52 protein-coding genes, 1 pseudogene and 1 riboswitch are annotated in these 53,485 nt (G+C 69.4%); of the genes and pseudogenes, 20 read left to right on the plus strand and 33 right to left on the minus strand.

Annotated elements, in window-relative coordinates; translation table 11 throughout:
- Positions 1-203: 203 nt before the first annotated feature.
- The 6 genes from ACFWIW_RS16460 to ACFWIW_RS16485 form a co-directional block, all read right to left on the minus strand.
- Complete coding sequence (locus ACFWIW_RS16460; protein WP_378369220.1) at positions 204-1,184, minus strand: VWA domain-containing protein; 981 nt, start codon at positions 1,182-1,184, stop codon at positions 204-206.
- Positions 1,181-2,065, minus strand: coding sequence for a DUF58 domain-containing protein (locus ACFWIW_RS16465; RefSeq protein WP_378369363.1), 885 nt, complete (start codon positions 2,063-2,065; stop codon positions 1,181-1,183). The genes ACFWIW_RS16460 and ACFWIW_RS16465 overlap by 4 nt, the downstream gene beginning before the upstream one ends.
- A 70-nt stretch (positions 2,066-2,135) precedes the next feature.
- Positions 2,136-3,203 carry an AAA family ATPase gene (locus ACFWIW_RS16470; protein WP_378369221.1) on the minus strand — a complete coding sequence of 356 codons (1,068 nt, stop codon included), beginning with the start codon at positions 3,201-3,203 and terminating at the stop codon, positions 2,136-2,138.
- A 92-nt stretch (positions 3,204-3,295) separates the two neighbouring features.
- A complete protein-coding gene (locus tag ACFWIW_RS16475) occupies positions 3,296-5,572 on the minus strand; it encodes a hypothetical protein (RefSeq protein WP_378369222.1) in 2,277 nt (758 codons plus the stop codon).
- Positions 5,573-5,616: 44 nt separating this feature from the next.
- Positions 5,617-6,159 (minus strand): molybdenum cofactor guanylyltransferase, encoded by a 543-nt coding sequence (locus ACFWIW_RS16480; RefSeq protein WP_378369223.1) that lies wholly within the window; start codon positions 6,157-6,159, stop codon positions 5,617-5,619.
- A 2-nt stretch (positions 6,160-6,161) separates the two neighbouring features.
- The gene (locus tag ACFWIW_RS16485; RefSeq protein WP_378369224.1) at positions 6,162-7,511 is read right to left on the minus strand and encodes an NlpC/P60 family protein; all 1,350 of its coding nucleotides are present in this window, start codon (positions 7,509-7,511) and stop codon (positions 6,162-6,164) included.
- 341 nt (positions 7,512-7,852) lie between these two features.
- Here ACFWIW_RS16485 and acnA point away from each other — a divergent pair, with 341 nt between their 5' ends.
- Both acnA and ACFWIW_RS16495 read left to right on the plus strand, forming a co-directional pair.
- Positions 7,853-10,660, plus strand: a complete 2,808-nt coding sequence (gene acnA / locus ACFWIW_RS16490) for an aconitate hydratase AcnA (protein WP_378369225.1) — start codon at positions 7,853-7,855, stop codon at positions 10,658-10,660.
- A 73-nt stretch (positions 10,661-10,733) separates the two neighbouring features.
- Positions 10,734-11,537, plus strand: coding sequence for an alpha/beta fold hydrolase (locus ACFWIW_RS16495; protein WP_378369226.1), 804 nt, complete (start codon positions 10,734-10,736; stop codon positions 11,535-11,537).
- Positions 11,538-11,591: 54 nt separating this feature from the next.
- Here ACFWIW_RS16495 and ACFWIW_RS16500 read toward each other — a convergent pair.
- A pseudogene (locus ACFWIW_RS16500) lies at positions 11,592-12,023 on the minus strand (MgtC/SapB family protein); the annotation flags it as partial.
- A 135-nt stretch (positions 12,024-12,158) separates the two neighbouring features.
- Complete coding sequence (locus ACFWIW_RS16505; RefSeq protein ID WP_378369227.1) at positions 12,159-13,112, minus strand: LysR family transcriptional regulator; 954 nt, start codon at positions 13,110-13,112, stop codon at positions 12,159-12,161.
- Between the two features lie 138 nt (positions 13,113-13,250).
- On the opposite strand from ACFWIW_RS16505, the gene ACFWIW_RS16510 reads away from it, so the two are divergent.
- From ACFWIW_RS16510 to ACFWIW_RS16520, 3 genes are read left to right on the plus strand one after another with little or no spacing between them, the layout of a single operon-like run.
- Positions 13,251-14,669, plus strand: a complete 1,419-nt coding sequence (locus tag ACFWIW_RS16510; protein WP_378369364.1) for an MFS transporter — start codon at positions 13,251-13,253, stop codon at positions 14,667-14,669.
- Between the two features lie 13 nt (positions 14,670-14,682).
- On the plus strand, positions 14,683-15,573 hold the full coding sequence (locus ACFWIW_RS16515; RefSeq protein WP_378369228.1) for an SDR family oxidoreductase: 891 nt from the start codon (positions 14,683-14,685) through the stop codon (positions 15,571-15,573).
- Positions 15,574-15,588: 15 nt separating this feature from the next.
- Entirely contained in the window at positions 15,589-15,936 is a 348-nt protein-coding gene (locus tag ACFWIW_RS16520) for a darcynin family protein (RefSeq protein ID WP_378369229.1), read from the plus strand.
- Here the strand turns inward: ACFWIW_RS16520 and ACFWIW_RS16525 are convergent.
- The 8 genes from ACFWIW_RS16525 to ACFWIW_RS16560 form a co-directional block, all read right to left on the minus strand.
- Positions 15,926-16,645, minus strand: coding sequence for a nucleotidyltransferase domain-containing protein (locus ACFWIW_RS16525; RefSeq protein WP_378369230.1), 720 nt, complete (start codon positions 16,643-16,645; stop codon positions 15,926-15,928). The two genes, ACFWIW_RS16520 and ACFWIW_RS16525, sit on opposite strands and share 11 nt — an antisense overlap.
- A 219-nt stretch (positions 16,646-16,864) precedes the next feature.
- A complete protein-coding gene (locus tag ACFWIW_RS16530) occupies positions 16,865-18,469 on the minus strand; it encodes an alpha/beta hydrolase (RefSeq protein WP_378369231.1) in 1,605 nt (534 codons plus the stop codon).
- Between the two features lie 156 nt (positions 18,470-18,625).
- Positions 18,626-19,048: a nitroreductase family deazaflavin-dependent oxidoreductase gene (locus ACFWIW_RS16535; RefSeq protein ID WP_378369365.1), complete on the minus strand. Its 423-nt coding sequence runs from the start codon at positions 19,046-19,048 to the stop codon at positions 18,626-18,628.
- A gap of 46 nt (positions 19,049-19,094) precedes the next feature.
- Positions 19,095-20,072, minus strand: a complete 978-nt coding sequence (gene egtD, locus ACFWIW_RS16540) for an L-histidine N(alpha)-methyltransferase (protein ID WP_378369232.1) — start codon at positions 20,070-20,072, stop codon at positions 19,095-19,097.
- Positions 20,069-20,833 (minus strand): ergothioneine biosynthesis protein EgtC, encoded by a 765-nt coding sequence (gene egtC / locus ACFWIW_RS16545; protein ID WP_378369233.1) that lies wholly within the window; start codon positions 20,831-20,833, stop codon positions 20,069-20,071. The genes egtD and egtC overlap by 4 nt, the downstream gene beginning before the upstream one ends.
- A 5-nt stretch (positions 20,834-20,838) precedes the next feature.
- Complete coding sequence (gene egtB / locus ACFWIW_RS16550) at positions 20,839-22,188, minus strand: ergothioneine biosynthesis protein EgtB (protein ID WP_378369234.1); 1,350 nt, start codon at positions 22,186-22,188, stop codon at positions 20,839-20,841.
- The gene (locus tag ACFWIW_RS16555; protein WP_378369235.1) at positions 22,185-23,447 is read right to left on the minus strand and encodes a glutamate-cysteine ligase family protein; all 1,263 of its coding nucleotides are present in this window, start codon (positions 23,445-23,447) and stop codon (positions 22,185-22,187) included. Before ACFWIW_RS16555 ends, egtB begins: the two co-directional genes overlap by 4 nt.
- A gap of 129 nt (positions 23,448-23,576) precedes the next feature.
- Entirely contained in the window at positions 23,577-24,500 is a 924-nt protein-coding gene (locus ACFWIW_RS16560; RefSeq protein ID WP_063275987.1) for a LysR family transcriptional regulator, read from the minus strand.
- 163 nt (positions 24,501-24,663) lie between these two features.
- Between ACFWIW_RS16560 and ACFWIW_RS16565 the strand changes: the two genes are divergently transcribed.
- Positions 24,664-25,851 (plus strand): Glu/Leu/Phe/Val dehydrogenase dimerization domain-containing protein, encoded by a 1,188-nt coding sequence (locus ACFWIW_RS16565; RefSeq protein ID WP_378369236.1) that lies wholly within the window; start codon positions 24,664-24,666, stop codon positions 25,849-25,851.
- A gap of 61 nt (positions 25,852-25,912) precedes the next feature.
- Here the strand turns inward: ACFWIW_RS16565 and pip are convergent, their stop codons facing one another.
- Positions 25,913-26,818 (minus strand): prolyl aminopeptidase, encoded by a 906-nt coding sequence (pip, locus tag ACFWIW_RS16570; RefSeq protein ID WP_378369366.1) that lies wholly within the window; start codon positions 26,816-26,818, stop codon positions 25,913-25,915.
- 346 nt (positions 26,819-27,164) lie between these two features.
- Here pip and ACFWIW_RS16575 point away from each other — a divergent pair, with 346 nt between their 5' ends.
- Positions 27,165-27,968: a MarR family transcriptional regulator gene (locus ACFWIW_RS16575; RefSeq protein ID WP_378369367.1), complete on the plus strand. Its 804-nt coding sequence runs from the start codon at positions 27,165-27,167 to the stop codon at positions 27,966-27,968.
- Positions 27,969-27,972: 4 nt separating this feature from the next.
- On the opposite strand, the gene ACFWIW_RS16580 is transcribed toward ACFWIW_RS16575, so the two are convergent.
- Genes ACFWIW_RS16580 through ACFWIW_RS16595 form a run of 4 tightly spaced genes read right to left on the minus strand, consistent with a single transcriptional unit; the run spans position 27,973 to position 31,093 of the window.
- Positions 27,973-28,704 carry an ESX secretion-associated protein EspG gene (locus tag ACFWIW_RS16580; protein WP_378369368.1) on the minus strand — a complete coding sequence of 244 codons (732 nt, stop codon included), beginning with the start codon at positions 28,702-28,704 and terminating at the stop codon, positions 27,973-27,975.
- A 24-nt stretch (positions 28,705-28,728) separates the two neighbouring features.
- Positions 28,729-30,069: a hypothetical protein gene (locus ACFWIW_RS16585; RefSeq protein WP_378369237.1), complete on the minus strand. Its 1,341-nt coding sequence runs from the start codon at positions 30,067-30,069 to the stop codon at positions 28,729-28,731.
- Complete coding sequence (locus ACFWIW_RS16590; RefSeq protein ID WP_378369238.1) at positions 30,066-30,692, minus strand: DUF3558 domain-containing protein; 627 nt, start codon at positions 30,690-30,692, stop codon at positions 30,066-30,068. The genes ACFWIW_RS16585 and ACFWIW_RS16590 overlap by 4 nt, the downstream gene beginning before the upstream one ends.
- 2 nt (positions 30,693-30,694) lie before the next feature.
- A complete protein-coding gene (locus ACFWIW_RS16595) occupies positions 30,695-31,093 on the minus strand; it encodes a hypothetical protein (RefSeq protein ID WP_240598759.1) in 399 nt (132 codons plus the stop codon).
- A gap of 202 nt (positions 31,094-31,295) precedes the next feature.
- On the opposite strand from ACFWIW_RS16595, the gene ACFWIW_RS16600 reads away from it, so the two are divergent.
- The 5 genes from ACFWIW_RS16600 to ACFWIW_RS16620 all read left to right on the plus strand — a co-directional run bounded on the left by ACFWIW_RS16600 (position 31,296) and on the right by ACFWIW_RS16620 (position 36,125).
- Positions 31,296-31,892, plus strand: a complete 597-nt coding sequence (locus tag ACFWIW_RS16600; protein WP_378369239.1) for a TetR/AcrR family transcriptional regulator — start codon at positions 31,296-31,298, stop codon at positions 31,890-31,892.
- 158 nt (positions 31,893-32,050) lie between these two features.
- Entirely contained in the window at positions 32,051-33,397 is a 1,347-nt protein-coding gene (locus ACFWIW_RS16605) for a hemolysin family protein (RefSeq protein ID WP_378369240.1), read from the plus strand.
- A complete protein-coding gene (locus tag ACFWIW_RS16610) occupies positions 33,394-34,437 on the plus strand; it encodes a hemolysin family protein (RefSeq protein ID WP_378369241.1) in 1,044 nt (347 codons plus the stop codon). Before ACFWIW_RS16605 ends, ACFWIW_RS16610 begins: the two co-directional genes overlap by 4 nt.
- Entirely contained in the window at positions 34,434-35,345 is a 912-nt protein-coding gene (locus tag ACFWIW_RS16615) for a 3-methyladenine DNA glycosylase (RefSeq protein ID WP_378369242.1), read from the plus strand. The genes ACFWIW_RS16610 and ACFWIW_RS16615 overlap by 4 nt, the downstream gene beginning before the upstream one ends.
- Before the next feature lie 93 nt (positions 35,346-35,438).
- Entirely contained in the window at positions 35,439-36,125 is a 687-nt protein-coding gene (locus ACFWIW_RS16620) for a hypothetical protein (protein ID WP_378369243.1), read from the plus strand.
- A 273-nt stretch (positions 36,126-36,398) separates the two neighbouring features.
- Here the strand turns inward: ACFWIW_RS16620 and ACFWIW_RS16625 are convergent, their stop codons facing one another.
- Positions 36,399-37,223: an aldo/keto reductase gene (locus ACFWIW_RS16625; RefSeq protein ID WP_378369244.1), complete on the minus strand. Its 825-nt coding sequence runs from the start codon at positions 37,221-37,223 to the stop codon at positions 36,399-36,401.
- A 48-nt stretch (positions 37,224-37,271) separates the two neighbouring features.
- Complete coding sequence (locus ACFWIW_RS16630) at positions 37,272-38,090, minus strand: helix-turn-helix domain-containing protein (protein WP_378369245.1); 819 nt, start codon at positions 38,088-38,090, stop codon at positions 37,272-37,274.
- 114 nt (positions 38,091-38,204) lie between these two features.
- Here ACFWIW_RS16630 and ACFWIW_RS16635 point away from each other — a divergent pair, with 114 nt between their 5' ends.
- A complete protein-coding gene (locus ACFWIW_RS16635) occupies positions 38,205-38,567 on the plus strand; it encodes a nuclear transport factor 2 family protein (RefSeq protein WP_378369246.1) in 363 nt (120 codons plus the stop codon).
- Between the two features lie 3 nt (positions 38,568-38,570).
- Here ACFWIW_RS16635 and gcvP read toward each other — a convergent pair whose 3' ends face one another.
- Together gcvP and ACFWIW_RS16645 are read right to left on the minus strand one after the other, a co-directional pair.
- On the minus strand, positions 38,571-41,450 hold the full coding sequence (gcvP, locus tag ACFWIW_RS16640) for an aminomethyl-transferring glycine dehydrogenase (RefSeq protein ID WP_378369247.1): 2,880 nt from the start codon (positions 41,448-41,450) through the stop codon (positions 38,571-38,573).
- Between the two features lie 170 nt (positions 41,451-41,620).
- A riboswitch (glycine riboswitch) is annotated at positions 41,621-41,722 on the minus strand.
- 45 nt (positions 41,723-41,767) lie between these two features.
- Positions 41,768-42,349, minus strand: a complete 582-nt coding sequence (locus ACFWIW_RS16645; protein ID WP_005150040.1) for a MerR family transcriptional regulator — start codon at positions 42,347-42,349, stop codon at positions 41,768-41,770.
- 297 nt (positions 42,350-42,646) lie between these two features.
- Between ACFWIW_RS16645 and ACFWIW_RS16650 the strand changes: the two genes are divergently transcribed.
- The gene (locus ACFWIW_RS16650; protein ID WP_378369369.1) at positions 42,647-43,261 is read left to right on the plus strand and encodes a TetR/AcrR family transcriptional regulator; all 615 of its coding nucleotides are present in this window, start codon (positions 42,647-42,649) and stop codon (positions 43,259-43,261) included.
- Positions 43,262-43,589: 328 nt separating this feature from the next.
- Here ACFWIW_RS16650 and ACFWIW_RS16655 read toward each other — a convergent pair whose 3' ends face one another.
- The 6 genes from ACFWIW_RS16655 to ACFWIW_RS16680 all read right to left on the minus strand — a co-directional run bounded on the left by ACFWIW_RS16655 (position 43,590) and on the right by ACFWIW_RS16680 (position 46,979).
- Positions 43,590-44,063, minus strand: coding sequence for a bifunctional nuclease family protein (locus tag ACFWIW_RS16655; protein ID WP_005150031.1), 474 nt, complete (start codon positions 44,061-44,063; stop codon positions 43,590-43,592).
- Between the two features lie 220 nt (positions 44,064-44,283).
- Positions 44,284-45,045 (minus strand): MerR family transcriptional regulator, encoded by a 762-nt coding sequence (locus ACFWIW_RS16660; RefSeq protein WP_378369248.1) that lies wholly within the window; start codon positions 45,043-45,045, stop codon positions 44,284-44,286.
- Positions 45,042-45,509 (minus strand): glycogen accumulation regulator GarA, encoded by a 468-nt coding sequence (garA, locus tag ACFWIW_RS16665; protein ID WP_016334077.1) that lies wholly within the window; start codon positions 45,507-45,509, stop codon positions 45,042-45,044. The genes ACFWIW_RS16660 and garA overlap by 4 nt, the downstream gene beginning before the upstream one ends.
- Before the next feature lie 125 nt (positions 45,510-45,634).
- The gene (gene gcvH, locus ACFWIW_RS16670) at positions 45,635-46,018 is read right to left on the minus strand and encodes a glycine cleavage system protein GcvH (RefSeq protein WP_192744476.1); all 384 of its coding nucleotides are present in this window, start codon (positions 46,016-46,018) and stop codon (positions 45,635-45,637) included.
- 63 nt (positions 46,019-46,081) lie between these two features.
- Positions 46,082-46,708: a CDP-alcohol phosphatidyltransferase family protein gene (locus tag ACFWIW_RS16675; protein ID WP_378369249.1), complete on the minus strand. Its 627-nt coding sequence runs from the start codon at positions 46,706-46,708 to the stop codon at positions 46,082-46,084.
- Between the two features lie 37 nt (positions 46,709-46,745).
- Entirely contained in the window at positions 46,746-46,979 is a 234-nt protein-coding gene (locus tag ACFWIW_RS16680; protein WP_007032622.1) for a hypothetical protein, read from the minus strand.
- A gap of 308 nt (positions 46,980-47,287) precedes the next feature.
- Between ACFWIW_RS16680 and ACFWIW_RS16685 the strand changes: the two genes are divergently transcribed.
- Together ACFWIW_RS16685 and ACFWIW_RS16690 are read left to right on the plus strand one after the other, a co-directional pair.
- Positions 47,288-47,797 (plus strand): hypothetical protein, encoded by a 510-nt coding sequence (locus ACFWIW_RS16685; RefSeq protein ID WP_378369250.1) that lies wholly within the window; start codon positions 47,288-47,290, stop codon positions 47,795-47,797.
- Positions 47,798-47,820: 23 nt separating this feature from the next.
- The gene (locus tag ACFWIW_RS16690; RefSeq protein WP_378369251.1) at positions 47,821-48,195 is read left to right on the plus strand and encodes a hypothetical protein; all 375 of its coding nucleotides are present in this window, start codon (positions 47,821-47,823) and stop codon (positions 48,193-48,195) included.
- 15 nt (positions 48,196-48,210) lie between these two features.
- Here ACFWIW_RS16690 and ACFWIW_RS16695 read toward each other — a convergent pair whose 3' ends face one another.
- Positions 48,211-48,645, minus strand: coding sequence for a hypothetical protein (locus tag ACFWIW_RS16695; RefSeq protein ID WP_378369252.1), 435 nt, complete (start codon positions 48,643-48,645; stop codon positions 48,211-48,213).
- Positions 48,646-48,756: 111 nt separating this feature from the next.
- Here ACFWIW_RS16695 and ACFWIW_RS16700 point away from each other — a divergent pair, with 111 nt between their 5' ends.
- From ACFWIW_RS16700 to ACFWIW_RS16715, 4 genes are read left to right on the plus strand one after another with little or no spacing between them, the layout of a single operon-like run.
- The gene (locus tag ACFWIW_RS16700) at positions 48,757-49,725 is read left to right on the plus strand and encodes an adenylate cyclase (protein WP_378369253.1); all 969 of its coding nucleotides are present in this window, start codon (positions 48,757-48,759) and stop codon (positions 49,723-49,725) included.
- Between the two features lie 2 nt (positions 49,726-49,727).
- A complete protein-coding gene (locus ACFWIW_RS16705) occupies positions 49,728-50,702 on the plus strand; it encodes a hypothetical protein (RefSeq protein WP_378369254.1) in 975 nt (324 codons plus the stop codon).
- Positions 50,699-51,892, plus strand: coding sequence for an adenylosuccinate synthetase (locus ACFWIW_RS16710; RefSeq protein ID WP_378369255.1), 1,194 nt, complete (start codon positions 50,699-50,701; stop codon positions 51,890-51,892). Before ACFWIW_RS16705 ends, ACFWIW_RS16710 begins: the two co-directional genes overlap by 4 nt.
- The gene (locus tag ACFWIW_RS16715; protein WP_378369256.1) at positions 51,889-52,521 is read left to right on the plus strand and encodes an NUDIX domain-containing protein; all 633 of its coding nucleotides are present in this window, start codon (positions 51,889-51,891) and stop codon (positions 52,519-52,521) included. Before ACFWIW_RS16710 ends, ACFWIW_RS16715 begins: the two co-directional genes overlap by 4 nt.
- Before the next feature lies 1 nt (position 52,522).
- Here ACFWIW_RS16715 and ACFWIW_RS16720 read toward each other — a convergent pair whose 3' ends face one another.
- Entirely contained in the window at positions 52,523-53,281 is a 759-nt protein-coding gene (locus ACFWIW_RS16720) for a D-Ala-D-Ala carboxypeptidase family metallohydrolase (RefSeq protein ID WP_378369257.1), read from the minus strand.
- Positions 53,282-53,485 lie beyond the last annotated feature (204 nt).

The raw sequence follows: 53,485 nt of genomic DNA on the forward strand, positions 1-53,485 counted from the left end.
GTCTCCCCACCCAACTTTGATTTTGTTTTTCCCGCCTCTCGGGACGCTCCCCCCCCACGGCCGCCGGACGACCACGAGCGGACCGCCCCCGCGACCCGGCACGCAGCCGACCGACCGACCGGAGCCCGTTGCGAAAGCCACTTTCGCAACCTTCAACGTTGCGAAAGTGGCTTTCGCGACACAGCCTGCCGCCCAGAAAGCCGCTAAGGCAGGCGTTGCCCCAGGAAGAGCGAAGCCGCCGCCCCGATCATCAGCACCAGAGTCCCGATGACGACCCAGGGCCGGCTCGCGTCGGCATCCTTCAGCTCGTACCCGATCTGCTCGCCGAGGTCGTCGTACACGCGTTTCAGCTCGTCCGCGCTCGCCGCCTTGTAGAAGTCGCCGCCCGAGAGCCGCGCGATCTCCTCCAGTGATTCGTCGTCGACCTTCACGTCCTGCGGTTTGCCGTCGATGTCGACCGAACCGTGCGTGGTGCCGAACGAGATCGACGAGATCGGCACCTGAGCCTGCTTCGCGGCCTGAGCGGCCGTGTAGCCGCCTCGCGGCGCGTACAGGTCGTCCGGGACGGTCTGCTTGCCGTCACTCATCAACACGATCCGGGCGGGCGGCGGCCCTTCCGCGCCACCGACGATCGCCGAGAAGCTCTCGATCGACTGCAGCGCGGCGAAGATCCCTTCACCGGTCGCCGTCGACTGCGCCAGCTTGAGATTGTCGATCGCCTTCACCACACCGCCGCGATCGGTGGTCGGCGCGACCAGCACGGTCGCCGTACCCGCGAACGAGATCAACCCGAGGTTCACGCCCGGCGTCATGTTCTGCGCGAACGACCGTGCCGACTCCTGCGCCGCCTTCAACCGGGTCGGGGCGACGTCGGTCGCTTCCATCGACAGCGAGGTGTCGATCACCAGCATCACGGTGGCCCGGTTGCGGGGCACCTTCTGCTCGGCCGTCGGCCCGGCGAGCGCGACGGTGAGCACCAGCAGCGAGAGCACGATGAGGATGGCGGGCACGTGCCGCACCCAGCCCTGGCTCTTCGGCGCGACCTTCTCCAGCAGTTCCAGGTTGGCGAACCGCATGGTGCGCTTGCGCCGCGCGCGCTGGGAGAGCACGTAGCCCACGGCCACCGCGGCGACCGCCAGCAGCAGCAGGAACCACCACGGCGAGGCGAATCCGGTGAGGCTCACGCGACACCACCGGACCAGCGGCGTTTGCGGGCCACCACGAACCGGACCATGTCCGCGATCCAGTCCGAATCGGTGCGCAGCACCAGATGCGCGGCACCGGCCCGGCGCAGCGCGGCCGCGACCTCCTGCCGGTGTGCGTGCGCCGCGGCGCCGAATTCCTTGCGCAGCAAGGCCGAAGCGTGCACTTCGCGCTGTTTCCCTGTCTCCGGGTCGGCCAGCACGACGGTGCCCACGTCGGGCAGGTCGATGTCGCGCGGGTCGAGGACTTCGATGGCGATGAGGTCGTGGTGCCCGCCGAGCGCGCGCAACGGACGCTGCCATTCGGTGTCGCCGAGGAAATCGGAGATCACGACGGCGAGCCCGCGACGCCGCGGCGGACGGCGCAGTTTCTCCAGTGCCGCGGCGAGATCCCCGCGGACGCCTTCCTCGGCACGCGGTGTCTCGGCGATCTTGCGGACCAGCCCCCGCGCGTGCGGGAGCCCGCCGCGCGCCGGGATCCGCGTGATGTTGCCCGCCCCGTTGGAGACGAGCGCGCCGATCCGGTTGCCGCCACCGCCGGTCAGATGGGCGACCGCGGCCGTCGCGCAGACGACCAGGTCGCGCTTCTCGCACAGCGCGGTGCCGAAGTCGAGGCTCGCGGACACGTCCGCCACCAGCCATGTCTCCAGTTCGCGGTCGGCGACGGTCTCCCGGATATGCGGGCTCGTCGTCCGCGCGGTGACCGCCCAGTCCATCCGGCGGACGTCGTCACCGGGCTGGTACGGCCGGGCCTCCCCCGGTTCCGAACCGGGCCCCGGCACCAGGCCGAGATGGTTGCCCTGCAACAGTCCGTTGAGACGGCGGCGCACGTCGAGTTCGAGCGTGCGCAGGCCCGCCTCCATCCGCTCCCCGCGGAGTACCGGCGGAGCCCAGGAAGGACGTTCGCCCTTCTCGTTCTTCACGCTCGTTTCCCTACCTGACCGGTGCGCCGGCCGGGACCGGGCCGCCCTGTCCGGCGCCGCCCTGCGGACGGGCCGAGACCTGCGGCAGCGGCACGGTCTGCAGCACCCGCGTGATGATGTGGTCGATGGGGACGCCGTCGGCCAGGGCGTCGTAGGACAGCACGAGCCGGTGCCTCAGCACGTCGGGGACGACGTCGACGACGTCCTGCGGCAGCACGTAGTCCCGCCCGCGGACCAGTGCCAGCGCGCGGGCCGCGGCGATGATGCCGAGGCTGGCGCGCGGCGAGGCGCCGTAGGACACCCAGCCCGCGACGTCGGCGAGGCCGTGGTCGTTCGGCGTACGGGTGGTGAGCACGAGGCGCACGACGTAGTCGACGAGCGCATGGTGCACGAAGACCTGCGAAGCGACGTTCTGCAGCCGCACCAGCTCCGCCGGGCTGAGCACCTCTTGCGGGGTGGGCGGCGTGACACCCATCCGGTAGATGATCTCGCGCTCTTCCTCGGCCGTCGGGTACTCGACGACGATCTTGAACAGGAAGCGGTCCCGCTGCGCCTCGGGCAGCGGGTACACCCCCTCGTTCTCGATCGGGTTCTGCGTGGCGAGCACGAGGAACGGGTCGGGCATCGGGAAGGTCTGGCCGCCGATCGACACGTGCCGCTCGGCCATCACCTCGAGCATCGCCGACTGCACCTTCGCGGGCGCGCGGTTGATCTCGTCGGCGAGGACGAAGTTCGCCACCACCGGGCCGAGTTCGACGTCGAACCGTTCGGCGCCCTGACGGTAGATCCGGGTGCCGAGGATGTCGGCGGGGACCAGGTCCGGGGTGAACTGCACGCGCGAGAACGAGCCGCCGACCACTCGCGCGAAGGTTTCGACGGCGAGGGTCTTCGCGACACCGGGAACACCTTCGAGCAGGAGGTGCCCCCTGGCCAGCAGGCCGACCAGCATCCGCTCGACCAGCCTGTCCTGGCCGACGATGATCCGCTTGACCTCGAACACGGTCCGCTCCAGCAACTGGGCGTCCCGCGCCGGCGTTCCGGGCTGCTGCGCGCCGTCGGCGTAGCCGGGCTCGGTCACTCGTGCCTCCTGTGTTCCCCGCTTGCGTTCTTGCGTCCGGATGTGACCGTAGTGGTCGGTGACACAGCCGTTCGTGACGGTAGCCAACCCGATCAGCGGTATGACGGCTGTGAAGGGGCCTCGCCGCGGAACTTCACCAGGTCGTCCCACGCCTGCTTCGGGTGCATCGCCATCCTCTGCCGGACGACGGCGAGCCGGTGCAGGCGGGGCGTCAGCCGGTCGACGGTCAGCGTGTCGTCGAAGACCTCCAGCACGGTCGCGCAGAACAGCACGAAACAGCCGCCGTGCCAGCGCAGATCGCTGATCGCGGCGGCATCGCCGTCATCGTCGGCCACCAGCCGTTCGGCGATCGCGGCCAGTGCCTCCGGCGCCTCCGTCCCCGGGATGCCGAGCAGCTCCGTGGTCAGCGCGACCAGTTCCGGCGAGCGGTCCAAGGTGGCCGCGGTGGCGAGGAAGGCGCGGGCCTTCCCCGCCAGCTCCCCGGTGACGAGGCTTCGCGCGACGATCGCCAGTGACGGCTGGTAGACCTCGTTCGCGAGATCGACCATCTCGGTGGCGCAGCGTTTGAGGTCCCGTGGCAGACCACCCGACAGACAATGCGCCAGGTAGCAGAACTGTTCGGAGATCCCCCGCAACCGCAGGGCGATCCAGAGCCTGCTTTCGTCCAAAGTGAACGGTTCGAGCCGCACCATCTCCGAAAACGCGCTGTCGAAGGCGTCCCGGACGCCGAGCCCCCGCTGTTCGAAGCCGAGGACGGCGTCGTCCGAGACGGACACGAAGAACAGGCACCCCGGAACGTCGAAGACACCCTTCACGTCGTTGATGAACTGGTGCGCCTTGTCGGGCTCGCCGATCTTGTCCAGTTCGTCGATCGCGATCACGACCCGGCCGGCGACCCGCTCCGCCTCCAGCCGCCGAGCCGCCTCTTCGGCGAACTCGCGGAACTTGTCGACGACCTCCGGATGGGTGAGCTGCTGTTCGGCGCGCTGGGTCGACCAGGTCCGGCCGGCTTCCCCCTTCAGCGGCATGCTGAGCTTCCCGGACCAGCCGGTCGTGTAGGTCTGCAGGAACCGGATCCGGTCGAGTTGCTGTTCGGTCAGGCGACGGAAACCCGCCAGCCGGATGTCCCGGCGGCGCGCGATCAGCAACCGGACGACCGCGGCTCCGGCCGCCACCACGCCGAGCACCACCCGCAGCAGGAACAGCGACACCACCCCGAGGGCCAAGAGCTTCGCCCTCGGCTGTCCCGTCCACACCTGCCCAGCCGTCACCCGCCCGTTCACGACGTCGAGCGCGAGCGTCCAGAGGTCGTGCCACGGCGCCCCGCCCCACAGTAGCCAGACGGCCGACGCCGCCACTCCCCAGAACACCAGGAACGCCAACGTCCTCCGGAGTGAACGCCCGAGCATCCGCCGCCGCCGGAGACGGCCGGACACCGTTCGCGAACCCGTCGAGATCTTCGCCAGCACCGCCTTGCAGAGCAACGCGTGCAGGTGCAGCACGAAGTCGCGGGCCTCATACGCGGCGGGAGCGGAGGCGACCACGACCAGTGGCGCCGCCCGGTCCGATCGGCTCAGCAGCCCCTGTTCCAGCGAGCGGATCGACGTGGTCTTGCCGGTCCCCCGGTGCCCGGCCAGCGCAACGGCCACCGAATCCGCCCGATCGACGATCCGCCGGAGCCGCTTCACCGCGGCCGTCCGCACGAGCCCCGCTTCCAGCTCCGCCGACGCGTCCGGCTCTTCGAAGACGAGATTCACGCCCGAGCGGATCCGCCGGTGATCCCGGATATGGTCACGGAGGGCGGGCAGAACGATCTCCCGCAACGCGAACTCCCACCGGTCGCCCAGACCGATCATCTCCGGATGTGCCCACTCCTCGGCGCGTTGCCAGCCTTCGGTGACGAAGAGCCCGGGGATCCGGCGGCCGATCACCAGGACCGCCATCCCGATCACCGCGCCGAGCCCCAGCACGCCGACCAGCTGGAACGGCGATGGCATCGACGACCAGGCCAGCTGCAGGATCCGGAGATACCCCACGAGGAGCGCGCAGGTCACGAGCAACCAGCCCGCCTCCCGGACGGTCACCCGCCGGAACGGGAGGCGCCGGGGCCGTTCGAAGACCACGCCCGCCCGTTCCCGCTCCATGCGGATCCGCGCGAGCGCGGTGACATCGCCGAGAACGGCCTTGCGCGCGTCTTCGGCGCGGAGTCCTTCCCTGCGGAGTCCCGAGGCGATCTCCGGTTCGGTGAGCGCTTCGTCGAGCACGGCCTCCAGTGCGAGCAGCGCGGACCAGGTGTCGAAATCCTCGATGAATCCCTCGCCGTCGCGCAGGAGGTCCGACTCGTACTCGTCCGGATGGAGGTCGCTCACCGGCTTATGATGCCGAACCTCCCGCCCGCGTTCCCCTGCTCGGGTCAGGAAAACCGGTCCAGATCCGCCGGTGTGTCGATGTCGTCGCTCTCTCCCGGCTCTTCGGGCACGTCGACGATCTCCAGCCCGCCCAACGTCCGCCGCAACGACGCGTTCTCCACCGTCTCCGGCAGGGCACCGCGCAAGGCATCCGCACGCCAGGCGCCGAGCAGCCACTGCCGCTCCCCCGAGGCGTCGACCAGCACCGCCCCCGAAGCACCGCCGAGCGCGGCCAGCAGCCGGTCCACAGTGGACTTCCGGACGCCGGCGAGGTCACCGGCCAGCACCACGACGAGCTCTGTGCGCACCAACGCGAGTCCGGCCGCCAGCGCGGCCACCGGACCCGTTCCCGGTGACGACTCCCTGGTCCAGACGACGTCGCCGAAGCCTGGCCGTTCCGGGCCGACGACGATCACCGGATCCGCGTCCGCGAGCGCCGCCAATGCCCTGGCCAGCAACGGTTTCCCACCGACGGGGAGCGCGGGTTTGTCCACACCGGACAGGCGACGCGCGGCGCCACCCGCCAGCACGATCCCCGCGTAAGGCACGCTTAGCCGATCAAGCGGGTCGCGTACGGCATGATGCCGCCGTACCGCACCGGCGCGATCCGGACCCGCAGGCCCGACTGCGGCGCTTCGACCATCTGGCCGTTCCCGAGGTACATCGCGACGTGGTGGATACCGCGCGCGCTGCCGCCCCAGAAGAGCATGTCGCCGCGGCGCATCTGGGAGAGCGGCACCTTCCGCCCGGCGTTGTACTGGTAGCCGCTGTAGTGCGGAAGCGACTTCACCCCGGCGAACGCGTAGATCATCAAGCCCGAGCAGTCGAACCCGATCTTGTTGTAGTCGCCGTAGCGGTCCGCCGTACCGCCGTCGCGGATACCGCGGGTCGGGCCGGAGGTGTTGCCGCCACCCCAGGCGTAGACCACGCCGAGCTGCGAGAGCGCCCGCCGCACGACGGCCTCGACGCTCGCCCCGGCGGGAGCCGACTGGACGGGCCTGCCGGACGGACGGCCACCGCCGCCCTGGCTGGGCCTTTCCGCGGCGAGAGCGGCCTGACGAGCGCGTTCCTCGTCCTCGCGGGCCTTCTGCGCCTTCCAGTCCTCGTAGCGCTGCCGCTGGCCCTGCAGGCCGTTGACCTTCTGCTGCGCTTCGAAGAGCTGCTTCTCGACACTGGCCTTGTCGGCTTCCAGTTTCTGGTTCTGCGCGGCCTGGGTGTCCTGGGCGTGCTGCGCGGCGCTCTGCGCGTTGTCGGCTTCGTGCTTGGCCGCCTCGGCCGCCCGCTTGCGCTCCTGCGCGATCTCCAGCTTCTTGCGCGCGGTCGCGTCCTTGTTGGACTTGTCCGTCTGCGCCCGCTTCATCGCGTCGAGGGCGTTGAGCCTGCTGCCGCCGACCGCGTCGAGCATCTGGGCGCGGCCGAGGAGTTCCTTCGGGCTGTTGGCGGTCAGGTACGCCGACACCGAGCCGATCGTGCTGCCCTGCTGGAAACTCGCGGCGGCGAACTTGTCGAGATCGGCGCGGGCCTTGTCGATGGTCGCCTGCGCGGCGTCGGATTCGGTACGCGCGGACCGCGCCTCGCGATCGGCCTGCGCGGCTTCGTCCTGCGCGGTCTCCGCGTCGACCCTGGCCTTGTTGGCCTCTTCCATCTTCAGCTCGACGTCGTCGTTGAGCTGGGCGAGCTTCGACTCGGCCTGGGCCAGCTGGTTCGTGAGCCTGCCGACGTCGCCCGCCTTGGCGTTGGCGTCGGCCTTGCTGGAGTTGATCTCGGAGTCGCTGGGGTTCGGCGGAGGCGGCGGCACCGCGACGGCCGTACCCGTCACCCCGAGCAACAGGGCGATGCCGAGCGCGCCGATGGTCATGCCACGGCGGGCACCGGTCCCCGACCCGGCTTCACCACGCACGATCCGCCCACCTCCTGATCTTGAACAATGAGCTCACTGTGCCACTGCCGTCACAGCATTACCAGAAGCACCACCAGGAACTTACACACCGTAGGCACCATTTCCCCTCAACGGGGGACGAACAGACGAACGTTTCGTCACTCGAACGGCCGCAGGCGCTGAGACCTTCATGACCCGCGTGTCGGCTTGCCAAGCCAAACAGGACGGGCGTACTGTTTGAAGGGACGAACGAGGTGTGCCATCCCGGGTCCGGACCTACGGTGGGGGTGCGCAACACTCGCTCCGGGTCGGCCCGAACGACCTGGAGAACACACCGAACTGACCCGCCACTGGAGTTAGAAGTGACCGCACCCGCCAGCAAGGACAGCTTCGGCGCCAAAGACACGCTGAAGGTGGGCGACGCCTCCTACGAGGTGTTCCGCCTCAACAAGGTCGAGGGCTCCCAGCGCCTTCCCTACAGCCTGAAGATCCTGCTCGAGAACCTGCTGCGGACCGAGGACGGCGCGAACATCACCGCCGACCACATCCGCGCGCTCGGCAACTGGGACGCCAAGGCCGACCCGTCGATCGAGATCCAGTTCACGCCGGCCCGCGTGATCATGCAGGACTTCACCGGTGTCCCCTGCGTCGTCGACCTCGCCACCATGCGCGAGGCCGTCACCGACCTCGGCGGCGACCCGGACAAGGTGAACCCGCTCGCCCCCGCCGAACTGGTCATCGACCACTCCGTCATCATCGACGTCTTCGGCCGCGCCGACGCCTTCGAGCGCAACGTCGAGATCGAGTACGAGCGCAACCGCGAGCGCTACCAGTTCCTGCGCTGGGGCCAGGGCGCCTTCGACGAGTTCAAGGTCGTCCCGCCGGGCACCGGCATCGTGCACCAGGTCAACATCGAGCACCTCGCGCGCACGGTGATGGCCCGCAACGGCCAGGCGTACCCCGACTCCTGCGTCGGCACCGACTCGCACACCACCATGGTCAACGGCCTCGGCGTGCTGGGCTGGGGCGTCGGCGGCATCGAGGCCGAGGCCGCCATGCTCGGCCAGCCGGTCTCCATGCTCATCCCGCGCGTCGTGGGCTTCAAGCTCACCGGCGAGATCCCCACCGGCGTGACCGCCACCGACGTCGTGCTCACCATCACCGAGATGCTGCGCAAGCACGGTGTGGTCAGCAAGTTCGTCGAGTTCTACGGCGAGAGCGTCGGCGCGGTGCCGCTGGCGAACCGCGCCACCATCGGCAACATGAGCCCCGAGTTCGGCTCCACCGCGGCGATCTTCCCGATCGACGAGGAGACCGTCCGCTACCTCAAGCTCACCGGCCGCTCCGAGGAGCAGGTCGCGCTCGTCGAGGCCTACGCCAAGGAGCAGGGCCTCTGGCACGACCCGTCGCACGAGCCGGAGTACTCCGAGTACATCGAGCTGGACCTGTCGACGGTCGTCCCGTCGATCGCCGGCCCGAAGCGCCCGCAGGACCGCATCGAGCTCACCGACGCGAAGAACTCCTTCCGCAAGTCGATCCACGACTACGTCGGCGGCGAAGAGGTCCCGCACACCAACGTGGACGAAGCCGTCGAAGAGTCCTTCCCGGCCAGCGACCCGGCGGCCCTCTCGTTCAAGGACGAGGGCGCGGTCGACATCCAGTCGGCGGCGAACGGCCACACCGGCCGCCCGACCAACCCGATCAAGGTCAGCAGCGCCGACCGCGGCGAGTTCATCCTCGACCACGGCGCCGTGGTGATCGCCTCGATCACCTCGTGCACCAACACCTCCAACCCGTCGGTCATGCTCGGCGCGGCGCTGCTCGCGCGGAACGCGGTCGACAAGGGCCTCTCGGTCAAGCCGTGGGTCAAGACCTCGATGGCGCCGGGTTCGCAGGTCGTCACCGACTACTACGACAAGGCCGGCCTCTGGCCGTACCTGGAGAAGCTCGGCTACCACCTGGTCGGCTACGGCTGCACCACCTGCATCGGCAACTCCGGCCCGCTCTCGGACGAGATCTCCGCCGCGATCCAGGAGAACGACCTCACCGCGGTTTCGGTGCTCTCGGGCAACCGGAACTTCGAAGGCCGCATCAACCCCGACGTGAAGATGAACTACCTCGCGTCGCCGCCGCTGGTCATCGCGTACGCGCTCGCCGGCACGATGGACTTCGACTTCGAGGCCCAGCCGCTCGGCCAGGACTCCGACGGCAACGACGTCTTCCTGAAGGACATCTGGCCGTCGGCCAAGGAGATCCAGGAGACCATCGACTACGCGATCACGCAGGAGATGTTCACCAAGGACTACGCCGACGTCTTCGACGGTGGCGAGCGGTGGAAGTCGCTGCCGACCCCCGAGGGCAAAACCTTCGACTGGGACGCGGAGTCCACCTACGTCCGGAAGCCCCCGTACTTCGAGGGCATGCAGGCGGAGCCCGCCCCGGTCACCGACATCTCCGGCGCGCGCGTGCTGGCGAAGCTGGGCGACTCGGTCACCACCGACCACATCTCCCCGGCCGGCGCGATCAAGCCGGGCACCCCGGCCGCGCAGTACCTGACCGAGCACGGCGTGGAGAAGAAGGACTTCAACTCCTACGGCTCGCGTCGCGGTAACCACGAGGTCATGATCCGCGGCACCTTCGCGAACATCCGGCTGCGCAACCAGCTGCTGGACGACGTGCAGGGCGGCTACACCCGCGACTTCACCCAGGCCGACGCCCCGCAGGCGTTCATCTACGACGCGGCGCAGAACTACGCGGCGCAGGACATCCCGCTGGTCGTCCTGGGCGGCAAGGAGTACGGCTCCGGATCGTCGCGTGACTGGGCGGCCAAGGGCACGCGCCTGCTGGGCGTGCGCGCGGTGATCACCGAGTCGTTCGAGCGCATCCACCGGTCGAACCTGATCGGCATGGGCGTCATCCCGCTGCAGTTCCCGGCGGGCGAGTCGGCCTCCTCGCTCGGCCTCGACGGCACCGAGACGTTCGACATCTCGGGCATCACGAAGCTGAACGACGGCGAGACCCCGCGCACGGTCCACGTCACCGCGACGAAGACCGACGGCACCAAGGTGGAGTTCGACGCGGACGTCCGCATCGACACCCCGGGTGAGGCGGACTACTACCGCAACGGCGGCATCCTGCAGTACGTCCTGCGGAAGATGACCCAGGCGTAAGCACGGCACACGAAGGCTCCTTTCCCCGCACTTTGGGGAAAGGAGCCTTTCGCGTTCTTCGGTACCGTGCGGTATGACCACGGGGAGAGTTCAGGTCGAAAACGGCGAATTGGCGTACGAGGCCCGGGGCGACGGCGATCCGGTGATCCTGCTGCACGGCGGGATCCTCGACTCCCGGATGTGGGACGCCGAGATGACGGCGCTCGCACCACACCACACCGCCATCCGGTACGACGCGCGCGGGCACGGCGAGTCGTCCACGCCGACGGAGCGGTTCAAGCACTACGAGGATCTCCGCGAGCTGATGGCCGCGCTGGGGCTCCCCCGCGCGTCACTGGTCGGCTTGTCCGGTGGCGGCCGGATCGCGGTCGACTTCGCACTGACCTACCCGGATCTGGTCGAGAACCTCGTGCTCGTCGCCACCGGCCTCAGCGCGATGGTGACGAAAGATCCTTTCGTCTTGGAACAGAACAAGAAGCTCGAAGAGGCCGGCTCCAGGGGCGATCTCCCTGGCGCCATCGAATGCATCCTGCGCATGTGGGTGGACGGGCCGCGGCGCGCACCCGCGGACGTCGATCAGCGAGTCCGGCGGCTGTGCCAGGAGATGTACACGCAGACGGTCGTGCGGCACGGACTCTCCGGCTTCACGCTGATGGACGAACTTCGGGCCGTCGAACGCATCGGCGAGCTGGCCCCGCGCACCTTGACCTTGGTGGGAGATCTGGATTCCTCGGACATCCTGGCCATCGCCTGCCGGATCGAAAGCGAAGCACGCGACGCCCGGAAACAGGTCGTCCCCGGGGTCGCGCACATGATCAATCTGGAGAAACCCGCCGAGTTCTCGCGGACAGTGCTGGATTTCCTGGCCTGCTCGTGAGTGGTAAGGACGGTTCTAACCGTCCTTACCACTCACGAGGTCGTCTTCCCGGTGTTCCGGGCGGCGGTCGACGACGCGGCCGAGCGGGCGCAACAGCACGTTGACCCCGACGATCACCACGGTCCCGGCGAGCGCGACGACGTAAAGTCCCGCTCCCGCAAGGGATCCGACGGCAGCCGAGCACCACAGGGTGGCCGCGGTGTTGAGCCCGCGCACGTTCAGCCCGTCCCGCAGGATCACCCCGGCGCCGAGGAAACCGATACCGGAGACGATCTGGGCCGCGACGCGCGTCGGGTCGGCGTCACCGCTGGTGTTCAGCCCGCCGAAACCGTGGGCGGACAACAGGACGAAAAGGGTCGCGCCGACGGCGACGAGGGCGTTGGTGCGGAGTCCGGCCATCCGGGCGCGGTACTGGCGCTCGATGCCGATGACGGCGCCGAGGCCGACACCGGTGCCGACCCTGAGCAGCATTTCGAAGGTGTTCATGATCCCGGCTCTTTTCTGGCGTGCGTACACAAAGCCAGACAGGGAAAGGAGACCGGAGAAGGTCAGCGCACCGCGCACACGGGTGAACGGCGACCACGTCCGGTCGGTCCAGAACTGTCTTCCGGCATGTGCCGCTCACCTCGCTTTCGTACTCGATCGGTGTTGATCAACCTTCGGGACTCTACCACCGGACGGGCCGAGCGCGGCGTGGATCGTGTCACGCAGCCAGCGCTGGGCCGGGTCGGCGTCGAGCCGCGCGTGCCAGAGCTGACAGACCTCGATCCGCGGGAGGCCGGCGGGGATCGGGAACCAGCGGATGCCGAGCGACCGGCCGTATTGCTCGGCGAGCCGCTGGGGCGCGAGCCCGATGTAGTCGCTCGACGCGACCAGGAACGCGGCGACGGCGGAAGTGGGGACGACCGCGGCGACCCGGCGCTGGAGACCGGCCGCCTCGAGCACGTCGTCGAGCGGTCCCCTGCCCCGGCCACGCCGCGACGCGGAAACGTGGGGATAGCGGCAAAGTTGCGCCAGCGTCGGACGCCGCACACTCCCGAGCGGACCGTCCGCCCTGACGATCGCGACCACACGTTCGTGGTACAGCAGCGTCGAGTGGATGTCGGGGGCCGTGATGTCACCCGCGCCGATGTCCAGGTCCACCGAACCGTCGCGCAAGGCTTCGGTGCTTTCGCTGCCTTCCGCGACGAAGCGCAGGACGACGCCCGGGGCGACGGCCGCGGTCGCCTCGACGGCAGCCGTCACCAGTGTCGCGGCGACGCCGTCGTTGATGCGGATGGTGAAGGTGCGTTCGAGGTCGCCGATCGAAAGTTCGCGGTCCGCGCTGATCAGCGCCGACGCCTCGTCGAGCAGTGATCGCACCCGCGGTGCCGTGCGGAGCGCGAACGGCGTCGGCACCATCCCGCGGCCGGCGCGCACGAGGATCGGATCCCCCATCGCGCGCCGCAACCGGCCCAGCGCCCGGCTGGCCGCCGGGATCGACAGATGCAGTCGTTCGGCGGCCGCCGTCACGCTGCCCTCCCGCAGCAAGGCGTCGAACACCCGCAAGAGGTTGAGGTCCAGCTGATCGGCCATTGTTGCATCGTACGCAAGTCTGCGTTGCCAAAGTTGCGTGGCACGAAGAACCCGCTGGCCCATAGCGTCGTGGACATGCCACTCCGACTTCAAACCCGCGAGGCCCCGGCAGACTCGCGGCGCGGCCTGCTGACCGCCATGTGCGCCTGTGTCGTGCTCGTGGTCGGGATGGTCGCCGCGATCAACCTCGCCGTCCCGATGCTCGCCGCGAGCGACCTCCACCCGTCCGCGTCGGCGCTGATCTGGATCGTCGACACCTATGTGATCTTCTTCGCCTGTCTCGTGATCCCCGGCGGAGCGGCGGGCGATCGCTTCGGCCGCAAGGGCGTCCTGCTCGCCGGCCTGGCGCTCTTCGCGCTCGGCGCGCTGCTGTCGGCGATCGCGCCGAATGTGCCCTTCCTGCTCGCCGGCCGGGCGATCACCGGGATCGGGGCCGCCGCGGTGCTGCCGAACACGCTCGCCGTCCTGCTGCACGCCGTCCCGGCCGAGCGGACGGGCGTCACCATCGCGACCTGGGCGTCGATGACCGGGATCGGCGGTGTCGCAGGGAACGCCGGCGGCGGCGCCGTACTGGCGGGCGGATCGTGGCGATGGCTGTTCGCGGCCGCCGTCCCGCTGTCCCTGGTGCTCGTCGCACTCGTCGCCCGGATCGCGCCGGTGTCCCCGCGGCACGAGCGGCCGCTCAGCCCGCTCGGCACCGTCCTGCTCGTGGGCGCTTCGGTCGCGCTGCTGCTCGGCATCGTCGAAGGTCCCGAAGCGGGTTGGACCAGCCCGATCGTCCTGGCCGGATTCGCCGGTTCGGTCGTGCTGTTCGCCCTGTGGACGTTCGTGGAACTGAAGGCCGGGCACCCGCTGCTCGATCCCCGGTTGTTCCGGGTGCCCACGCTGCGCAGTGCCTGTCTCGGCATGACCGCGATCTTCTTCGGGATGTTCGCGCTGTTCTACGTCAACGCGTCCTTCCTCCAGTACGGCAAGGGTTTCGGTGTCCTGCCGACCGGGCTCGGGATCATCCCGCTGACCGTCCCGGTCATCCTCGGCGCGCGGCACGTTGGCAAGGCGGTCCAGCGCTTCGGAGTCGACGTCGTCGTCGCCATCGCGTTCCTCTCCTGCGGCTGCGGCCTCATCGGACTGTCCACAAGCGACGCTTCGACGCCGTATCCGGTCTACGCGGCCTGGCTCGTGGTGACCGGGATCGGTGTCACGCTGGCCCTTCCGACGCTGTCCGCGGCGATCTCCGGTTCACTGCCTCCGGCGCAGGCCGGTGTCGGTGCCGGGCTGCAGGCCACCACGCGCGAATTCGGCAGCGCGCTCGGTGTCGCGGTCATCGGCACCGTCCTCACCGGACGGTTCGTCGCGGCGCTGCCGTCCGACATCCGCGCGGACCACGATCCGCACACCGTCGCGCAGGCGCTGGCCGCCGCGCCCGGCCGCTCGCCGGAGGTGATCTCCGCGTTCGTCACCGGCGCGAGCACCGCGCTCCGGGTGATCGGCGTGAGCGTGCTCGTCCTCGGGGCGCTCGTCGTCCTGCAATCACGGCTTTCCCGCACCATCAAGTAGAAGGAGCATTCCCATGCGCGTATTCGTCACCGGGGCGACCGGCTGGATCGGCTCGGCCGTCGTGGACGAACTGCTCGACACCGGGCACGAGGTCACCGGCCTCGTCCGATCGGACGCCTCCGCCGCCGCGCTGGAGCGGAAAGGCGCCCGCACACACCGCGGCGACCTGGACGACCTCGACGGCCTCCGCGCGGGCGCCGAGGCGGCCGACGCCGTCATCCATCTGGCGAACAAGCACGACTGGGCCAACCCCACGGAGTCCAACCGGGCCGAGCGGGCGGCCGTCCAGACCTTCGCCGACGCCTTGTCCGGTACCGGGCGGGCCTTCGTCCTCGCTGCCGGCCTCTCGACCCTGGTCACCGGACGCCCCGCCACCGAGGCCGACCTCTCGCCTGCCGTCGGCCCCGATTCCCACCGCGGCGGTGCCGAGAACCTCGCGCTCGAGTACGCCGAGAAGGGCATGCGCGTGATCAGTGCCCGCTTCGCGCCGTCCGTGCACGGTGCGGGCGACCGCGGTTTCGTCGCCGCGCTCGTGGCGGCCGCTCGTGAACATGGCGTGTCCGGCTACCTCGGCGACGGCGGCGCGGCCTGGGCCGCCGTCCACCGCACCGACGCGGCCCGGCTCGTCCGGCTGGGGCTGGAAGGCGCGCCCACCGGCTCGCTGCTCCACGCGGTCGCGGAAGAAGCCGTCACCACGAAGGAAATCGCCGAAGCCATCGGACGGGCACTCGACGTCCCGGTGGTGTCCGTGGCACCGGAGAACGCCGCCGAGCACTTCGGATTCGTCGGCCGGTTCTTCGCACTGGACATGTCCGCGTCCAGCGCGCGCACCCGCGAACTCCTGAAGTGGACCCCGTCCGGACCGAGCCTGGCCGAAGACATCGAAGCCGGCGCCTACGCCTGATCGAGAGGAAACACCATGTCCGAAGTGACCGCTTTCATGCTGGTGAAGACCACGCCCGAATGGCTCGGGCTCACCGTCGAACAACGAGTGAAGGCCTTCAAGACCGAGGTACTCCCCGCCGTCGAGAGCAAGGTGAAGGGCGTCCGGTCCCGGTTCTTCGACACCGAGTTCTACTCCGCGCGAGTGACCGACGTGTGGGTGTGGGAGGCCGACGACCACCACTCGTACCAACTGCTCGTCGAGGCGCTGCGCGAGACGCCGTTCTGGGACCGGTACTTCGAGGTGGTCGAACTCCTGGTCGGGGTGGAGAACGCGTACGCCACGAACTACGGCATGGACGCTTACGCGAGCGTCAACGTCTGAGCCCGGTGGGAGCGTCCCGTCGGTAGCCCGCCAGAAGTCGGCCTCCCACGCCGTCGAGGACACCGGCGGCGACCCGCCGGAACAGCACCGGATCTCCCGTGCACACGACCTGCCGGTAGCCGAGCAACAGTTCCCGGCAGGTCTCCGGATCGGCCTCCCGAAGCCGTCGCAGGAGCCATTTGCCGCGGGACCGCCATCGCCCTCCCGCGAGGAGGATCAGCTCGGCCACCGCGATCAGCAGCCGGTCGGCGATGAAGACCAGTTCGTCGGGATCGCTCGCCCCGTCGAGGTCGTCCAGTAGATCGGTGAGCAGGTAGCGGTGATCCTCCAGCTCGGCCGCGGAAAGCGGTGGAGGCCCGGCACGCAGTCGTGCCTGGGCCTCCACCCGCGTCCGGTGGCCGAAGCCGTCGCGGTCGAGCAGAACGACACCTTCGCCGCACATGTGCAGCAAGGGCGAACGACGGCTGGCGGTCTCCTGCTCGGCGAAGCCCTCGTACGACTCGGGGGTATGGCAGAACAGTTCCACCGGCACACCGTCGTGTTCGGTCGTTTCGCGATACGGCGCGGGCGGCCCGTCGAGGAAGACGACGACGTCGAGATCCGATTCGGCGGTACGCGATCCGGTGTTCGCGCTTCCGCCCAGGATCGCGGCCCTCGCGGTGGGAAAACGGGTCTCGACCACTTCGCGGGCCATCCGGACGGGATCCATCCGTCCAGCATGCCGGTGGGGTGGGCCAGGCGCACCGGCAGCCGCGACCGAGCCGAAGCCGGTGCCCTGGTTACCCACCCGGATCTCCTGGACGAGGGGGTCGTCCGGCCGATCCGGCCCTCCCCGTCAGGAACCCTAGGGCCCGGAGTTCGGGACCGGTCCCCGGACGCCACGAAGGCCACCGCCGAGACGGTGGCCTTCGTGTCCTTCAGTCCGGGATCAGGCGGTTTCGAACGGCTGGACGTTCGGCTGGAACACCTGGCCGTTGGCCGGGACCTTCAGATCGATCAGGTAGTCGGCCGTCACCTTGTCCACCCCGAGCGAGTCGCCGAGGATGCAGTGCCCGAAGGCGTCGACCGAGAGCAGGCGGGCGTTGCCCAGCTGGTCGGCCATCCGCTTCGAGAACAGGTACTGGGTCGCCGGGTCGTAGTAGTTGCCGACGACCAGGACCGGGGTGTCGGTCTTGGCCTGCCACGGACCGCGGTAGACGTCCGGCTTCTTCACCGGCCACACCGGGCAGCCCGCCACGTCCGAGAACGCCTGGTAGCGACCGAAAGTGGGCGATTCCTTCTCCCACTTCGCGGCGATCTCGGGGACCTTCTCCTGCTTGATCGTGATCTTCTTGTCCGAGCAGTTCACCGCGAAGTACGAGTCGTCGCCGGTGTACGGGCTGTCCGGGTTCACGTCCGCGCGCCCGTTCGCCCCGGACCGCAGCACCTTCAGCTCGACGGCCTGCGCCGTCTGCGTCTGCGCCGCGGGCGGGTGGACGACGTTGTACAGCGCCTGCAGGTCGTCGGCCAGCGGCGGGAACGACGTCGGCGAGTACAGCACCCCGGCCACCGTGCTGGTGAACGCGTTGATGTCGTAGCTGCTCCCGTCCGGCAGCTTGATCGGCTGCTGGCGCAGGCGGTCACGGATCTCGTCGAACTTCTCCCTCGGCGTGCCCGCGCTGAATGAGCACTTCGGCCCGACCTGCGCGCACTTGCGCAGGAAGGCGTCCAGCGCGATCTCGAACCCGCGAGCGCGCTCGCGGTCGTACTGCACGCCGTCGCTGGTGCGCAGCGCCGGATCGACGTTGCCGTCGATGACGATCGCCCGGCTCTGCTTCGGGAACATCGACGTGTACGTCGACCCGATCAGGGTCCCGTACGAGAAACCGACGAAGGTCAGCTTCTGGTCGCCGACGGCCGCCCGCATCTTGTCGAGGTCGCGCACCACGTCCTTGGTGGACATGTGGTTCAGCAGCGCGCCCGCGTTGTTCTTGCAGAACTGGCCGTAATCGCGGTACGAGGCCAGCGTCCCGGAGATCTCCTGCCGAGACAGTGGCACGGGGATCTGCGCGGCGAAGACGTCGTCCGCGTCCTCCTGCGTGGTGAAGCATTTGAGCGGGTTGCTGGCCCCGACGCCGCGCGGATCGAACCCGATCAGGTCGAACCGGTCCAGCACCTGCGGCTGGAAGTAGTTCGCCGCACCGATCGGCATCCGGAACCCGGAGCCACCCGGACCGCCCGGGTTGAGGAACAGCGAACCGACCTTCTTGTCGGGCGTCTTCGCCGCCCGCTTCAGCATCGCGATGTCGATCGTGCCGAGCGCCGCGTTGTCGTGGTCGATCGGCACGCGATACCGCGAGCAGCTGTAGAACTTCACCTGATCGGCCGGAACACCGCGGAGCTGGTCCGCCGTGCAGGCACCCCAGTTCACCGGCGCCGTCGCGCCGACCTGGGCGGCCGGCGGGCCTGCCTCCTGGGCGGCGACCGCCGTCCCGGACGCCCCGGTCAGCGCGGCGCCGGCCACGAGTGCCCCTACCAGTGCGAAACCGCGCACCGGCCTCCTTGTGGATCTCGGCAAAACGACTCCTCCCTCGGCTGGCGACGTGACGGACCACGTCGCACGGCGCGCCGTCGACGTCACGGCGCGTAACACCAAGCGAGCCTCGCACAAGCCGGTAACCCAGTCACCGGCCGAAAGGATGGTACGAACCTATCGAGTGGTTGTCTTCAACTCGAAAATCGGTAACACACGGCGAGCGGCGTCGGCCTCCATGGAGTAACCGGGCCAGAACTCCAGAAGCCGTTTCCACATCGCTTCGTACTCGTCGCCGCGCAGTTCCCTGGCCCTGACCGGGATCTCCTTGCCCGCCAGCGCGACGACCGCCTCGGGATGCGAGCGCAGATTGTGCGTCCACGCCGGATCGTTCGGCCTCCCCCAATTGGAGCCGATGAGCACGAAACCTTCCTCGTGCGGAAAGTACAGAAGATTGGTACTGCGGGGCAGCCCGCTCTTGCGGCCGGTCGTGGTCAGCCGGAGGGAAGGCAGCCCGGCCAGCGCGACCAGGCTCACCTTCCCCTTGAACAGCCGGTGGAGTCTCTTGTCCACCCAGATGATCCCGCCCGCGAGCCCCATCAGCCACGGTTTGGTGCCGAGCGCGCGGGCGAGCGACGTGAGAGGGTTAGCCACGGACAGATCTTGCCAGGCTCACCCCGAACCGCGATTCCGAGTCCGTCCACCATTTCTCCACGGAGAAACCGGCTTCGGCCAGTTCCGCGGCGATTCCCTCCCGCCGGAACTTCGCGGAGATCTCGGTGCGCACGTATTCGCCCTCGGCGAACTTCACCCGCAGGTCGGCGCCCGGGATGTCGACGGTCAGCGGCGCACGGGCCCGCAGGCGCATTTCGATCCATTCGTTCTCTTCGTCCCAATACGAGACGTGGTCGAACGCGGCCGGGTCGAAGTTCGCGCCGAGGCCGTTGTTGATCACGTGCAGCATGTTGCGGTTGAACTCGGCGGTGACCCCGGCGGCGTCGTCGTAGGCGCGCTCCAGGGTTTCCCTGTCCTTCACCAGATCCGTCCCGAGGAGGAACCACTCCCCTTCGTCGAGCACGCCGCGGACCGAGCGCAGGAAGGTGGCGCGGTCGGCGGGGAGGAAGTTGCCGATCGTGCCGCCGAGGAAGACCACCATCCGCGGCCGGTCCCCCGGCAGCAGGTCGAGGTGCCGGGTGAAGTCACCGACCACGCCTCGGACCTCGAGGGACGGGTAGTCGGCCGTGATGGCCTCGGCGGCCTCGGCGAGCGCGGTTTCGGAGACGTCGAGCGGGACGAACTCCTTCAACGTGCCGTGCCTGGTGAGCGCGTCGAGCAGGAGCCTCGTCTTCTCGCTCGATCCGGACCCGAGTTCGACGAGGGTGTGCGCGCCCGAGATTTCGGCGATCTCACCACCGCGCGCGGCGAGCACCTCCCGTTCGCTCCTGGTCGGGTAGTACTCGGGAAGGGCGGTGATGTCCTCGAACAGTTCGCTGCCGCGCGCGTCGTAGAACCATTTGGGCGACAACCACTTCTGGTCGGCCTCCAGGCCGGCGCGGACGTCCGCGCGCAGCTGCTCGGTGATATCCGATTCGCTGTGGTGTACGTCGAGGTCGAGTTCGGTCATCGTGCCTCAGGGCTCCGATCGGCTTCGAGGGGCAGGATCTCCACGCCCGCGCCGGTGACCCGGACGGCGTGGTGGTCGGGAACGGGAGTCCATCCGGGATCGTCGTCGCACGGTTCCGACGCGACGAGCACGCCGCCGCCGGTGTCCCGGTAGGACAGGGAATGCGTCCACGCGGTACCGATGAGCGTCCGGCCGTCGGTCAGCAGGAGATTGAGCCGCGAACCCGGCCCCGCCTCCTCGACCACTCCGGTCAGCCAGGCGACGGCCGCGAGCGGGTCTTCGCCCGCCTCCAGCCGTTCACGCAGCAAAGCCCACAGCAGTACCGAATCCGTGGTCGCCTCCAGTGTCAGCAGTCGCGTGATCGGCAGTTTCGCGGCGAGTTCGGCCATCGAGTCCGGCCAGCCCCGCACCAGCCCGTTGTGGCTGAAGAGGTAGCCGCCGCCGGTGAACGGCGCGTTCGCCGCCTCGACCACGGGCATCGCCGTCGTTCCGTTCCGCACCGCCGCCATGAAGGCGTGCGAGCGGACCGATCCGGCCAGGGCGGGCAGATCCCCGTCCGTCCACAAGGGAGCGGACCGGCGCAGCCGCAGCGGTTCGGGACCTCCGGCGTACCAGCCGAGGCCGTAGCCGTCCGCGTTGACCGAGCCGCCGCCCCGCATGTCGCGGGGGGCGTACGACTGCACGAGCAGCGAATGAGGGGCGTGGAAGAGCATCTCGGCGGGCGAGCGCGGCTCGCCGAGATACGCGATGTGACGGCACATGCCGCTCAGGCCACCTCGCTCGGCCGCGCGTCCCTGGCACAGCGGAACCCGGAGAAGATCTGCCGCCGGATCGGGTGATCCCAGTTGCGGAACGTACCGCGGATGGCCGCCGCGTCCGTGCCGAACGAGCCACCGCGCAGGATCCGGTAGTCCCCGCCGAAGAACACCTCCGAGTACTCCTTGTACGGGAAGGCGGCGAATCCCGGGTAGGCCTCGAAACCGCTGCTGGTCCACTCCCAGACGTCGCCGATCAGCTGGTGCACGCCCAGCGGCGAAACACCCGCCGGGTACGCGCCGACCTCCGCGGGCCGCAGGTGCCGCTGCCCGAGGTTGGCGTGGTCGGGGGTGGGTTCCTCGTCGCCCCAGGGGAACCGGCGCGACCGGCCGGTCGCCGGGTCGAACCGGGCGGCCTTCTCCCACTCCGGCTCCGTCGGCAGGCGCCGTCCCGCCCAGGCGGCGTACGCCTCGGCCTCGTGGAAGGAAACGTGGACGACGGGTTCCGCGGCGGGCACCTTCTCGTAGACGCCGAACCGCGTCCGCCACCAGCCGTCCTGCTCCCGTTTCCAGAACCGCGGCGCGTCGATGCCGTGCTCGCTGCGGTACGCCCACCCGCGCTCACTCCACCACTTCGGGTCTTCGTACCCGCCGGAGTCGAGGAACTCGGTGTACGCCCCACAGGTGACCGGCGTGGTGTCGATGAAGAACGCCTCCACCGCGACCTCGTGCGCCGGTCGCTCGTTGTCCAGCGCCCACGGCTCCGCCGACGTGCCCATGGTGAAGGCGCCGCCAGGCACGAACACCTCCGCGGGCAGCGGCCCGGACCGCGACGGCGGCGGGGCGGGCGCGTGCAGCACCGGGTCGCCCTTGCGCAGCTGATGGGTGGCCAGCATCGTCTCGTCGTGCTGCTGCTCGTGCTGGGTGATCATGCCGAAGGCGAAGGCGTCCTCGGTGAGCCGCCTGCCTTGCAGCGGAACGGTTTCCAGGATGTCGAAGGATTTCTCCCTGACCTCGCGGACGTACTTGCGCGCTTCCTCCGGGCCGAGCAGCGGCAGCGCCGGGCGATCCGCGCGGGCGTGCTGGAACGCGTCGTAAATGTCGTCGATGTCGGGCCGGAGCGCCTCGCGGCCGCCGACGTCGCGCACCAGCCAGAGCTCCTCCTGGCTGCCGATGTGCGCGAGGTCCCAGACCAGTGGCGACATCAGTTTCGAATGCTGGCGGACCAGGTCTTCGTCGTCGACGCTCGTCAGCGCGACGCTCCGCTCACGGGCCCTGGTGAGCGCCTCGGCCGCGTGCGCCCGCAGGTCTTGCGGGCTCAGCGCGCGAAGCGGGTTGGTCTCGGTGCTTTCCACGCTCATGACTGGTGGCTCCTCGAACCGCGTACGAGGGATTGCACGCCCTCGCTGATCTCGGTGATGGTCTCCGGCGGCAGACCGGTCGCGCCCAATTCGGCACAGCCGAGGTCCACCACCTTGCTCGCGACGGCGGCGATCTCCCGGTCGGCGAGGCCGAACCTGGCCGCGCACTCCCATCTGCCCATGACCGGCTCGCACAGTTCGAGCACCTTGTCCACTGTGGATGGGCGCGCGAGCAGCGCGGCCAGCAGGGCCACCGGGTGCAGCCACCTGGCGGCGGGCTGGGCGTCCAGGTAGCGGATCTCCAGATACCCCTGTGGACGGACCGGCGTGAAGAACGTCGTCAGGTGATAGGCAAGGTCGTCCTCGGTCGGCTTGCCGAGCCCGGCGCCCTCGCCCCGTCCGTCGATCCAGTCGGCGAAGGTCAGGGAATCGGGCGCGTCCCAGCGGCCGCCGGGGCCGGGAAGGACCATCAGCGGGGTGTCCAGGATCCTGCCCGCCCACTCCGCGGCCGGATCCTCGCCCGGTTCCGCCGACCTGGTGCGGGCCTTTTCCGTTTCCATCACGGCGAGCCACCGCGCGGACGCGTGGCCGGTGTCGCGTCCGGCGTGGATCCGGGAATTGGCGAAGGTGGCGAGCAGGGGCGGGCCGAGCGCGTGGACGGCGGCCCAGCGGACCGCCAGATCGTGCGCCTCGCCGGCGTCCACGCAGACCTGCAGGCCCGCGGTACTGCACATCATCGTCGCGCCGCCGTCGCCCATCGGGGCGAAGCGGCGTTCCATCGCGGCGTAGCGTGGGGTGCCCAGCTTGCGGGCGGGCGCGCGATGCCTGTCTATCCCGGTGTCCCCCAGGTACAGGCCTCGTGCGGCGAGAAGAGTTTCGAGATGGGCCAGATCGGCCGAGACGACGGCGTCCAGATGGCGCAGCGTGGTCTGTGGTCGAGCGGAGATCTCCACCTGACATCCGGGCTCGAGGCTCAGCGGTGAACCTGCCGGAAGCGGGAGGGCGGGGCTGTCGGGGCGCAGCGTCCGCGGTGTGTGCGGGCCGAGCGCGGTGGCGAGATCGTCGGGATCGAGAGGCCGGGCGGGTTCGTCGGCGTAGTGCACGGTGAATTCCAGCTCTACGCCGAGAAGTCTCGGCGGCCCGTGTTTGAAGCACACGGAAGCCACATACGCCTCACCTTCGGCGCGGTCCGACAGGACCTTCGCCGTCGCGTTCGACGCGCTCCCGGACTTCTCGGGGAAATCATGAACAGTGGTCATCTTTCCGCCGTCCAGTCGGTTGTCCGATTACTGAGATACCTTGACTTCGGACGCTACACGCGAGGTCCGACAAAATCAGTCCGGTTCTTGCCGGGCAGGATCGCCGGACCACCTTCCGGGACGGGACGATCAGGGCAAAGCGGGCTCCGTGCCCAGCCCCAGTGCGGCCGCCGCGTTACGCACCGCCTCGATCACCAGCTGCAGCGCCGGCCGCCGTGACGAGGTCGTCCGGTAGGCGATCGAAACCGTCCGCAGCAACGGTGTGGTCAACGCGACGACGTCGATCCCCGGCGGCCGGAGCCCGAGCCCGAGGTCGGAAACGAGCGTCACCCCGAGCCCGGCCCTGACCATCGCCATCGCCGTGGACTGCTCCTCGACCTCGTGGTTGATCTTGGGCTCGAACCCGTGCCGGTGACACGCCGTGCGCACCGCGCGGCCGAAATGACTCTTCGGGCTGGCGAGGATCCAGGGATGCTCGCCCAGTTCGGGCAGGGAAGCGCTCCCGGCGGGCACCGCACCGGCGGGTACGGCGGCGTGCAGCCGTTCGACCGCGATCACCGCGCGCTCCAGGCCCGCGTCCCACGGCATCGGCGCGTCGGAATAGTCGAGGACGAACGACAGGTCCAGTTCGCCGTCACGGACGGCGTCGGCGGTGTCCTCGGGAGCCAGCTCGCGGGTCCGGACCTGGATACCCGGATGCTCACCCGCGAGCGCGGCCAGCGCGTGCGGCAACAGGCCCGAAGCGACCGACGCCCACACCCCCGCCATGAGGCGCACCGAAACGGTCTCCTGTGCCTCCTCCAAGGCCAGTGTCGCCCGTTCGACCGACCCCAGGATCTCTTCGGCGTGCTCGGTGAGCAACAGCCCCAGTTCGGTCAGCTGCACCCGCCTGCCGAATCGTTCGAACAGCTTCGCGCCCACGTCCCGCTCCAGCTGAGCCAGCTGCTGTGACACCGCCGAAGCGGTGTAATGCAGCGAAGCGGCGGCCGCCGTGACGGTGCCGCGCCTGCTCAGCTCGCGGAGCATCCGCAGGCGGTGCAACGAAAGCTCCATGGCCCCAACGTAATCGGGTGCGGTCGCGGACGCCCGGTGACGCGTTACACCAGTTTCTCTGCACGACATCGTTCAGATTCGGTAAATGGACGCGCGCGCCCGCGGGGGCGCACCCTCGGAAGTGGCGCAGGAACGACCCCGAATCCACGAAGGAGGTGGCCGCATGGCCGCGAGGAACGCCGAACCGCTGATGAGGCTCGTCTGGACCGACCCCGTCACCGGTGCCACCGGCTACCTCGTAGTGCACAGCCTGGTCTCCGGTATCGCGACCGGCGGGACCAGGATGCGCGCGGGCTGCACGATGACCGAGGTCGAGGACCTGGCGAGGGGGATGGCGAACAAGACCGCGACCTTCGGCCTGCCGGTCGGCGGGGCCAAGGGCGGCATCGACTTCGATCCGAAGGACGAACGGGCTTTCGGTGTGCTGGAACGGTTCTGTGCGTTCCTGCGGCCGTGGATCGACAACCACTGGGTGACCGCCGAAGACCTCGGCGTGCCCCAGCACCTGATCGACGAGGTGTTCGCGAAACTCGGGCTCGAGCAGTCGTACCACGCGGCCATCCGTCGTTCGGCCGATCCGGCGCACACCCTTCGGCGTGTGCAGGCCGGGCTGAGCACACCGGTGCCCGGCGGGCTCCTGCTCGGCGACGTGATCGGCGGTTACGGCGTCGCACAGGCCTGCCTCGGTGTCGCCGACGCGTGGGAGTGGCCCGCCGACAAGACCACGGTCGCCATCCAGGGCATCGGCACCATGGGCGGCGGCGCGGCCTGGTACCTGCACGAAGCCGGGATGAAGGTCGTCGCGGTCGCCGACGCCGCCGGCACGCTGTACCGGCCCGAAGGCCTCGACGTCCCGGCGCTGCTGGACCTGCGCGACGAATACGGCGAGATCGACCGGAGCCGGCTCCCCGCCGACGTCCGGCTGCTCCCCCGCGACGAGATCGTGGCGACCGAGGCGGACATCCTCGTCCCGGCGGCGATCTCCTACGCGCTCCGCGCCGGGAATCAGGGTCTGGTCAAGGCGAAGGTCGTGATCGAAGCCGCCAACGCGGCGACCACCCCCGACGCCGAAGCGGGGCTGGCGGCCCGCGGCATCCCGGTGATCCCGGATTTCGTCGCGAACGCCGGCGCGGCCGCGTGGGCCTGGTGGCTCCTGCTCGGCGAGGTCGGCGCCGATCCGGCCGATTCGTTCCTGCGCCTGCGGACCGAGATGCGGGCGAAGGTGGCCCTGCTGCTGAGCTCGTGGAACCTCGACCGGATCCCACCCCGCACCACGGGTTTGCGGCTCGCCGAAACCACCCGTTCGGACGCCACCGCCCCGGAAACCGCCCCCGCGCTGGTCATCCCCTGAGGATGCGCGTGAAGGCCCCCTTCCCTCGGCTGAGCCGAGGGAAGGGGGCCTTCACGCGCGGTCAGGAGGCGAAGCGGTCCGTCGCGCCGATGAGGACTTCACGCATCGGCTCGTCCTTGGTGCTGTGGCCGACCTCGTCGATGAGCACCAGCTCGCTGCCGGGCCACGCGTGCGCCAGCTCCCACGGGGTGCCGATGAGGTTGCCGAGGTCGAGACTTCCTTCGGCGAGCACGGCCGGGATGTGGGCGAGTTTCCCGGCTTCCCGCAGCACCACGCCTTCGTCCAAAAAGGACCCATTGCTCCAGTAGTGGGTAACCAGCCTGGCGAAGGCGAGCCGGAACTCCGGGCTCTCGAAGCTCTCGTACGGCGGGGAGGTCGGGATGATCGCGTCCTCCCAGGCACACCAGGCCGCCGCCGCCTTCCCGTGGACCGCCGGGTCGGGGTCCATCAGCAATTTGAGGTACGCCGCCGCCAGGTCGCCGTCGCGATCCTCTTCGGGAACGCCGTCGCGGAATTTCGCCCACGCCTCGGGGAAGACACCGCCGAGACCGCGGGTGAGCAGGTCGCTCTCGCTCCGCCGCCCGGTGGCCAAGCCCATCAGGACCATCTCCGAGACCCGGTCCGGATGCCGCTCGGCGTAGACCAGCCCGAGCACCGAACCCCAGGAGCCGCCGAAGATCAGCCACTTCTCGATGCCCAGATGCTCGCGAAGCCGTTCCATGTCGGCGATCAGGTGGTCGGTGGTGTTGGTGGAGAGGTCGGCCTCGGGCTCGCCCGCGTGCGGGGTGCTCCGGCCGCAGCCTCGCTGGTCGAACAGCACGACGCGGTACTTGGCCGGGTCGAAGTACCGGCGCATGCCTGCGCCGCAGCCGGTTCCGGGTCCGCCGTGCAGCGTGACGGCGGGTTTGCCGCCGGGGTTCCCGCAGACCTCCCAGTACACGAGGTGCCCGTCGCCGACGTCGAGCATCCCGTGGTCGTACGGTTCGATTTCCGGATACAGCCGTGTCACGTTCTCGTCCTCCCGCCAGATACAACAGCGCTGTCACAATAGCGGGATGCATGCCCCGGCGCGCGGGATTAAGCAGTGCGGACCGACGCCCGGGGGCCGACCGTCCGTGAAGGCCTCCTTGAGGGACCCAGAGTCCCTCAAGGAGGCCTTCACGGACTTGGGCGAGCGCCGCCCACGATCTTCCGCGAAATTCCCCGCGCCGGATGTCTGTTCCGGCACGAGCGATTCGTGGAGAAGGTGAGGGGCCGCCAAGAAGGGGCGGCCGCCACGAACTTCAGGGGATGAGATGTCGAACGCGCGCCGCATGTACGACCTGGTCGAGCCCATCGGTCTGGTGCCCTACTTCGCCGACGAGTCGGATGAGGCCCTGATCGCGCTCGGCCTGCGCAACCCATGGGACGCCTACTTCGCCGGCCGGGCCGCACCGTTCGGCCGGTCGGTGCCCGCCGAGGTGATCCACGCGATCTTCTACAACTTCGCCCCCGGCGAGGTGGCCCGCCACATCCCGAAGGTCTGGGAGCTGACCACGCCCGAGGCGGCGCTGGCCGCCCGCGAACGGGGATGCGTCGCGGGGATACGGCGGATCCTCGGCGAACTCGCCGACGACCCCGCGGTCACCCGCGCCGGCGACCTTCTGCTGAAAGCGGCGACCAGCGCACCCGTGGAGGGACGCGCCCTCTACGCCGCCCTCCGCACGGTTCCGGTCCCGCGGGAGCCCGTTGCCAGGCTGTGGCACGCGGCCACCCTCCTGCGTGAACACCGGGGCGACGGCCACACCGTCGCCCTGTTGGCGGAGGGTATCGGCGGCACCGAGTGCCACGTGCTCCACGCCCTGTCCGTCGGCATCCCCGCGAACAAGTTCGGCCGGGTCTGGCACCTCCCCGCCGCCCGGCTGACCGCGGTCGTCGACGGTATGCGCGACCGCGGTCTCGTCGGGACGGACGGCTGGCTCACCACCGACGGCCGCGCCACGAAGGAACGCGTCGAGGCCATGACCGACAGGCTCGCGGAGACACCGTACGACGCCCTGAGCGCCCACGAACTCGAGCGCCTCGTCGCCGACCTCGAACCGATCTCGGCCGCGCTGAGGGCGGTGTTTCCGATGTGACGGCCTAGCCGCCCAGGGTGCTGGAGACGTGCTGAAGCGCGTCCACCAGCTCCGCCGGGCCGGCGGGTCCGATGTGGACCACCGCGTCGTTGCCGTGACCGGTCGTGTAGCTGAGGTACCTGCCCCAATCGGTGTCGGCGAAATGGAGCGGATCCTCGGCGGCCACATGCCTGCCGACCTCGTCCCGCTTGCCGACGTAGAGCTCGCCGCTCCCCTCGACCGGCCGCTGCACGAGGCTGACGATGTCCGCGATCACCGGCGGCAGCGAATGCGTGTCGGGGCTGCGGCGGGCCGCTTCTTCGAGCTCGTACGCGCGGACCGTGCGCAGCCTGCCGCCGCCCGCCGGAACGGGCGGCAACTGCTCGATCAGGGTTTCGGGCAGCCGTCGCCGATCGATCTCCTGCAGCCCGACCCAGTCGCCGGACGCCACGGCCAAGACCGCCTGAAGCCCCAGCGAAGCGGCGAGAACGCCGTAGGTCTGGCCTCCGGTGTTCACCCAGCCGTAGTACTCGATGGCCGGTTTCGTGAGCACCGGGAGCCAGTCCAGGAAGTCGACCGACGCGCGGCCGCTCGAATCCAGCAGCCCGGCCTGCGCCAGCGCCGCCTCCACTCGCTTGTCCGCCTCCGCGCGGGCCGTCCTGGACAGCCAGCGCGGTTCGGGACGCAGCGTGATGTGCAGGTCGCCGACGCGTTCGCGTTCGGCGAGCACCGCCAGGGCTTCGACCGGGACGTCCACCCGGCCTGTTCTCACGGTCATCCGCTACTCGCCGATGACCGGCGGGCTGGTCCGCTGGTCGGTGCCGAAGATCGCGTCCGGGTCGGCCTCGATCAGGTAGTCGGGGCGCTGGTGCTCGTCGTCCTCGTCGCCATCGGCGCGCCTGCCACCGGCACCCATCGGGCCCATCTGGCCGGCGCCGCCGCGTCCGGCCGCTCCGCGACCGCCGGCCAGGTGGTCGGCGCCTCCCAGGCCGCCGAGACCGCCCATTCCCGATCCCCTGCCCGCGCCAAGGCCGCCGGAACCGGGGGCGCCGCCCCTGCCGCCGGTGCCGCCCTCGCCACCGAGCAGCCTGCCCGCGGCGCTGTTGGACGGGGGCACGTTGCGACCGCCGGTGCTTCCCGGCGGGTTCTGTCCGGGGCCGTTGGGGTTGTAGTTCTGGCCGGGGCCGTTCGGCAGGCCGATGACGTTGTCCGAGTCACCACCGCCGGGACCACGTCCGGGGATCCGGCCCGGGATCTCGGTCGTCGGGCCCGGCTTGCCCTTGCCGCCACCGCTCGGGCGCGTGGTGTCGCCGTCCCCGGTACCCGGTGGCTTCCGCGTCGGCGTCGTGATGTTGGTGTCGGGCTTGTCCCTCGGGATCACCGGACGGTCGTCGTTGGTACCCGGTTTGGTCGGGTTCTGGTCGCCGCCCGGCTTGTTCTGGTTCGGGTTGGTGCCGTTGTCGTCCGTGCCGCTGGTGTCGGTGCCGTCGTTGTCGTCCCCGCTGCCGTTCCTGCCGGGCCTGACCGGGATGACCGGCGGCGGCTGGATCGGAGGCGGACCGCCCGGGGTCTTGACGCTGACGTTCGCGCCGTCGTTCTTCAGCACGCCGTAGTCGGTCGGCAGGCTGGAGCTCGTGCTGCTGGTGACCGAGTCGTACTGGTCCATCACGCGGACGTTGTTCTGGTTCGCCGCTTCGTGCTTCGCGACGCCCTCTTGGTAGTTCTTGATGTCGTTGTTGACCATGAACGGCCCGGCGATCGGGATCGCGCCCTTCAGGCCGGTGGTCCAGGGGTTCGGCTTGTCCGGTTTCGGCGGCACGGGGACGACCGTCTGCCCGGAGTCGTCGAAGCTGTCGGCCTGCGTCGTCACCGAATCCCTGGTCTGGAACAGCGGCTCCGCGGTCTCCTTGAAGGCCTGCTCGAGCGGGCCCGCACCGGCGTTCGCCGCGTCGGCGGCCGAACCGGTCCAGGAGGAGGTCATCCGCGTCTGCAGGGATTTGATGGCCATGCCACGTTCGACATAGGCGTCCGAGAGTTCGGCGATGCGATCGGCCGCCGAGCGCAGGTTGCGGGTGTCGCCCTGGGTGAAGTTCTCGAAGATCTGCTTGCCGTCCACTCTCATGCCCCCTTGAGTGTCTTGATTACGGCCGACGCGAGTTTCTGCGCGGTCCCGCACGAATTCTGTTCGTCGCCGTAGCCGGCGGCCAGGGTGTTGATCGTCAGGTCGTCCGCGACGCCGACCGCGAGATCGCAGTTGCCCCGGGCCCGCCTGTCCTGGATTCCGTAATAGACGGTCGGATAACCGTCGACCTCGGGGCCGGGCTCCAGGAACCTCAGTTGCCCGGACTCCTTGGCCTTGTACATTCCGGCCAGGCCACCCACGCCCTTTTCGCGGTTCCCGCTGCCGAGGATGATCTGCAGCGTCTCCCCTTTGCCCCTGATGAACCACCCGCAGCCCGGATTGCTCGACTCGGACCGGGGCTCGCCCGGCTCGGTGAACCCCAGTTCCGCGGCGGCGGCGGGGGGAAGCAGCTTGCAGGCGTCACCGACGTACGCCGAGGCGTCCAGCGGATTCGCCACCTTCGGGACGTTCGGATCCTCCGGTGCCGCCGACGATTCGGATGACGGCGCCGATCCGCTGCTCGGCGACGGTGTCCCGGGGTTCTCCCCCGTGCAGCCCGCCACCGCGACGGAAACGAGCACGAGCGCCGCCACGGCGGCGCGTTTCCTCAACACGTTCGGCATCCTCAGGTCGTGCGCAGGGTGTTGGCCTGGTCGGTGGCCATCGTCTTCGTCCGGGCGATCTCGAGCTTCGCGATGTAGCCCGTGATGTACTCCTTCATCGAGTCGTTCTGCTTCTGCAAGGCGAGCAGCGAATCGACGCCGGAATCGACGTAGCTGGAGCTGGCCTCGTCCCGGCCCGGCGGTCTCAGATCGGCGAGGATGTCCTCGATCTTCATGCCGTCCTCGGAGACCTTCTTCAGCTCGTCCTGCCACAGCCCGATGACGGTCTTCAGCTCCTCCGGGCTCATCTCGAACCCGCCGCCACCGCCGCCCCCACCGCCGTACACGGTCGGTTCCTTCGGCGTGGTGAGGTCACCCCAGACGGCCTTGATCGCGCTCGCGGCATCGCCGATGATGTTCACACCCGCACCTTCCCCTCAGCACTCACACACGGTGATGGACAAAGAGTAGCCAAGCGGCGGACGGCGTGTCAGCCGATCCGGCCGAGTGGTCGGACGTGTCTCGGAGCCGTCCGGTTCCCGGTCGGGGCGAACATCCCGCGAACTGGTCACAGTACGTACGTACGGATTGCATTGACCGGGCACCCGGTGTCAGGATTCCAGGATGCCACGGGTCAGCCAGGATCACCTCGACGCACGCCGGCGCCAGATCCTCGACGGCTCGCGTGTGTGCTTCGCACGCTATGGCTACGAGGGCGCCACCGTCCGGCGGCTGGAAGAAGCCACCGGCCTGTCCCGCGGCGCGATCTTCCACCATTTCCGCGACAAGGAGTCCCTCTTCCTGGCGCTGGCCGAGGACGACGCGGTGCGCATGGCCGACATCGTCGCCGAGCAGGGTCTCGTCCAGGTGATGCGCGAGCTGCTGACGAATCGCAGCGAACACCCCGCCGACTGGCTCGGCACGCGGCTGGAGGTCTCCCGGCGGCTGCGCACCGACCCCGAGTTCCGTGCCCGCTGGGCCGAGCGGTCCCACCAGCTGACCGCCGCGACCCGCCGCCGCCTGGAGCGTCAGCGCGACGCCGGGATCCTGCGTGACGACGTCGACGTCGACGTCCTGACCGCGTACCTCGAACTCGTTCTCGAAGGTCTCGTCTCCCACCTCGCGATGGGCCAGCCCGGTGACGATCTCGGCCCCGTTCTCGACCTGGTCGAGGAGAGCGTGCGGCGGCACCGTGCCCACGCGGCCGGGGGAACGCGTTAAGATTGTCCCATCGTCGCAGTACAGCGGCGGTGTCTGTTGGTTTCCGATCGAGGAGTGACACTTTTCGTGCGCGACGCGCAGTCACCTGGTGACAGTATCGAGCCGGGTGGCACACCCGGCTGTTCCGCGGCTCTTCCCGCCGACCCCGCCGGCAGGGAATGATGGAAATCCTGCTCGCCGTTCTCGGCATTCTTCTCTTCCTCCTGCTGACCGTCGGCACCGGCCTCGCCGTCGCCGCCGAGTTCTCCCTCACCGCGCTCGAGCGCAGCACGGTCGACGCGAACGTCCGCCAGGTCGGCGACAAACGTGCGCACACCGTGCAGAAGGCGCACCGCACGCTCTCGTTCCAGCTCTCCGGCGCACAGGTGGCGATCACCATCACCACCCTGGTCACCGGTTACCTCGCGGAACCGGTGATCGGTGATCTGCTGCACCCGCTCTTCACCGCCGTCGGGTTCTCCGAGGGCGTCGCGAACGGCGTGTCGCTGGCGGTCGCGCTGATCCTGGCCACGTCGCTGTCGATGATCCTCGGCGAGATGATGCCGAAGAACCTCGCGATCGCCAGGCCGCTGCAGACCGCGCGTGCCGTCGCGGGGTACCACTCGCGGTTCTCTTCGCTGTTCCGCTGGCTCATCACCCTGATGAACAACAGCGCCAACTTCCTCGTCCGCAAATTCGGTGTCGAGCCGCAGGAGGAACTGCGGTCGGCCCGGTCGCCGCAGGAGCTCGGCTCGATCGTGCGCTCCAGCGCGGAAAGCGGCACGCTCGACACGTCGACGGCCGAACTGCTGGACAAGTCGCTGCGCTTCGGCGAGCGGACGGCCGACGAGCTGATGACGCCCCGCGTCCAGCTCGAATCGCTGACCGTGGACGACACGATCTCCGACCTCATCGAGATCTCCCGCCGCACCGGCTTTTCGCGCTTCCCCGTCTACACCGAGGATCTCGACGACGTGCAGGGCGCGGTGCACATCAAGCAGGCGTTCACCGTCCCGGCCGCCCAGCGCGCCACGGTGCGGATCGGTTCGGTCATGCGGCCGATCCCGACGGTGCCCGAATCCCTGCCGGGCGACTCGCTGCTCAACCGGCTGCGTGATTCCCGGTTCCAGCTCGCGATCGTCGTCGACGAGTACGGCGGCACGGCGGGTCTGGTGACCCTGGAGGACGTCGTCGAGGAGATCATCGGCGACGTCCGCGACGAGCACGACGAGCGGGAAGCGCCGTCGTCCCAGCAGGTCGGCGCCGACAACTGGCTCGTGTCCGGACAGCTTCGCGCCGACGAAGTCACCGACGAGACCGGGTTCCGGATGCCCGACGGCGATTACGAGACCATCGCCGGGCTGATCCTCGAACGGCTCGGCCGGATCCCCTCCCCCGGTGATGCGACCGATCTCGACGCGTGGCGGCTCACGGTGACCAAAATGGACCGTCTCCGCATCGCCGAGGTCGAGGTCCGCCGGGTCAGCGAAACCGCGACCTCCGCCGAGCAGGAGCCCGCCCGATGAACGACTGGTTCAACATCTTCCTCGTCGTGGTCCTGTTGCTGGCCAACGCGTTCTTCGTCGGCGCCGAGTTCGCGCTGATCTCGTCGCGGCGCGACCGGCTGGAAGCCTTGCTGGAGCAGGGAAAGACCCGCGCCAGGATCGTGATCAACGCGAGCAGGAACGTCTCGCTGATGCTCGCGGGCGCACAGCTCGGCATCACGATCTGCTCGCTGCTGCTGGGACGGCTCGGCGAGCCCGCCGTCGCGCACCAGCTGGCCGGGTTCTTCGAGCTGTTCGGGATTCCCGAGGTCCTGCTGCACCCGATCTCGTTCGCGATCGCGCTGGCGTTCATCACCATCCTGCACGTGCTCATCGGCGAGATGGTGCCGAAGAACCTCGCGATCGCCGAGCCGGAGCGGCTGGCGCTGTGGCTGGTCCCGGTGCACGTGGCCTGGGTGAAGCTCGCCAACCCGTTCATCTGGCTGCTGAACTTCGTGGCCAACTCGCTGCTGCGCGTGTTCAAGGTCGAGCCGAAGGACGAGCTGGAGACGGCCTACACCTCCGACGAGCTCGCGGAACTGCTCAGCGAGTCGCGGCGGGAGGGGCTGCTGGAGCACTCCGAGCACCAGCGGCTGAGCAAGACACTGTCCTCGGTCGAGAAGACGGTCGCGGACGTGCTCGTCCCGACGGCTCAGCTGACCACGCTGCCCTGCTCGCCCACCTTGGGCGACGTCGAACGCGCGGTGTCCTCGACCGGATTCTCCCGTTTCCCGGTGTGCACCGACGACGGGACGCTCACCGGCTACATCCACGTCAAGGACATCCTCGACCTCGTGGGCGAGGACCCGACCACCGTGGTGCCGTCGGACAAGACGCGGGCGCTCACCGAACTGCACGCCGACGCCCGGCTGGACGAGGCGTTGTCGGCGATGCGCAAGGAAGGCAGTCACCTGGCGCGGGCGCTGAGCCCCGCGGGGGCCGCGGTCGGCGTCGTCGCGCTGGAGGACCTCGTCGAGGAATACGTGGGAACCGTCCGCGACGGCACCCACGTCATGTCATGACCGGCCCGGTCGTCCTTCCCGAGCCCGTCTGGCGAGCCAGGGAGGACGAGCACGTCGCGCGGATGCGGCGCTGGACGACACCGCACCAGCGCCGCCGTTCGCGGGGCGAGAAGCATCCGGTGCTCGACTTCCTCTTCAGCTACTACTCGCACCGGCCAGGGCATCTCGAACGCTGGCAACCGGGTCCGGGTGTCGTCCTCGAAGGCGCGTCCGCGCGCCGGTTCCTGGAGCGGAAGGGCTACCTGGAGACTGCGGACGGCGTCATGCTCGACCCGGAGGGCTTCACCGAGGGGCGGGCCAAGACCGCCGAATTCGTGTTCAGGCTGCTTTCCGCGACCGCGTCCCGCTCGCCGAGACTCAGTTGTTTCGGGCTTCACGAATGGGCAATGGTTTACCGGGAATCGGCGAATGAGGTTCGTCACTCACAACTTCCGCTCCGGCTCGGTTCGGCCGGGACCGACGGCGTCGTCGAGTCGCTGGAGATCCGGTGCGGGCATTTCGACGCGTTTCGCTTCTTCACCGAGCCCGCCCGGCCGCTCAACACCCTGCGGCCGGCCCGGGAGGACCAGGTCGACTTCGAGCAGCCGGGCTGCCTGCACGCCAACATGGACCTGTTCAAGTGGGCGTACAAACTCGATCCGTTCGTCCCCGCCGAGCTGGTCGGGGACTGCTTCGAGCTGGCCGCGGACATCCGGGAACTGGACATGCGGGCCAGCCCGTACGATCTGGCGTCGTTCGGGTACTCGCCCGTGCGGATCGAGACCGCGGAAGGCCGTGCCGAGTACGCCCGCGCGCAGGCCGGGTTCGCCCGCCGGGCCGCGCCGCTGCGTGAGCACCTGATAGCGCATTGCCAACGACTCCTTGCCGAGTTAAAGAAGGTCCCCGCGACACGCGGAAAACAACTGTGAGTCGTCGCATTCCCCGTAACATCCTCCCCTGTTAGAGTGATAACGGTTTGATTGCATACGCAGCGCGAGCGCGCACGTTTCGAAAGGACAACGATGGGGCGACACAGCGCGGTCGAGGAGCCGGTGCCGCATCCCCTCGACCCGCCGAAGCGGCCTCAGGGTCGCGGTGAGGCGACCGGTTCGCACCGGATCGTCGGGAAGAAGGCCCCGCGGCGGCGGATCGCCAAATGGCCCATCGCCTGCCTGGTCCTCGTGGTCCTGGTCGCGATCGGCGTGTTCGGCTGGAACTGGGCGGACGGCGAGCTCAACACCCGCGCCGAAGCCCAGGCCAAGGCGTGCAGCGCCGGCGACACCCCGATGCGGGTCATCGTCACCCCCAGTATCGAGAAGCCGGTCCGCGCGGCGGCCGAGCGGTGGAACAACGCCGCGACCGTGGTCCGCGACCACTGCGTGGTCATCCAGATCGACGCGCTGTCGTCCGCTTCCGTGCTCGACGGCCTCGTCGGGCGGACCAACCTCGACTCCATCGGCGGTCTTCCCGCCGCCTGGATCCCCGAGTCCTCCTACTGGGTGACCGAGCTGAACACCGCCAAGCCCGAGCTGGTCGGTTCGCCTGCCCAGTCGGTCGCGACGGCGCGTTCGGCCGACTACCCGCTCGTCGGCCTCGCCGGCAAGAACATCGACGAGGTCCAGATGCGCGCCGCGCAGACGTTCCGCCAGTACCTGCAGCAGCCCGCCCAGCAGGCCGACTTCGCGGCCGCGGGCATCAAGGCCACCTGAGGCCCCGAACCACGGGAAAGGCCCCTTCGCCGCTCGGGAAGGGGCCTTTCCCGTACCTCCGGCCTCGTGAATGGCAGGGACGGGTCTCTGGCACCTATTTGATCGTGGCGGCCCGTTGGTCGCAGGTCCGTGAGGGCCTCCTTGCCTACCCTCAAGGTAGGGAAGGAGGCCCTCACGGACCACACGATCGTCACTGAGGCCCCGGCAACGCGGGCGCGTGTGAGCGCCACCTGACGAGCACGCCACCTTTGCCCTCGAGAACCGTCCAGCCGATCACGAGCCGAAGGTGTCCGGGTCCGGGCCGGTGCGCGTCCCGTCGTCGAACTCGGCGAGCGCCGCGAGATCGTCTTCGGCGAGCTCGAAGTCGAATACGTCGAAATTCTCGCGGATCCGGGACGGTGTCACGGATTTCGGGATGGCGACCGTGCCGAGCTGCAGATGCCAGCGCAATACGAGCTGCGCCGGGCTCTTGCCGTATTTGGCGGCGAGGGCGGTCAGCGTCGCGTCCGAGAGCAGGGATCCCTGCGCGAGCGGGCTCCACGCCTCGGTGACGATGCCGTGTTCGGTGTGGAACTCCCGCAACGCCTTCTGCTGGAGCCGGGGATGCAGCTCGACCTGGTTGACCGCGGGCACGATCCCGGTTTCGTCGAACAGCCGCCGCAGCTGCGGGACGTGGAAGTTCGACACCCCGATCGCTCGCGCCCGCCCGTCCGCGTACAGCTTCTCCAGCGCCCGCCAGGTTTCGACGTACTTCCCGCGGGCGGGTATCGGCCAGTGGATCAGATACAGGTCGACGCGGTCCAGGCCGAGTTCCGCGAGGCTCGCGTCGAACGCCCGGAGGGTCTCGTCGTAGCCGTGGCCCGGATTGGGGAGCTTCGTGGTGATGAACAGCTCGTCGCGGGGCACGTCCGATGAGCGGATCGCCTCGCCCACGCCGGCTTCGTTCCCGTATGACGCGGCGGTGTCGATGCTGCGGTACCCGGTCTCGATGGCGGTCCGGACGACCTTGGCCGTATCGCCCGCGGGCACCTGCCAGACGCCGAAACCGAGCCGGGGGATGGCTACCTCGTTGTTCAGGACGACGGAAGGCACGGCCATGGAAGAGGAATCCTCACTGGAGTCTGTGGCTGGACTTCTTGTCCGGCATCATTCCACCCCGCGCGCCGCGTACGCGCGCAGATATTCCGCCGTGTCCGCGTCGGCCGGGAAGAAGGACTCGATCACCAGCTCGGCGACCGTGACGTCCAACGGCGTCCCGAACGTGGAGACCGTGCTGAAGAACGTGAGTTCGGCGCCCTCGTGCCGCAGTTTCAACGGGACGAAGATGTCACCCGGCCCGGGGACCTCCACCTCGGGGACGGGATCCGCGCACGGATAGGCGGCCAGTTCCTCCAGGAGTCCGGTCAGCGCCGGGTCGGCCGTCTGGGTCACCTGCCGCCGCAGCCTGCCGAGCAGATGCGCGCGCCACTCCCCCAGGTTCAGCACGTGCGGCGCCATCCCGTCCGGGTGCAGCGTCACCCGCAGGACGTTGACTGGAGGCGTCAGCAAGGCGGGCGAGACCAGGCCGGTCATGAGCGAGATGCTCGCGTTGGCGTCGACCAGGTTCCACCACCGGTCGACGACGGCGGCCGGGTACGGCTCGTGGCCGGTCATCAGCTGCCGGACCGCCTTGCGGACCGCCGCCATTTCCGGGGCGCCGAGGCCGCTTTCGGCGTACGCGGGCGCATACCCCGCCGCCAGCAACAGCTGATTGCGTTCCCGCAAGGGCACCTCCAGGTGTTCGCCGAGCCGCAGCACCATGTCGCGGCTGGGCTTGGACCGGCCGGTCTCCACGAAGCTCAGATGGCGGGTGGAGATATCCGCAGAGATGGCGAGATCCAGCTGACTGATCCGGCGGCGGTCACGCCATTCGCGGAGGAGCTCGCCGACGGGGCGGCCCGCGGTCACTGTGGTCGTCACGATCACGAACCTACGGCTCCGCGCGCGGAGCCGCCATTACCTCCCGCGTAATCGACGGGACCCACCCCCGGCCGACAGAGTTGCGGCATCGGTTACCCCACAACGAAACGAGGAGACACCATGTCGGACATCCAGCGCGTCGCCGAGCAGTACATCGCCGTGTGGAACGAGACCGACGCGGACCAGCGCCGCGCGCTCATCGCCGAACTGTTCACCGAGGACGCCGCCTACACCGACCCGCTCGGCGCCGTCACCGGCCACGACGGTGTCGACGGTTTCATCGCCGGCGCGCAGGCCCAGTTCGCGGGCCTGAAGTTCAGCCTGCCCGCCGTGCCCGACGCGCACCACGACATCGCGCGGTTCCAGTGGTACCTCGGCCCGGAGGGGGTGGAGGAGCCGCTGGCGATCGGGTTCGACGTCATCACCGTCGAGGACGGGCGGATCAAGCAGGTGCTGGGCTTTCTCGACAAGATGCCCGGCTGAGCATCAGGCGAAGGCCTCCGGCGGCGGACAGGAGCAGACGAGGTTGCGGTCCCCCGCGGCCCCGTCGATCCGCCGCACCGGGGGCCAGATCTTCGATGCGGTGTACCCGGCCGGGAAGACCCCGATCTCCCTGCTGTACGGGCGATCCCACTCGCCCGCGAGGCAGCGCGCGGTATGCGGGGCGTTCCGCAGCGGGCTTCGCTCCACCGGCCACTCCCCCGCGGCGACCTTCTCGATCTCGCCGCGGATCGCGATCATCGCGTCGCAGAACCGGTCGAGTTCACCGAGATCCTCGCTCTCGGTGGGCTCGACCATGAGCGTTCCCGCGACCGGGAAGGACATCGTCGGCGCGTGGAGTCCGTAGTCGGCCAGCCGCTTGGCGACGTCGTCCACGGTGACGCCGGTCCGTTTGGTGAGCGCGCGGAGATCGAGGATGCATTCGTGCGCGACCAGGCCGTCGTGCCCGGAGTACAGCACCGGATAGTGCTCCGCGAGCCGCTTGGCGACGTAGTTGGCGTTCGCGACGGCGGTCAGCGTCGCCCGCCTGAGGCCTTCCGCGCCCATCATCCGGACATAGGCCCAGGAGATCGGCAGGATCGACGCGCTCCCCCACGGCGCCGCGCTGATCGGGCCCACGCCGGTGGCCGGGCCCGCGTCCGGCTGCAGCGGGTGGTTCGGCAGGTACGGCGCCAGATGCGCGCGGACGCCGATCGGCCCGATACCCGGCCCGCCGCCACCGTGCGGGATGCAGAAGGTCTTGTGCAGGTTCAGATGCGAGACGTCGGCGCCGAACCTGCCGTATTGCGCCACGCCGATCAGGGCGTTCAGGTTCGCGCCGTCGACGTACACCTGGCCGCCGGCGTCGTGCACCAGCGCGCAGACCTCGCGGACGGTGTCCTCGTAGACGCCGTGCGTCGAGGGATAGGTGATCATGATCGCGGCGAGGTCGTCCGCGTGCTCGTCCACAGTGGACTTAAGGTGGCCGAGGTCGATATTGCCCTCGTCGTCGCAGTTCACGACGACCACCCGCATCCCGGCCATCACCGCGCTGGCGGCGTTCGTCCCGTGCGCGCTCGACGGGATCAGGCAGACGTCACGCGCCGCGTTCCCGCGTTCGCGGTGGTACGCGCGAATCGCCAGCAGCCCGGCGAATTCGCCCTGGCTTCCGGCGTTCGGCTGCAGGGAGACCGCGTCGTAGCCGGTGATCCCGGCGAGCCAGCGCTCCAGATCCCGCACGACGGAGAGCAGACCGGCCGCGTCCTCGGCGGGAGCGAACGGATGCAGACCGGCGAACTCCGGCCAGGTGATCGGCTCCATCTCGGCCGTGGCGTTGAGTTTCATCGTGCAGGAGCCGAGCGGGATCATGCTGCGGTCGAGCGCAACGTCCTTGTCGGACAACGACCTCAGGTACCGCAGCAACGCCGTTTCCGAGCGGTGCGCGTGGAAGACCGGATGGGTCAGGTAGCCGCTGGTGCGGCGCAGATCCGGCGGAAAGCCGTCGGCGGTGTCCGCGTCAAGGGAGTCCACATCGGACACCGCGACCCCGAACGCCTTCCACACCAACGAAAGATGTTCACGGGTCGTCGTCTCGTCGCAGGCGACGGCGACGTGGTCGGAGTCCACGAGCCTCAGGTTCACCCCGAGCTCCCGTGCCGTGCCGACGATCGCCGTCGCCCGGCCGGGGACGGAAACCGTGACCGTGTCGAAGAATTCACAGTGCACGACGTCCACACCGCTCTCGGCGAGACCCGCCGCGAGTACCGTGGCCATCCGATGCGCGCGGTTCGCGATGGCGCGCAACCCTTCGGGCCCGTGGTACACCGCGTACATCGACGCGATGACCGCCAGGAGCACCTGGGCGGTGCAGATGTTGCTCGTCGCCTTCTCGCGGCGGATGTGCTGCTCGCGGGTCTGCAACGCGAGCCGGTACGCGGGCGCGCCGTCGGCGTCCTTCGACACCCCGACCAGCCGGCCGGGCAGCTGCCGTTCGAGGCCCTTCCGGACGGCGAGGTACGCCGCGTGCGGTCCGCCGAAGCCCATCGGGACCCCGAACCGCTGCGTCGACCCGATCGCGACGTCGGCACCGAGTTCACCGGGCGACCGCAGCAGGGTCAGCGCGAGCGGATCCGCGGCCATCACCACGGCGGCACCGAGCGCCTTGACCTCGGCGATGGTGTGGTCCCATTCGCGGACGACACCCGAAGCGCCCGGATACGACAGCAGCACCCCGAAGAAGTCGCCGCCGAGCCCGAGCCCGGTGATGCCCTGGGACAGATCCGCGGTCACCAGGTCGATGCCGAGCGGTTCGGCGCGGGTGCGCAGGACCTCGATCGTCTGGGGAAGGGTGTCCTCGTCGACCACGAACCGGCTCGATTTCGCCTTGCCCGCGCGGCGGACCAGTGTCATCGCCTCGGCCGCCGCGGTCGCCTCGTCCAGCATGGACGCGTTGGCGATCGGCAGGCCGGTCAGATCGGCGACCATGGTCTGGAAGTTGAGCAGCGCTTCGAGACGCCCTTGCGAGATCTCCGGCTGATACGGCGTGTACGCGGTGTACCAGGCCGGGCTCTCCAGCACGTTGCGGCGGATCACCGGCGGGGTCACGGTGTCGTGGTAGCCGAGGCCGATCATCTGGACCATCGGCCGGTTGCGGGCGGCCAGCGCGCGGAGTTCGGCGAGCGCGCCGGTCTCGGTGGCGGGTGGCGGCAGGTCCGGCGGACTCGCGGACGCACGCAGCGACGCGGGGACGGCCCGCTCGGCGAGCTCTTCGAGGGAGGCGGCGCCGACGACGTCGAGGATGCGCGCGAGCTCTTCGGCACCGGGACCGATGTGCCGGTCCGCGAAGGGGGTTCCGGATTCGAGAGCGGCCAGTGAAACGGGCTCCAACGGGGACCTCCCAAGACGCGGGGGTGGGGCCGGGACGATTGTCCTGGCCCTCCCCACTCTGTCCGTACCCCCGAGGGGGCGCCTGAGAGTTTCGCCCGAGTGTTGAGCCGGGCTTGCACCGTCGGCGGGGCCGCCAGGCTGTGACCTGGCGAACCACTTTCCAGAGGCGTCTCTTCCGCGCGGTCCAGGGTGCCTGAGAGGTTCCGGGGAGGACTTGCTCCTTCGGCGCCGAGCTCAACGGTTATCGGCTCGGTCTCTCCCGCGCGGATTCGTCGACCGCGGAAGTAGCCTACCCTGCCGCTCGCGCGGCCTCATGATCAGCCGGTGCGACGGGCGTTACGGCGCTGCGTGAGCTCGTCGGGTGTGACCGTTTCGATCACGCCGCCGTCGGCCCGCTCGGCCGGGAACTCGTGGATGGTGCCGCTGATCTCCTGCATCGCGCCGCTGACCGCGATACCGAAGACACCCTGCCCGCCCTGGAGTAAATCGACGATCTCTTCGGGCGAGGTGCACTCGTAGACGGTGGTGCCGTCGGAGAACAGGGTGACCTTGGCGAGGTCGCGGACGCCGCGCAGGCGCAGGTGGTCGACGGCGACGCGGATGTTCTGCAGGGAGACACCGGTGTCCAGCAGCCGCTTGACCACCTTCAGGACGAGGATGTCCTTGAACGAGTAGAGCCGCTGCGAACCGGAACCGTGCGCCGTGCGGATACTCGGCGCGACCAGCTTCGTGCGGGCCCAGTAGTCGAGCTGCCGGTACGTGATCCCGGCGATCTGGCAGGCGGCGGGGCCGCGGTAGCCGACGAGTTCGTCCGGGAGGGAAGAGTCGGGGAACAGCTCGCCCTGCTCGCCGTCAGCGACCGGAACGAGCGGCTCTTGAGGGCTACCAGCCTCGACCACGCCATGCCTCCCCTCGCCCGACCTGGCGGCCGGCGAACAAAGCCGCGCGGACCCACGGGAGTCCGCACCGGAGTTCCTCGTCAAGACGGATGCCCCAGACATCCGAATCACACCTTGGCGATTCACCTTCATTGACGGTAAGCGCGTCCGGCAAACCGGTCAACGCGACGCGCGGTCGGCCTCAAGCTCTTCTTGAGGCTTGTCGAGGACAGTCCCCCGTTCGGCGGCATGGTTGCCGGATTTACTCGACCGTGTTAATTTTTACTCATGCAAGTAACTCCCTCCACGCAGAGCGCCATGCAAGAGGTCCAGGCGGAGCTGGGGCTTTCGGTCACCGAGGCGGCCCGGCGGGCACAGATCATCGGGGCCACGATCGCGACGATCTCCGATCTCGGCTACCACAAGACGTCGTTCGCGAAGATCAAGGAGCGGGCCGGGCTGTCCAGCACCCGGATCATCTCCTACCACTTCACCAACAAGGCGGGCCTGATGCAGGCCGTGGTCACCACCGCGACCGGCATGAAGGACAAGTTCCTCGAAGAACGGATCCAGGGCACGACCGATCGCGCCGGGCTGCTGCGCGGCTACATCGAGTCGGAGATCGCCTTCCTCGGCTCGTACCCGGAACTGGTGCGGGTCATGGTCGAGATGGCTTCCAGCGGCTCGGACGCCGAGGGCTGGTTCATGTCGGCGCCGCTCGTCGAGGAGTTCCGGACCGGGCGGCTCGAACGCCAGCTACGCCAGGGCCAGCAGGAAGGCGCTTTCGGCGACTTCGCGGCGGACGTGATGGCGTTGTCTATCGCGCAGGCCATCGACGGTGTGGCGGCGAAGTTCGCGGCGGACCCGAAGCTGGACCTGGAACGGTACGGCCGGGAACTGGCGGACCTGTTCGTCAAGGCGACCGCGGCCTGAGTGCCCTAGGTCCCGGGGGTCGTGAGTGGCGATTCGTGTTCTAACCCGAATTGTCACTCACGAGTACTCGGCACCGGTTGTGACCGCTGGTGCGGGTGGGGCAAACGGGCGACACGGACCGGCGATTTCACGTGACCGACGGACGACATGCGTGATCAGGCGGACGACACGCGTGAGCCGATGGACGACACGCGTGTTCGGGCGGACGACTCGCGGCGGGGGCCCCTTCACGAAGTCCGTGGCCGCCGCGAACCGCATTCAGAGGACTAAACGCATATGAAGAAGGGGCGGCACCAGCAGGCGCCGCCCCTTCCGTCAAGTCTCGGGATCAGGTGTCCGCGCCGCGGAAGTCCTCCGGCGAGACCGAGTCGAGGAACTCGCGGAACTTCTCGACCTCGTCCTCCTGCTCGTCGGGGATGATGAGGCCCGCCTCCTCCAGCACCGCGTCGACGGCGTGGATGGGCACCCCCACCCGCAGCGCCAGCGCCACCGAATCGCTCGGCCGCGCCGAAACCCGGATGTCCCCGTCGAAGACCAGTTCCGCGAAGAACGTGCCTTCCTTCAGGTCGGTGATGACGACCTGCTCCAGCTCACGGCCCAGCGCTCCGATGACCTCCTTGAGCAGGTCATGGGTCAGCGGACGGGCCGGGCGGACTCCCTGCTGCTCCAAGGCGATGGCGGTGGCCTCGACCGAGCCGATCCAGATCGGCAGGTAACGCTCGCCTTCGGTTTCCCGCAGCAACAAGATCGGCTGATTCGCGGGCAGCTCCACCCGCACGCCGACGACGCGCATCTCGCTCATCGGGCTTCGCCTCCCTCTCGTGCGCACGGGCCGCAACGCTTGTCTCGACGACCAAGCGACGGTAGTCCCGACGCTACCCGTCTTCCGAGCGCTGTGCTCGCTGTCTCCGACATTCCTGGTTCGCCACTGGCAAACCCGACTCTCACGGTACGGCATAGGGTGCCGAACATTCAGGCATTGACAAGTGGCCTCACAACGGCTCCCGGTCCCCCGGAACCGTTCAACCGCCCGTGACAGCCCGTATTCCGGCTTTCACCAAGAGCGTGTGCAACGCCACGGTCAAGGCGGCGAGCTCCCGGACGACCTCGTCGCCCCGCGCCTTGGCGTCCTCGTCACGATGCCGATACACCGGGGTCACGATCTGCTCCAGCAGGCCGACCTCGCGATCCGCCGCCGCCCGGAAGGCACGCAGATGTCTCGGCTCTATACCGAATTCGGTCATCGCTTTCACGGTCTTCGCCACGAGGACCGCGTCGGGGTCGAAGAACCCCGCCGCGCCCGGGCGCACCAGACCGTATTGCCGCAGCTCAGCCAGGGTGGCGGCGTCGATGCCGGCCTGGCGGAGCAGATCTTCCTCGGTCAGCCGGATCTCGCGATCGGTCTCGAAGTCCCCGGGGGACGGCAATCCGCCGTTCTCCCCGGGGGCGTCGAGTGAAACGAGTTTCCGCGGCAGCCTCGGCATCCCCGCCTCGGGCGTGGCACCCCGATCCGCCGCGTCCAGCTGTTCCTTGATGACCTTCAGCGGCAGGTAGTGATCCCGCTGGGCGGACAGGACGAACCGCAACCGCTCCACGTCCGCCGGAGCGAACTGCCGGTACCCCGACGGGGTCCGGCCCGGCTGGACCAGACCCTCCGCCTCGAGGAACCGGATCTTGGAGATGGTGACATCGGGAAAGTCGCCGCGCAGCTGTGCCAGCACGGCCCCGATGCTCAACCCATCGCGCTGCGACGCATCCCGATCAGGCCGCCCGGCCGCCGTCACCGTGCCCCCTGGCCCCCGGATCCCGGGCCGGTCAGGAAGACCAGGCGGAACTTGCCGATCTGCACCTCGTCGCCACCGGCGAGAACGGCCTGGTCGACCGGCTCGCGGTTGACGTAGGTGCCGTTGAGGCTGCCGACGTCGATGACGACGAACTCCCCGCCTTCACGGCGGAATTCGGCGTGCCGCCGGGAGACCGTGACGTCGTCGAGGAAGATGTCGCTGTCCGGGTGCCGTCCCGCGCTGGTGGTGTCGCGGTCCAGCAGGAAGCGCGAACCCGCGTTCGGGCCCCGCTTGACGACCAGCAGCGCGGAACCCGCGGGCAGCGCGTCCACACCCTGGACGGGGGCCTCGGCAGCCGGAGGAGCCTCAGTGCCTTCGACGTCGGCCAGGAAGTCGGCCCGGAAGACAGAAGTCCGCTCCGGAGACTGCTCCGGGGGAACGCCGGGCCCGTCGTTCGTGCTCACCTGAGCTCTCCTAACGCATGTGTGTTGCCACTACTCAAGAACGTGTGGAGGTCAAACGTACCGTGCCTGATCGAATCTCCGGCCCGCGGCTCCCCCTACTCTTCCCGAAGGGCCGCGGCCTGCGGCTATTCCTTGATCAGCGCCTGGTACGCCTCGGCCTCCAGCAGGGATTCCACCGAGCTCGCGTCGTCGAGCCGGAGCTCGATCAGCCAGCCTTCGCCGTACGGGTCGCTGTTGATCAGCTCGGGCGACTCGGTCACCGCGTCGTTGACCGCGACCACCTCGCCGTCGAGCGGGGCGAACAGCTCCGAAACGCTCTTGGTCGACTCGACCTCGCCGAACGCGTCGCCCGCGCCGACCTGCTTGCCGACCTCGGGCAGTTCGACGAACACCACGTCACCGAGCTGGTCCTGGGCGTACTCCGTGATGCCGACGCGCACGAGCCCGCCGTCGCGCACGGAGACCCACTCGTGCTCCTCGGTGTACCGCAGTTCTTCTGGAGTGGACAACGCCGCTCCCCTTTCTGATGCCCTCACTCGAAACCGACGCGCGCAGTTTCGCATCCCGCCGGGTCACGCGCCCGGCGCCTCCCGCAAGGCGGGCGTCCGCAGGGCACGCACGGTCTGGACGACGTACAGCACGCCCGAATAGACGTACAGGACCGCACCCCACGCCGTGAAGGCGTAGCCGATCGGCCGGGCGATCGCGGCGATGTCGGAACCGCCCTGGGTGAGCAGCAGGAACGGGAAGGCGTACATCAACACGAAGGTGGCACCCTTGCCGATGTAGGTGACCTCCGGCGGAGCGAACCCCCGGCGCCGCAGCAGCAGGACACAGACGCCCAGGACGGCCTCGCGGACGACCAGCGGGACCACCAGCCACCACGGGATGATGTCGCGGATCAGGAACGCGATGAGGGTCGCGAGGATGTAGAGCCGGTCGGCGGCGGGGTCGAGCAGCTGGCCGAGCCGCGACATCTGGTTGAGCCAGCGGGCGAGTTTGCCGTCGAGCCAGTCGGTGAGCGCGCTGAACACGAGCAGCGCGAGCGCCCAGCCGTCCTCCTTCGGGCCGAGGAGCAGCCACAGGAAGACCGGCACTCCGGCGAGCCGGAGGATCGAAAGCATGTTGGGGACGTTCAGGGCCTGCCGCAGCAGGGAAGGTTCTTCGCTGGTCACGCTCGGTTCGGGGGGCGTACTCACCCGCTCAGCCTAGCCAGCGGCGGCAGGTCCTCCCGCGTCAGCTGGCCCGGGTGTGCGTCCAGCCGCGGCGTTGCAGGTCCGCGCTGGTCAGCGCCACGGGCCTGCCCCGGTGGTCGGTGCCCATCCAGCGGTGGTGGCCTGCCGAGCTCTCCAGGACGTACGGGCGGCCGCCACACCAGACGACGGTGCACGGTGCCGTCGGGGGAAGCTCCGTGCTCGCCGGTGCGGTGGCCTGGGGTGACGCGGGGTCGGTCTGTTCGTCGGTTTTCATCGCTCTCACGGTTTCGGTGACGGGGACTGGGACACGCCGGAGCGCTACTTTCCTTTTCGGCAGAACGGGGCCGCGCGTTAACGGCTCGACGCCGGATTCGTCCGATCGGTTCGCGACGACAGCAGGGTGTTGCCGCGCCGTGAACGGCATATTAATTGTCCACAGTGGACACTGATTGAGCGGTCCTCACGTATCGCGGCGGCGGGGGCGCGATAGCCTCCCGCGAATCGAACGTGGCTCAATGCCACGACATCGGGCCCGGCCGGGTCAGAATGGGCCGGCCACGACCGGCCGACGAAAGGATCGCCTTGCCCGTCTCGACGACCACGGGAACGTGGCGGCGCCTGTTCGCGGTCTGTGCCGCAGTCGGAACGCTCGCCGCCTGTTCGGGCGAAGACCCGCCACCGCCCGTTACTTCGATGCCGGTCTCGCCGTCCTCGCTCCCGCTGAGCGCTTCCCCCGTTTCGGTGCCGCCGATCCCGTCGCAAACCGCGCCGAACCCGTCCGCCGCACCGGCTCCCGCCCCGAAACCGAAACCCGCTGAACCGGTACAGGGTTCCTGCGGAACGGTGACCGCGGCGAGCGGGCTGACCTTGCAGGTGCTCAACGGGCCCGGCGTCTCCTGCGCGGAGGCGACCGGGATCGTCGATTCGTTCCACAAGAGGATCGCCGGACGTCAGTCCGCGGACTCGGACGAACCGGTCAGCGAGACCGTGGACGGCTGGCTGTGCGTCTCCGGTGCTCCCGCCGCCCAGGGCGGCACGAGTTGCGGCAAGGGCGAGCAGAACGTGTTCGCCGCCGTCGTTCCCGTCGAATGAACCATCCCCGAGAAGAAGGGCCCATGAAGAGCCTCGCCGTGCTTCCCGCCGCGCTCGCCGTCGTCCTGCTGAGCGGCTGCGGCGCCGATCCCGCCCCTGCGGCCGCGCCGTCGCCCTCCCCTTCGGCCGACCAGGTCCTCGCCGGAACACCGTGCGGTGAAGTCGCCGGCCTCCAAGGCGCGAAGAACAAAGTCGTGGCGCGCGGGAAGACCGACTGTGCCGAAGCGACCCGAGTGCTCACGGACTACTTCGCCAAGCTGACACCCGCCGAAGCGGCGTCGCCGCAGGGCCCCGGGCCGGTGGTGATCGGCGCCTGGACGTGCGGGAGCGGGCCGAACGATCCGGTGACGAGCTGTTCGACCGAGGACGAGCGGCAGATCGAAGCCACCCGGGGCTGAGCACGGCAGGCGGCGTCACTTCCCGCGACGCCGCCGGGTCCGGTCCATCCGGTACAGGACGCCGAGTCCGATCAGCATGCCCAGCAGGACCAGGCCGCACAGCGCGACCATCCACAGGCTCAAGACCCGATTCGACCTTGACGGGTAAGCGAATCCGTCACCAGCGAAGACCCTGTCGCCCACCGCGACCCTGTCGCCGTCGATCCTCCCGCGACCGGTGCGCCCGTCGTCGAACCTCCACCCGGCCTCGCAATAGGGAAACCGGCCGCTCATCGGCGGCCCTTCCTCGACGCATCCCGGGACAGCGGTGACCGTGACGTCCTCGCCGGTGTCCAGCTCACGCACGCGGTCGGCGATCGCTCCGCCGACCACCCACAACAGGAAAACGAACGGGATCCCGGCCAGCAGCATCCGGGAAGGAACCCTGGGTTTCCGCGGTTCACCTGACAAGAAAGTCCTTTCCGTTCGGTCGTTCCAGGCTATTCACCGGAGCGGCGGAGCGGCACGGGATTTGTACCCACCCCCTTGCCACCCGAGGTAAGAGTCGTCTAGACTCAAACTATGCTCACCAGGGAAGAAGCCGTGAAGGCGGTCGAGGACACGGCCGACGCGGCCGCGCTGTTCGCCCGCCATCGCTACCGCGAACTGGCCGCCGTGCTCCACCCCGACCGCAACCCCGGCGACGCGCGGGTGCACCGCGCGGCCGCCCTGCTCAACCGCCTCCACGACGAGTGGAAACGGGGCAGGCGGCAGACGGTCACCACGGCGACGTCGGCCTACACCCTGGTCGCGCCGCACGCGGTGGGCAGTGTGGCCACGACCTACCGGACCACCGGCCCGCATCTGGTCAAACTCGTCCGCGATCCGGCGCTCAACCCGCTGATCCACGCCGAATGGGAGGCGTTGCGCGCGCTCGACGGCTTCACCGAACGGCACCGCTGGCTCCGCCCCTACTACCCGCGCCTGCTCGACACGTCGGGGCCGGTCGCGAGGGGCGACCGCGCGTTCAGCGTTCTCGATCCGCTCGTCGACGGCTTCATCACTCTCGCCGACATCAAGAAGGCCTTCCCCGGCGGGCTCGACGGCCGCGACTACGCCTGGATGCACCGGCGTCTCCTGCGTGCCGTGGCGGGAGCGCATCGCGCCGGCGTCGTCCACGGGCATCTCACCGCGGACAACGTGCTCGTCCATCCCGGACAGCACGGCATCGTCGTCGTTGGCTGGTCCTTCGCCGTCGAGGGCGGTGCGCTCCCGCTGGCGGCGGACAAATCCGTCGGCTACCCACCGGAAGTCCACAAAGGACTGCCGATGACCGCGGCCACCGACGTCCACATGCTCCACACCTTGATGCTGGAACTACTGGCACCAGGCGAAACCCGCCAGCGCGAGTTCGCCAAGTGGTGTCTCCAGGAGATCCCGGCACAGCGACCCGAGGCCGCCGATCTGCTCGACGAGTACGACGAACTGCTCGCCGACCTGTACGGCCCTCGCACCTTCCGACCGTTCACCATCCCCGAGACAGGAGCCTGACCATGGGACACGGACACTGGGACGACAACGCCTACGCCGCCGCGAAGACCTTCCGCGCGGCCAAGGGCGAGGACGATTTCGGCTACACCGCCGATCTCCGCTCCAAACCCGCGAAGGAATGGAAGGTCGCGCCCGCGCTCGACCCGCTGAACGCCGTGCGGGAATGCCGGGATTCGGCCGACCACACCGATTCGACGCCGATCGCGGTGCTGTTCGACGTCACCGGGTCGATGCGCCGGGTGCCGAGGATCATGCAGGGCAAGCTCGGAAAGCTGCACGGCCTGCTGAAGCGCCGGGGCTACCTGGCCGACCCGCAGGTGCTGTTCGGCGCCATCGGCGACGCCGACAGCGACCGGGTTCCCTTGCAGGTCGGGCAGTTCGAATCGGACAACCGGATGGACGAGCAACTGCGCACGATCTTCCTCGAAGGCGGTGGCGGCGGGCAGAAGAGCGAGTCCTACGAGCTGGCCGCGTACTTCATGGCCCGCCACGTGGTGACCGACGCGTGGCAGAACCGCGGCCGCAAGGGCTATCTGTTCATCATCGGCGACGAGCTCAACAAACCCGCGCTGGAGGCCCGCCACATCCGCCGGGTGATCGGGGACGACGTGCGGGAGGACATCGACCCGGCCTCGGTGTACCGCGAACTGGCGCGCAAATGGCACGTCTACTTCGTGCTGCCGAACCAGTCCTCGTACTACAACGACCCGCAGATCGGCGAGCACTGGAGCGATCTGCTCGGCCAGAACTTCCTGAAGCTGGACGATCCCGGCGCGGTGTGCGAACTGATCGCCGCCACCATCGGGCTGGAAGAGCGGGTCGTCGACGTCGATCGCGCGCTCGCCGACCTCGCGGACGTCGGTTCGGTCGCCGAAAGCAAGGCGGTCGGCAAGGCGCTGGCGAGGCTGGGTACCAAATCGGTCGTCACCTCGGCCGTACCGGAGCCGGACGGGCCGAGCGACGTGGTGCTGCGATGAGTCTCCTGGACGGTCACGTGGTGGTGGTCGGGCTCGGCTTCGGCGACGAAGGCAAGGGCGCGGTGGTCGACGCGCTCTGCGCCGCCCGGCCCACCACCGCGGTGGTCCGCTTCAACGGGGGCGCGCAGGCCGCGCACAACGTCGTCGTCGACGGGCGGCACCACACCTTCAGCCAGTTCGGGGCGGGCACGTTCGCCGGCGTGCCCACCCATCTGTCGCGGTTCGTGCTCGTCGAGCCGTTCGCGCTGGCCGCGGAGGCCCGTCGGCTCGAAGCGGCAGGTGTCCGGAATCCGCTTTCACTGCTGAGTGTCGACGGCCGGGCGTTGCTCACGACGCCGTTCCACATCCACGCCAACCGGGCCAGGGAGGAGGCCCGTGGCGTGAACCGGCACGGTTCGTGCGGCAAGGGCATCGGCGAGACCGTCTGGTACTCGCTGCTGCCCGGCGCCGCGCCGGGTGACGTCGTGGAGAGCCAGGAGGTGATCGGGACGCCGGGGGAAGCGCCCACGGTCGCCGACTGCGCCCGGCCGACGGTACTGCGGCGCAAACTGGACGCGCTCGCGCGGTTCTACGCGCCGCTCGCCACGCCACCTCACAGCGTGGGCGAACTGGTGGCGCTGTACCGCGACTTCGCGGGCGCGGTGCGGATCACCGACGGGGACGAGACGGGGCGGCTGGCGGATTCCGGGCGGCTGGTGTTCGAGGGAGCGCAGGGGGCTCTTCTCGACCAGTACCACGGATTCCATCCGCATACGACCTGGTCGACGACCACGCCGCACAACGCCCGCACCCTGCTGGGCGGCCGCCCGCACACCGTCGTGGGGGTCACGCGGACCTACCTCACCCGGCACGGCGCGGGGCCGCTGCCCACGGAATCCGCCGCCGTGCTCGCTCGTTTTCCCGAGGCGCACAACGAAACCGGCGAATTCCAGGGCGCGTGGCGGGCGGGCCATCTCGACGCGGCCCTGCTGGACTACGCGATCGCGGCCTGCGACGGCGTGGACGCGCTCGCGGTGACCCATCTCGACGCGACCGGGCTGAAGGTCGTGCCCCGTGACGGCTCCCCCGCCGTCGACCTGCCGGATCCACTGGCGTGGTTCGGCGCGCGGCTGCCGGTGGCCGTCACCGGGTACGGCCCGGACAGGGCCGGTTACCGCGTCGCGGAGGCAAGGTCGACAATCTACGCGTGATCGAGTCGACGCCGGTGTCCGTTGACGTGCTCGTGGTGCGGTTCGCCCCCGGCACCCGGAACGTACTGCTGGGAATCGCGCCGCGGGCGGCCGAGCCGTTCGAGGGGGAACTCGCGCTGCCCGGGGTGCTGCTCGGGCTGGGGGAACGGCTGAGGGAGGCGGCTAGCCGGGCGGTGGTGGGCAAACTCGGCCTGCCGTCCGACGCGGTCTCGGCGACGGGACAGCTCGCCACCTTCGACGAGCCGAACCGTGATCCGCGCGGTCCCACACTCTCCATCGCCTTGTGGGCCACGGTGAATCCCGCGCTCGACGACCCGGGGAACGTCGTGTGGGTGCCGTTGGACGAGGTCCCTCCGCTGGCTTTCGACCACGACCGGATCGTCGCCGACTGCCGTCCGATGCTGGCCGAACGGCTGTGGCGGGACGTCGCCTTCACCGCCGGGCTGCTGGGACCGATCTTCACCACGGCACAGGCGCTGGACGCCACCGAAGCGCTGACCGGGGACCGCCCCTATCCGGCCAATCTCGGCCGGACCATGGAGCGGGTCCCCGGTTTGCGGCGTACCACCGAACACGCGGCCGCCCTCCCCAAGGGAGGACGGCCGCCGTCGCTGTGGCGCTGGGAGTGACTCAGATCCCGCAGGAGGGCGCCGACCAGAACCGGCTGGAGCGGTGCGCCACGTGCGTGTGATCGTCGTGGCCGGGGTAGCCCGGCCCGAGGATCTCACTGAACCCGTGGTTGCGGGCCTGCTTCGCCAGCCCGCAGAAGCCCTGTGAGCCGGCACCGAGGTCGACCGCGTCGCCGTAGAGGTGACGGCTGTTCGTCGCCCCGCCGACGGCGTTGTTGCAGGCGACGCTGCGGAAGCCGCCGTTGACGTCGATCGGCCGGTCGCCCATGGCGTGCCGCATCGCCTGCAGCTTCCACATCGAGACCAGCGCGTTGGCCTTCGCCGTCGCCGGCGGGACGTTGCCGCCCGACCAGTCGGAGTTGCACCGGTTCAGTTCCGCGTAGGTGAAGTTGACCGGCGTGCAGTCGTCGTCCTGCAACGCGTAGAGCTTCGAGAACGTGGCCGAACCGGCGATACCGTCCGCGGCCAGCCCGTACGCCTGCTGGAAGCGGGTGACCGCCGCCTTGGTCCCCGCGCCGAACTGGCCGTCGAGGGCGAGCACGCCACCGTAACCGGGGTACCCGGCGACGCGGATCTGCAGTTGCCGGACGTCCTCACCGGACGCTCCCTCGGACAGCGTGCGTCCCCAGGAGTAGCAGGCGTCGGCGACGGACATTTCGCCCGGCGTCACCGGGCCTGGATCGGCGGCGGCCGGGGTGGCCACCGCGGTACCGAGCCCGGCCACCAGGGCGAGCATCGGCAGGAGGAAACGAATGCGCATGACAGGAACACCTTTCAAGCAGGGAAGGTGAGACCCGTGACCCCCACGGGTTGTCAACGATTCACTGCCGAGGATGCTAACGCGGTTCCCGTTGCCGCACTGTGGGTCGTTCGACCCACACGATGAGCCTGCGTGGCCTCGTGAGTGGCGAGGACGGGTGGTTCCGTGGGGTCCACACACCAGGCCCCGGGGGGTGTCTTATAA

Source organism: Amycolatopsis sp. NPDC058340 (genome assembly GCF_042723975.1).
Lineage (GTDB): Bacteria > Actinomycetota > Actinomycetes > Mycobacteriales > Pseudonocardiaceae > Amycolatopsis.

Coding starts and splice junctions, on each gene's coding strand:
- ACFWIW_RS16465 (WP_378369363.1), bottom strand. CDS start 2,065: ATGGAGGCGGGCCTGCGCACGCTCGAACTCGACGTGCGCCGCCGTCTC.
- ACFWIW_RS16495 (WP_378369226.1), top strand. CDS start 10,734: ATGACCACGGGGAGAGTTCAGGTCGAAAACGGCGAATTGGCGTACGAG.
- ACFWIW_RS16505 (WP_378369227.1), bottom strand. CDS start 13,112: ATGGCCGATCAGCTGGACCTCAACCTCTTGCGGGTGTTCGACGCCTTG.
- ACFWIW_RS16510 (WP_378369364.1), top strand. CDS start 13,251: ATGTGCGCCTGTGTCGTGCTCGTGGTCGGGATGGTCGCCGCGATCAAC.
- ACFWIW_RS16515 (WP_378369228.1), top strand. CDS start 14,683: ATGCGCGTATTCGTCACCGGGGCGACCGGCTGGATCGGCTCGGCCGTC.
- ACFWIW_RS16520 (WP_378369229.1), top strand. CDS start 15,589: ATGTCCGAAGTGACCGCTTTCATGCTGGTGAAGACCACGCCCGAATGG.
- ACFWIW_RS16525 (WP_378369230.1), bottom strand. CDS start 16,645: ATGGATCCCGTCCGGATGGCCCGCGAAGTGGTCGAGACCCGTTTTCCC.
- ACFWIW_RS16535 (WP_378369365.1), bottom strand. CDS start 19,048: ATGGGGCTCGCGGGCGGGATCATCTGGGTGGACAAGAGACTCCACCGG.
- egtD (WP_378369232.1), bottom strand. CDS start 20,072: ATGACCGAACTCGACCTCGACGTACACCACAGCGAATCGGATATCACC.
- egtC (WP_378369233.1), bottom strand. CDS start 20,833: ATGTGCCGTCACATCGCGTATCTCGGCGAGCCGCGCTCGCCCGCCGAG.
- egtB (WP_378369234.1), bottom strand. CDS start 22,188: ATGAGCGTGGAAAGCACCGAGACCAACCCGCTTCGCGCGCTGAGCCCG.
- ACFWIW_RS16555 (WP_378369235.1), bottom strand. CDS start 23,447: ATGACCACTGTTCATGATTTCCCCGAGAAGTCCGGGAGCGCGTCGAAC.
- ACFWIW_RS16560 (WP_063275987.1), bottom strand. CDS start 24,500: ATGGAGCTTTCGTTGCACCGCCTGCGGATGCTCCGCGAGCTGAGCAGG.
- ACFWIW_RS16565 (WP_378369236.1), top strand. CDS start 24,664: ATGGCCGCGAGGAACGCCGAACCGCTGATGAGGCTCGTCTGGACCGAC.
- pip (WP_378369366.1), bottom strand. CDS start 26,818: ATGCTCGACGTCGGCGACGGGCACCTCGTGTACTGGGAGGTCTGCGGG.
- ACFWIW_RS16575 (WP_378369367.1), top strand. CDS start 27,165: ATGTACGACCTGGTCGAGCCCATCGGTCTGGTGCCCTACTTCGCCGAC.
- ACFWIW_RS16585 (WP_378369237.1), bottom strand. CDS start 30,069: ATGAGAGTGGACGGCAAGCAGATCTTCGAGAACTTCACCCAGGGCGAC.
- ACFWIW_RS16590 (WP_378369238.1), bottom strand. CDS start 30,692: ATGCCGAACGTGTTGAGGAAACGCGCCGCCGTGGCGGCGCTCGTGCTC.
- ACFWIW_RS16600 (WP_378369239.1), top strand. CDS start 31,296: ATGCCACGGGTCAGCCAGGATCACCTCGACGCACGCCGGCGCCAGATC.
- ACFWIW_RS16605 (WP_378369240.1), top strand. CDS start 32,051: ATGATGGAAATCCTGCTCGCCGTTCTCGGCATTCTTCTCTTCCTCCTG.
- ACFWIW_RS16610 (WP_378369241.1), top strand. CDS start 33,394: ATGAACGACTGGTTCAACATCTTCCTCGTCGTGGTCCTGTTGCTGGCC.
- ACFWIW_RS16615 (WP_378369242.1), top strand. CDS start 34,434: ATGACCGGCCCGGTCGTCCTTCCCGAGCCCGTCTGGCGAGCCAGGGAG.
- ACFWIW_RS16620 (WP_378369243.1), top strand. CDS start 35,439: ATGGGGCGACACAGCGCGGTCGAGGAGCCGGTGCCGCATCCCCTCGAC.
- ACFWIW_RS16625 (WP_378369244.1), bottom strand. CDS start 37,223: ATGGCCGTGCCTTCCGTCGTCCTGAACAACGAGGTAGCCATCCCCCGG.
- ACFWIW_RS16635 (WP_378369246.1), top strand. CDS start 38,205: ATGTCGGACATCCAGCGCGTCGCCGAGCAGTACATCGCCGTGTGGAAC.
- ACFWIW_RS16650 (WP_378369369.1), top strand. CDS start 42,647: ATGCAAGAGGTCCAGGCGGAGCTGGGGCTTTCGGTCACCGAGGCGGCC.
- ACFWIW_RS16655 (WP_005150031.1), bottom strand. CDS start 44,063: ATGAGCGAGATGCGCGTCGTCGGCGTGCGGGTGGAGCTGCCCGCGAAT.
- ACFWIW_RS16680 (WP_007032622.1), bottom strand. CDS start 46,979: ATGAAAACCGACGAACAGACCGACCCCGCGTCACCCCAGGCCACCGCA.
- ACFWIW_RS16690 (WP_378369251.1), top strand. CDS start 47,821: ATGAAGAGCCTCGCCGTGCTTCCCGCCGCGCTCGCCGTCGTCCTGCTG.
- ACFWIW_RS16700 (WP_378369253.1), top strand. CDS start 48,757: ATGCTCACCAGGGAAGAAGCCGTGAAGGCGGTCGAGGACACGGCCGAC.
- ACFWIW_RS16705 (WP_378369254.1), top strand. CDS start 49,728: ATGGGACACGGACACTGGGACGACAACGCCTACGCCGCCGCGAAGACC.
- ACFWIW_RS16710 (WP_378369255.1), top strand. CDS start 50,699: ATGAGTCTCCTGGACGGTCACGTGGTGGTGGTCGGGCTCGGCTTCGGC.
- ACFWIW_RS16720 (WP_378369257.1), bottom strand. CDS start 53,281: ATGCGCATTCGTTTCCTCCTGCCGATGCTCGCCCTGGTGGCCGGGCTC.